Here is a 57,074-nt window from a genome sequence, read left to right as displayed (position 1 = left end):
CCAGCCGGTGTTGGTGTGGGTGGGGCGGTGCACATGCCCGAACTGGATCTCGGCGGCGGAGCGTTCGGCGTGCACGTCGATCGGGAAGGCGGCCTTGAGGACCTTCTCGGACTCCCGCCAGTCGATGTCCGTCACGATGTCGAGGCGACGGCTCGCGGCCGTCAGGCTGACCTCCTGCGTGACGCGGGACGAGCCGAAGGCCCGGACGACGCGCACCACGGCCCGCAGTGGCCCGCTCTCCACGAGCTCCACCGACTCGGCGGCCGTCAGGTCCGTGTGCCTGCGCCGGTAGTGCCGGTCGATGTCCCAGGCGTCCCAGGCGTTGGGATGGTCGGGGTGGAGTTGCAGCAGATTGCCGGGGCCGCAGAGCACCTCCCGGCCGCGCGCGAGATCCTGCACGGAGCTGAGCAGTCCGTCACGGTCGACCGTGACCCGCAGCCAGGCGTTCTCCAGCACGATCGTGTCGCCGAGCCGTTCCACCCCGACGGTATCGCCGGACCGGGCGGCCGCGACCTCCGCACTGCCCAGCCCCGGTACCGTCACGAGCCGGTCCCCGACCACTTCCGTGCGTCCGTACGGTGAGGCGTTCAGCACGGCGGGAGTGCCCGGCCCCAGTGCCCGTACCGCATCCGCCGTGATCTCCTCCAGCTCCTCCAGCACCCGCGCGTACGTGTCGCGTGCCTCCCGGTGCACCCAGGCGATCGACGAGCCCGGCAGGATGTCGTGGAACTGGTGCAGCAGCACCGTCTTCCACAGCCGGTCGAGGGCGTCGTACGGGTAGGCGTACGACGGATCGCGTACGGCGGCCGTCGCGCACCACAACTCGGCCTCGCGCAGGGCGTGTTCCGACCTGCGGTTGCCCTGCTTGGTCTTCGCCTGGGTGGTGTAGGTGGCCCGGTGCAGCTCCAGATACAGCTCGCCGGACCACACCGGCGCGTGAGTCCCGTACTCCTCCTCGGCGGCCGCGAAGAACGCCGACGGCTTCTCGATCTCGACGCGCGGCGAGCCCTCCAGGGACCGCAACCGCCGTGCCTTCTCCAGCATTTCGCGGGTCGGGCCGCCTCCGCCGTCGCCCCAGCCGAAGGGGACGAGCGAGCGGGTGGCGCGGCCCTTGTCGGCGAAGTTGCGTTCCGCGTGGGCGAGTTCGCGGGCGTGGAACTCAGAGTTGTACGTGTCCACGGGCGGGAAGTGGGTGAAGACGCGGGTGCCGTCGATGCCCTCCCACCAGAAGGTGTGGTGCGGCATCTTGTTGGACTGGTTCCAGCTCAGCTTCTGGGTGAGGAACCAGCGGACGCCCGCGAGCTTCGCCAGCTGCGGGAAGGCGGCCGTGTAGCCGAAGGAGTCCGGCAGCCAGATCTCCTCGGTCTCGACGCCCAGCTCCTCCTGGAAGAACCGCTTGCCGTGCACGATCTGCCGGGCCAGCGCCTCACCGCCCGGCATGTTGGCGTCCGACTCCACCCACATGGAGCCGACGGGAGCCCAGTTCCCCTCCGCCACCGCCTTCTTGATCCGCTCCCAGATGTGCGGCTGGTTCTCCTTGACCCAGGCGTACTGCTGGGCCTGCGAGCAGGCGAAGACCAGCTCCGGGTAGTCGTCGGCCAGCGCGGTGACGTTGGCGAAGGTGCGCGAGGCCTTGCGGACCGTCTCGCGCAGCGGCCACAGCCACGCCGAGTCGATGTGGGCGTGCCCGGCCGCAGAAATCCGGTGCGCACTCGCCGAGGCGGGCCGGGACAGGACGTCCGTCAGCTCGGCGCGCGCGGCGGCCGCCGTACCGGACACGTCGTGCAGGTCGAGGGCGTCCAGCATGTTCTCCAGCGCCCGCAGGATCTCGTGCCGCCGCGACCCGTCCGCGGGCAGCTCGTGCATCAGCTCCGACAGGACCTCGATGTCGAGCACGAGGGCCCAGACGTCCTCGTCGAGTACGGCGAGATCGGCAGCGGCGAATCGGTAGATGGGCCGATCGCCCGCGGTCAGCACGTCCCCGAGGGGCGTCGGCTCGAATCCGTGCAGGACGGCCGGGTTGGCCGCCGCCTCCAGCAGCAGATGCACGGCCTCGCCTCCCCGCGCGGGCGCCCCGACGGTCAGATGCCGGTTGCGGGGGTGGATGCCCTTGAGGGGGACGCCCGCCGCGTCGTACAGCAGCCCCTCCGCCTGGAATCCGGGTCCGTCACCCGTGAACCCGGGGTCGATCACCACCTCCACCCGGCGGCCCGCCCACTCCTCGGGCACCCGGCCCTCGATGCGGAACCAACTCGTCGACCAGGGCTTTCCCCAGACCGTGCCGGCCGTGAAGGGCTCGTACGCGGCCTGCAGCGCCTGGTCCACGGGCACTGGCTCGCCGGGCACATGCCACGCGGACAGCACCAGCGGCACTCGGTCGGCGTACTGCGCGGGGCGCAGGAACTGCCGCAGGGCGCGCTCCAGGCGCCCCTCCACCAGCGAACGGTCGTCGTGCACAGCGGCTCCTCGGCGCTCGGACGGCTCTGTCCCCAGTGTCACTTCCCCACGGAGTTACCGCGTACCCGTGGACACCCAGGAGTTGGTTGACGATTCGACATGACTGTCGCGTTCCCGACGCGGGCATGGATCCCCGTGAACGTGTTCGAGCAGGAGGGAACCGGCATCGGCGTGCAGGCGGGGGTCATGAAGAGGCAGGCACGGGGAGGTGGCCCCATGGCCATGGGGACCTCCTCCGCGAAGGCAGTGGAGGAAGCGGCCGACGAGGTGACGGACCAGCCGGAAGGCGCACAGCTCAGGCGCAGGCTGGGCAGAGCGGACCTGCGGGCGGTTCCCGAGGCCCGCAAGGCGCTGAGGGAGCTCTTACGGCACTGGGGGAGGCCGGGAAGGTCCGAGACAGCCGAGCTGCTGACCAGCGAGCTCGTCACCAACGCACTCATACACACCGACCACGACGCGGTTCTGACGGCCACCCTCTCACCCCGCGGACTCCGCGTGGAAGTGAGGGACTTCGTGGGACGCAGGCCCAGTCTGCGGGTACCGGACGCCGACGACGGTACGCACGGCAGAGGCCTTGTCCTCGTCCAGTCCCTCGCGGACGCCTGGGGCGTACGGACGCACGGCGTGGGCAAGGCGGTGTGGTTCGAACTGGACGGCGGCGCGGTGTAGGACACTGCGCCGCCGCGGTTTTCCAGGCTCGGTTCTCTTCAGGGACCTCCTTCGGGGTCCCTGAAGGGTCGCCCTGAAGGGTCGCTCCGATTGGTCGCTCTGGAGGTGTCAGCCGAACTGCTGCTCGAGGTCCTTGAGCTTGCGCTCCAGGGAGTCGAGTCGCGGCAGGGCCATCGTGTCGTCCTCGGCGGTGAGGTCGACGGTGATCGGATCAGTGCTCTTGCGGACGGGCGTAAGGGAGGGCCGTGAGCGTACGGGCAGCTGCTCCGGGGTCGATATGGCAGGCTCCGCGGGGGCCTGGGCCGGCGCCCGCTCCACCGTCGTCTCGAGCTCTCGTCCGGCACCCCGGCCGACCAGGCCACGGTGGCCGCGGCTGAGCGCCTTCAGGTGCGCGCGCTCGACCCGCTCCTGCTCCCGGCGGCGCAGTCGGGTCTGCTCCTTCTGGCGGCGGTCCTCGCGCACCTCGTCCACGGCCTCGTCGAGGGTGCGGACGTTCTCCAGAAGCATCAGTGACCAGGCGGCGTACGTCTCACGGGGTGCGCGCAGCCAGCGGACGATGCGGATCTGCGGCAGCGGACGCGGGACGAGGCCCTGCTCACGGAGCGCGGCACGGCGGGTCTGCTTCAGCGCGCGGTCGAACAGGACCGCGGCCGACAGCGACATGCCCGCGAAGAAGTGCGGGGCGCCCGCGTGATCGAGACCGCGGGGTGCGTGCACCCAGTTGAACCAGGCGGCGGCCGCGGCGAAGGCCCACACGAGTATGCGGGAGCCGAGCGCCGCGTCACCGTGGCTGGCCTCACGGACCGCGAGGACGGAGCAGAACATCGCCGCACCGTCCAGGCCGAACGGGACCAGGTACTGCCAGCCGTTGGAAAGGCCCAGGTTCTGCTCGCCGAAGCCGACCAGGCCGTGGAAGGACAGGGCGGCGGCGACGGCCGCACAGCAGAACAGCAGCACGTACGAGGCGGTGCCGTAGACGGCCTCCTTGCGCCTGCGGCGCTCCTCGCTGCGCTCCCACGAGTCGTCGCTGCCGCTCGCGTTCTCCCCTGATCGCTTGCCGCGCGCGAGCACCGCCACCGCTGCCAGCAGTCCCAGGAGCAAAACGGCGCCAGGAAGCAGCCAGTTCAGCGATATGTCGGTCAGTCTCATCTGGGGTCCCTTGCATTGGGATAGGGCGTAACGCCCGCCATAGTGGCCCAATCCCGTCAGCCCTCAGGGGCTTTCGGGGCAAGAGGCCGCCAAGGGAGTGCAAGGGGATGCGCAGGGCGGCATTCTGCTCGAACTGCCCTGCGAGGGACGGGAGTTGAGTACGAATAAGATTACCCGTACGAGTGGTTCCGTGGAAAGTTCCCGCGACAAGTGAGGAAGTTGTGAATCGCCTTGGCTCAACTGGCGGTGGTAGCCGTCAACTTGGTCACGCGGTCCGCGTCGCAGGTCCGCGGGCAGGTGGCGCAGGTGTCCTCGGGGCGCAGGGTGTAGAAGAGGCAGCAGCTCGCCCGGTCGCGGGTGGGCAGCGATTCCCCGTTCGGGCCCGTCAGCTCACGGAACGCGGCGGAACCGACGTACGGCCGGGTCGCCCCCGGCAGCAGCAGCTCCAGCTCGCGCATCGCGCGCCGCTCCTCGCCGAGCAGATGGGCGACGTACCAGAGGCCTTCGACGACCTCGTCGGTCGCCATGCCCCACAGGGCCCGGCCGCGCCGCCGCATGCGCGGGCCGAAACCGCCGAGGACCGGCTCCAGGTGCTCGGCCACGGCGGCCCGCACCTCGGCCCGCAGTGCCTCCTCGTCCGGTACGACCCGGGCGCCGGGCAGGCCGGCCGCCGGGTCGTCGGGCAGACAGGCGAAGGTGGTGACGCGGACGGCCATGCGGCCGAGGGTGCGCTCGTATGTGACGTGCTCCACAGGGAGGCGGGGCACGCGGCGCCGCAGGAACCAGGGAACGGTGATGAGGAGACAGGCGGGCCAGGCGTACCGGTGCAGTCCGAAGCTGGCCACGACGTCCGGCCGCGCCCGCTGTCCGTAGTCCCGGATCACCTGTGTTTCGTCCCACGCGAGAAACGCGTCGAGGTCGGCCCCGCCCTCCGCGAGCCCGTCGGCGGCGATCCAGCCGCCGTCCCGCGGGGTCGCTTCCCCGTGCCTCAACTCCGTGACGCTCAGCCCCGGGAAAACCTCGGTCAGCTGGGCGTACGCGTCCGCGACGGCCGAGAGGGCCGGGCGTACGCCGGTGTCGACCGAGGTGCCCAAGGGCGGGGCGGGAGCGGACATGCGGGGGCCACCGCCTCACGGTCGTTGACAGGTAAGCCTTACCTTACCCGAACCCTCGAATGTTTGAACTGGCACCATGTGCGCCTATGGTGCTTGACGGACGGGTCGCAACCGCCGCATTGACCCCCAAGTACCACCAAGCCAGGAGGAGGGCCCCGTGGAGCAGACCGGTCCGCGCAGCGCGCACGGCTCCGCCGGGGCGGGGGTCCCGGACATCCGCATGCGGTCCGTCCGCGTGCCGTCGCAGCCGCAGGCCGCGGATGTGGAGCGGACGCGCCGTGCCGACTCGGGAGATGCCCGCACGGGCACGGGTGCAGGGACCGCCGCCGGGCCCGCCGCCACTGGGCCCGTCGCTGGGGCCGGGGTCGGAGCCGAGCCCGGGGCTCGGGGCGAGCACACGCACAGCGAGACGCCCATCCCGCGTCCGCGCGTCGAGGTCGCACGTCCCGTCGTGCAGCGGGCCTCCGTGCGCGGCCAGATCCTGGACGCCCTGCGCACCGCGCTCGTCGCGGGCGAGCTCGCGCCCGGAGAGGTGTACTCGGCGCCCGTGCTCGGCGAGCGGTTCGGGGTGTCCGCGACACCCGTACGGGAGGCGATGCAGCAGCTCGCCCTCGAAGGCGCCGTCGAGGTCGTACCCAACCGGGGCTTCCGGGTCGTCGAGCGCGGCACCCGCGAGCTGGCCGAACTCGCCGAGATCCGGGCCCTGATCGAGGTCCCGGTGATGCTGCGCCTCGCGCGCACCGTGCCCGCCGCGTGCTGGGCGGAGCTGCGCCCGCTCGCCGAGGCCACGGCGCGTGCGGCGTCCTCGGGCTGCCGTGCGACCTACGCCGAGTCCGACCGCGCCTTCCACCGCGCGGTGCTCACCCTCGCCGGCAACGAACAGCTGGTACGGATCGCGGACGACCTGCACCGCCGCGCCCAGTGGCCCCTCGTCGGCGGTCCCGTCTCCCGGGGCCGTGCCGACCTCGTGGCCGACGCCGCCGAACACAGTGCCCTCCTGGACGCGTTGAGCGCGGGGGACCTGCAGGTCGTGCAGTCCCTGGTCCGGGAGCACTTCGCGGGCGCGTCCTGACACCACGGCACGTGGTTGGCCGTACGCGCCCGTCCGCCTGCCCCGTAGTCGCCGGTACGTACCCTTCCGCCCGCCCCTGTCGCGAAACCGTACGGTCCGTGCAACACGCCCCGCCGCCGGGAACCCCGCGCGCCCGGGCCTGCGTGCCCCCGCATACACGGCGCAAGCCGCACCGAACCGGGGGAGAGACCGATGCCTGACCCGTCCTGGATGGCCCAGCAGCAAGCCCAGCAGGCCGCGCAGCAGGCCCAGCAGATCCACCAGAACCACGTACGCATACATCGCGAGATGCACGACATGGCCCGCCACACCGGCGCACCCCACATCACGCACCGCCCCACGTCGTACGGCGGCGGCGGAGGAGGCGGAGGCGGCAGCCTGCGCGGCTTCCTGACCCTCGTCGTGATCGTGGCCGTCGTGGTCTACGTGGCCCGCGACCCCGAACTCCGCGCGGAGGTCATGACGTTCGCCCGCAACCTCTGGGCGCAAATCCAGAGCAGCTAGGGCCTGTCCGGCGGTACGGCCAGCCACAGACTCCGCGCGAAGTCATCGACCTCGTCGAGGTGAGCGGCCAGCCAGCCGGGGTCGTCGGCAACCGTGCGGAGCGAGAGGTCGACTCCGAACTGCTCCGAACGCCAGGCGAAGTTGAGCGACATCATGAGTGAGCCTTCGCGGGATCCCCAGTAGCGCAGGGACCGGAGGCCCTCTCCCAGTCTCTCCGTCGTGAACGTGTCCACCTCGACCGGACGCACCGGGCTCTCCTGATCGGCCTGGACAGCCTCGCGCAGGCTTGCTGTGCGGTCGCCTTCGCTGGGAACCGTGAGGGCGTAGAAGGCCAGCGGGATCCGGCGCGGGTCAGGTGCGTAGAGGAACACCTGGTGGGCGGGGACCCGGCCGGGGATGCCCTCGGCCAGCATGTCCAAGCGCTGTGCGAGAGCGCGGACCTCGCGCCGCTTCGGGCGCTTCTCGCGCAGCCGCCACAGCATGTCCGCGTTCGTCTGCGCCCACTTCTGGCGGTCGTCGACGCTGTCCCACACCAGCGGCATGAGCAGCCACTCCGCGGGGTCGGAGTCCGTCTCGAGGAAGATCACTCGTAGCTCCAGCGGAAGGTGGTCATCACGGCGTCGAAGAGTTCCACCAGGACGTCGGCGAACTCGCTGCGGGGGTCCCCGTCGGCGATGGTGCTGAAGCACACGGTCACCGACTGCGCGACCGGGCTTCCCGGGACCGGGAGTGCGTAGTCGATGCGGCGGGAGGCGTGCTCGACCTCGCGCTCCGCGTCGGCGGCGACGACCTTGTCCATGCGGACGCCGTCGGCGCCGTCGACGGTCACCGGCTCGCTGCCCGCGCCGTCCGCCAGGAGCTGGGCCACGACATCGTCGCCTGCGACGTTCACTCCGGGGCCGGAGAGGGCCTCCGAGACGACGATCGAGGCGGCGACCAGCGTGCCATGGATCCGCTCCACCGGGAGGTAGAGCGTCAGCCCGCCTGCCTTGCGCGCCTGCTGGACAGCCTTGTTGAGCCGCTTGATCAGCTCCAGACGCGCCTTGATGACGTCGTCCTTCGGGATCTCCTCCGACAGATGGTCCACAGAGCGGTCGACGATCCGCCGCACGGCGTCGTCCGTGCCGTTCCGCAGGGGGATCATGTCCCAGCCTGGCGGGGGGACGAGCCGGTATCCGACCAGCGCCCGGGATGTGGTGGGGTTCGGACCCGGAGCCGGAGCCGGAACCGTACGCACGTCGTCGGAAAGGTCAGACACTCCGGAGCCTTTCCACGATCGCGGAGCCGGCCACCAGCAGCGGGGTGACGAAGGCACCGAAGACAGCGGGCCAGAACCCCGTCACGACCGCAGGCAGGACGAGGAGGCAGGAGACGGCGAGGGCATGGGTGAGGCCTGCCGGGCGGCGGCTGTGCCATGGGTGGCGCGTGAAGATCCACAGCACGCCGGCAATGCCCGCGGACACCACCGCTCGCTCGGTCCAGACCCAGACCGGGACGAACGCCCGCGGAGTAACCATGGCCAGCAGGAAGTACGCGACGATGAACACCGCCGGAACGATGACGCACAGGCGTGCCGCTGCTACGACGCCACCGCCGAGGCGGGCCACCACCGCCGAGTCGGCCACTGATCGGTTGGGGGACATCAGTTCATGACTTCCGTTCGTCGGGCTCGTGCTGTCTGACCATTGCTCAGCTCACCAGTGCGTGTCGACGGGCGGCTTCCAGGTGTTCGCCTTCCAGTCGTTGTATGTCTCGCTGAACGGCTTGTCCGGGGTGCCGAACTTTTCGTGCGCGGCGGCGATGGCGTCGCTCTGGCCGAAGGTCTTGTCGATCAAATCGGCGCCGGTACCGATGTAGGCGCCCGCGAGGGAGAGGCCGTAGCCGGCGTTGGCGCCTATGCGCGAGGCCGATGAGACGGCGTCGGGGAAGGCGGCGCCGTTCTTGGCGATATTGGCGTACAGGCTCGCGGCCTCGTCGTCGCCGAGGTTGGCGGCCTTGGCAAGCTTGCTGAGCTGCGGATCCGTGGAGATACGGCCGGCGTCGTCGAGGATCTTCTTCCGGATGAAGGTGCGCAGCTCGCGCGAGAAGGCCCGGGTCGCGTCGTCCGACGTGGTGGCAATGGTCCGGCCGAGCTCGTCCATGACGCGGGAGTGGGCGCGGATGCCGTCCTTGAGTTTGCCGACCCGCGAGACGGCGGCCGCTGCCTTGGTAGCCGAGTTCGCTCCCTTGAGCAGGGAGACGCCGAGGCGCCCCATGCCCATGGTGAGCAGGCCGACGGAATCCATGGCGACATCCATCCAGCTGGCGTCGCCGGAGGCCACGAGCAGCAGTCTGGTGCCGACCACGATCAATCCGGCGATCAGCAGAAAGACGGCGATGTTGAGACCGGGGATGAACATGGCGATGACGCCTACGATCGTCGCGATCCAGCCCAGGACGTCGATGACGACCTTGATCCAGTCCGCGTTCTCGTGCACCCAGCCCTTGATGTCGTCCCACCAGCTGTCCTCGATGACATCGTCGAGTTGGTCGCGGATCTGCTTCGCGTGGTGGCGGGCGCGGCTGTCGCGGTCTTCCTTGATGCGGTCGAGCTGGTCGCGGAAGTCGCGCAGCGGATCGCCCTCGTCGCCGCTCTCGGACGGCTTGGGCTTGTCGCTGTCACCGGACTGCTTCTTGGCCCTTTCGGCGTCGACTTCTTCCTGCTTCTCCTTGGCCCTGCGCAGGACGCCGTCGGCCTGGGTCTGGAAGTCCTCCAGGTCGTTGGCCCAGTTGGTGAGGTGTCCGTGGACGCGCTCGTAGCGGCCCGCGACCTCGCGCAGGTGCTTTTCGAGCGTGCCGGACTCTTCCTTCAGCTTTCCGGCGTACTTTCCCTTGAGCTCGTTGTCGTCGCCGATCCCGCGCAGCATTCGGGCCTGTTCGCGGAGCGACGCCGCGACGCCCTTCATGTGCTTCACCTCGGCGCGGATCTCCTCAGGATCCCCGGGTACGGGGTCGGAGTCGGCGAGCGGATTCCAGTCCCTGGGCCTGGTCTTGGACGATGTGACCACTGTTTCTTACGTCTCCCCGTTGCTGTGGTCGCCGGCCCCGGGTGGCGTGCTTACGCCCGTCGTCCTGTCCAAGGCCTGGCCTGCGTACCGGACGGCGCACACCACCATGGGGTCTCGCCGTCGGATCGGCAAGAGTTTACTTCTTCTTGTCCTTCTTCCCGTCGCGCAGGCCCTTGGCCAAATCGGCGTCCAGGCCCTCGAATGAGTCAATGGTGGATTTGACCAGTTTCCCTACGGTGTCGATGCTCTCCAGCATCTTTGCCCGGTAGTCGTCCCAGTTGTCCACGAACTCGTCCATCGTGTCGGTGATTTCACCGCTGCCCCAATAGGGGTGCATGTCGTCATTGCGATTTTCGATGTTCTTGAACTCCTTCCGCAGGCTCTTGAGTCGGGACTCGGATTCCACGAGAAGGTCGACGTTGACCTTGAGGTCTGAATCGTTTGCCATGGCCTGTACGTCCCCCGTGATACGAACCGTTCGGGCTCATCGGTTGATGGACCGGATCCTGGACGGTGACGTCCTGGTTGTTGCCGAAGGCGCCGTTGCGCCAGTCGCCCTGCTTATTTCTTATCAAGCGAGTGCTGTGGCGTGCGAATGCCTGGTTTCCTTCGACGGGGATCCTGTCGACCTTCTCCGCCTTCCGATCCTTGTGTGTATCCGTCCCGAACCCTCAGGCAGTGGCCGCAGGCGGTGTCAGTTGGCGTTCCAGCCACGTGGGCACGCCCCCGAGCAACCGGAACAGCCGCCCCGCCTCGGCGCGCAGCCGCGACGCCTCGGGCTCGGCCTCCGCGTCGGCCAGCGACGCCAACGCCGGGGCCGTCCCCACCAGGAACCCCAACTCCTCCCGAATCCGCAGAGATTCGGCGAACCCGTGCCGAGCCTCCGCCACCTCCCCGTCCCGCAGGGCGAGTCCGGCAAGGTGCCGCCAGGTGAAGGACAGCAGCAACGGGTCGTCGTGGGCGACAGCCCCCGCGTGCGCCCGCCGGTACGCGGCCCGCGCGGCCTGCGGCGACCGCGCCACGTTCTCGGCGAGCAGCCCCCGCCGGTAGTCGAGGAGGGCCCGCCCGGGCGCCCCGGGAGTGATCAGCGCGGCGGCCCGGCCGAGCGCGGCCCGCGCCTCGTCCGCCCGGTCGCGTACGCCCAGCAGCGTGGCCGCGTACGCGAGTTGCCCGCGCTCGCAGGCCGCCGCGCCCCGCTCGTCGTCGCTCCGCGCCACCGCCTCGGCCGTGCGCAGCGCGTCCTCCGCGTCGGCCCAGCCCTGCTCGGTGTACAGACATCGCTCGACGAGCAGCGAGGCCCTTTGCAGCGCCGCCTCCGCCGTATGCGGCTGGAGCAGCGCGGCGGCGTCTGCCCAGCAGGCACGCGAGCGCAGCCGCCATACCGCGGTCTGGAGTGGATCGTCCCCTGCAGTCGTTCCGGAACCAGACATGGCGGTTTGCGCCACGTTGCCCTCCCCGAGCACACCATTGAGCTGTTGAGTGGTGGCATCTCAGCACGGATCACGGGGCCCGGCCAAGGGGCTGGGTGAAGGATTTCACAAAGTCTCGGGCATCGGCGGCACTTGGGGAGGTCGCGGCCGCCGGGCCCGCGACCTCAGCTCATGCGCAAGGCCAGGAAGAAATCGAGCTTGTCCTCCAGGCGTGACAGGTCCCGACTCGTCAACTGCTCGATTCGGCCCACCCGGTAGCGCAGTGTGTTGACGTGCAGGTGCAGCCGCGTCGCGCAGCGCGTCCACGAGCCGTCGCAGTCCAGGAACGCCTCAAGGGTGGGGATCAGCTCGGCGCGGTGGCGGCGGTCGTAGTCGCGCAGCGGGTCCAGCAGCCGGGCGGTGAAGGCGCGGCGTACGTCGTCCGGTACGAAGGGCAGCAGGAGCACGTGCGAGGCCAGTTCCTGGTGCCCGGCCGCGCACACCCGGCCGGGCCGGGCGGCCGCCACCCGCCGTGCGTGCCGTGCCTCCTCCAGCGCACCGCGCAGCCCCTCCGCCGAGTGCACGGCGGCGCTGACGCCGATCGTGACCCGCCCGTCGTCGTTCAGGCCGGCCGACAGCGGGTCCCGTACGGCCTCCAGGAGCGTGTCGGCGACGAGACCGGAATCGGAGCCGTCGTGCTCGGACGCCATCGCGGGAAGGGGGACGAGCGCGATCGCCTCGTCGCCCGTGTGGGCGACGGCGATGCGGTCGGAGTGCTCGGGACCTGTCGCCAACGGGTCGACGAGGATCTCCTCAAGGAGCGACTGGGCGACCGGACCGCCCTCGATCTCCCCGCCGTCCCACTCGACGCGTGCCACGACCACCTGCCAGTGCGGCGCGGCGCCGAGGCCCGGCAGCAGCACCGGTGCGGCGACCCGCAGCCGGGCCGCGATCTCGGCGGGCGCGGCGCCCGTCTGCACCAGCTCCAGGACCTCCTGAGCGAGCCGCCGCCGCACCGTGCGCGCCGCGTCGCGCCGGTCCCGCTCCACCGCGACCAACTGCGTGACGCCCTGGAGCAGATCGAGCCGCTCCTCCGGCCAGTCCGCGGCGTCGGCCTCGACGGCGAGCAGCCAGTCGGAGAGCACCGTCTCGCGCACGTCCCGCGAGGCGCCCGTGGAGCGCCCGGACGAGCGGATCGGGAAGAGCGAGTACGTCGTCGTGCCGACCGTCGCCCGGTGCGGCCCCCGGCGCCCGGTGCGCGCAGCCGCAAGATGCTCGGCGGCCAGCTTGGCGCACGCGTCCGCGGGCAGTGCGGCCCCCGCGGCCTTCGGGCCCGCGATGGGCCGTCCCGTCGGGGACAGGACCCAGGCGCGCAGGTCGAGATCGCTGCCGAGCAGGTCCAGGACCACGTCGGGCCCGCCGCCCGCCGGGCCCGAGGTCATCATCCGGCGGTGCCGCTCCACCACGGCGGCCAGGTCCCCGGCGCGCTCGCCCGAGACCTTCCGTACGACGTGTTCGGTGATCGTCGCGAACGCCACCGACTCGTGCACGGCGAACAGCGGCAGCCGGTGCCGGGCGCAGGCCAGGACCAGGTCGTCCGGGATGTCCCCGAGCTCCGCCTCACCGGCGGCGAGGGCCGCGACCCCGGCGGCCGTGAGGATGCGCACGAAGGGCTCGGAGTCGGCGGCGTCGTGCCGCCAGGCGAGGCCGGTGAGGACCAGCTCGTCGCCCGCGAGATAGCGGCTGGGGTCCTTGAGGTCCGTGGTCATCACACCGCGTACGGTGCGGTCGAGCTCGTCCTCGCCGCCGAGCAGCCGCAGCCCCAGCGCATCGGTGTCCAGCAGTGCGCGCAGCCGCATTTCGTCGCCGCCGTTCTTTGTCTCGAAATCTACGATGGATCTGGTGGTGAGGACGCCGCGAGGGGCTTCTCCGACCGCATGGGTCCGTGCCCTGGACGTGAAGAGCGTGCTCACTGTTTCCAGGGCAAAACAGAGAGATTTCTGATGACCTCCGTTCATATGAATCTACAAGATGGGCGTCCTGGTCAGCCAACTCCTTCATGGTTTCGGTGACTGACCCCGGCGCTGGACAGCGCTGTGTACTGAGCCCAATCCGCGTTAACGCCTCATGAACGAGCCGGGCCCGCCGCACACGAACTGGCTCGAGCGGACCAGCCACGATACGAAGAAGAGAGCCACTCATGGACTTCCTTCGCCCCGCCAGCTGGGAGGAGGCGCTCGCCGCCAAGGCCGAGCACCCCACCGCCGTGCCGATTGCGGGTGGCACCGATGTGATGGTCGAGATCAACTTCGACCACCGCCGGCCCGAGTACCTCCTGGACCTGAACCGCATCGGTGAGCTGAGCGAGTGGGAGGTGGGCGAGGAGAGCGTGCGCCTGGGCGCCTCCGTCCCCTACACCAAGATCATGGAGAACCTGCGCGGCGAGCTCCCCGGCCTGGCCCTGGCCTCCCACACCGTGGCCTCCCCGCAGATCCGCAACCGCGGGGGCGTCGGCGGCAACCTCGGCACCGCCTCCCCGGCCGGTGACGCCCACCCGGCCCTCCTCGCCGCGGGCGCCGAGGTCGAGGTCGCGTCCGTACGCGGATCCCGGCTGATCCCGATCGACGACTTCTACACCGGCGTCAAGCGCAACGCGCTCGCCGCCGACGAGCTGATCAGGGCCGTACACATCAGGAAGGCGGACGGCCCGCAGCAGTTCTCGAAGGTCGGCACCCGCAACGCGATGGTGATCGCGGTGTGCGCCTTCGGGCTGGCCCTGCACCCCGAGACCCGCACGGTCCGCACCGGCATCGGCTCGGCCGCGCCGACCCCGGTCCGCGCCAAGGCCGCCGAGGAGTTCCTGAACGCGGCGCTCGAAGAGGGCGGCTTCTGGGACAACGGAAGGATCATCACGCCCTCGGTCGCCAAGCAGTTCGCGGACCTGTGCTCCGCCGCCTGCAACCCGATCGACGACGTCCGGGGCACGGCGAGCTACCGCCGCCACGCGGTCGGCATCATGGCCCGCCGCACGCTGACCTGGACCTGGGAGACGTACCGCGGCACCGCCGCCCGCACGGAGGGAGTCGCGTGATGCGCGTCCATTTCACGGTCAACGGCCGTCCGCAGGAAGCCGACGACGTCTGGGAGGGCGAATCCCTTCTGTATGTGCTGAGGGAGCGCCTGGGCCTGCCCGGCTCCAAGAACGCCTGCGAGCAGGGCGAGTGCGGTTCCTGCACGGTCCGCCTCGACGGCGTGCCGGTGTGTGCGTGTCTGGTCGCGGCCGGACAGGTCGACGGCCGCGAGGTCGTCACGGTCGAGGGGCTCGCGGACTACGCCAGGCAGCGGTCCGAGGGCGGCTGCGCGTCGGGTGCGTGCGGTTCGGCGGGCGGTTCGGCGGGCGCGTCGGGCACCTCCGGGACGTCGCTCGACGAGGCCAGGGGCTGGGTCGCCCAGGGCCACGACTCGCAGGCCGGTGAGGGGGCTCAACTCTCCCCGATCCAGCAGGCGTTCATCGACGCGGGCGCCGTGCAGTGCGGCTTCTGCACCCCGGGTCTGCTGGTCGCGGCGGACGAGATGCTGGAGCGCACCCCGAACCCGACCGACGCGGACATCCGCGAGGCGCTCTCGGGCAACCTGTGCCGCTGCACCGGCTACGAGAAGATCATGGACGCGGTCCGCCTGGCGGCCGCCCGGCAGTCTGAGGCGGTCTGACGATGGGTACCACGGGTACGACGGGTACGACCGGTACGCCCACCAGCATCACGCAGGGCTCCAGGACCACCGGCGGCATCGGCGAGTCCACGCTCCGCCCGGACGGCATCCTCAAGGTCACCGGCGAGTTCGCGTACTCATCCGACATGTGGCACGAGGACATGCTTTGGGGCCAGATCCTGCGCTCCACGGTGGCCCACGCCGAGATCGTGTCGATCGACACCTCCGAGGCTCTCGCGCAGCCCGGCGTCTACGCCGTCATGACGTACGACGACTTGCCGACCGACGTGAAGAACTACGGCCTGGAGATCCAGGACACCCCGGTCCTCGCCCACGGCAAGGTCCGCCACCACGGCGAGCCGGTCGCGATCGTCGCCGCCGACCACCCGGAGACCGCGCGCCGCGCGGCCGCCAAGATCAAGGTGGAGTACCGCGAACTGCCGGTCATCACGGACGAGGCGTCCGCGACCGCGCCCGACGCGGTCCTCGTCCACGAGGGCCGCACCGACCACCACATCGGCCACGTCCCGCACCCGAACATCGTGCACCGCCAGCCGATCGTCCGCGGCGACGTCGAAGAGGCCGCCCAGAAGGCCGACTTCATCGTCAGGGGCGAGTACACCTTCGGCATGCAGGACCAGGCCTTCCTCGGCCCGGAGTCCGGCCTCGCCGTGCCCGCCGAGGACGGCGGCGTCGACCTCTACATCGCCACCCAGTGGCTGCACTCCGACCTGCGCCAGATCGCCCCGGTCCTCGGCCTGCCCGAGGACAAGGTGCGGATGACGCTCTCCGGTGTCGGCGGGGCGTTCGGCGGACGCGAGGACCTGTCGATGCAGATCCACGCCTGCCTGCTGGCGCTGCGCACCGGCAAGCCGGTCAAGATCGTCTACAACCGCTTCGAGTCCTTCTTCGGACACGTCCACCGCCACCCCGCGAGGCTCTCCTACGAGCACGGGGCGACCAAGGACGGCAAGCTCACCCACATGAAGGCCCGGATCGTCCTGGACGGCGGCGCCTACGCGTCGGCCTCCCCGGCGGTCGTCGGCAACGCGGCCTCCCTCGGCGCGGGCCCGTACGTCATCGACAACGTCGACATCGAGGCCATCGCCCTCTACACCAACAACCCGCCCTGCGGCGCCATGCGCGGCTTCGGCGCCGTCCAGGCGTGCTTCGCGTACGAGGCGCAGATGGACAAGCTCGCCGACGCGGTGGGCATGGACCGGGTCGAGTTCCGCCGGCTCAACGCCATGTCGCAGGGCTCGCTCCTGCCGACCGGGCAGGTCGTCGACTCGCCGGCCCCGGTGGCCGAACTCCTGCGCCGCGTCAAGGCGATGCCGATGCCGCCCGAGCAGCAGTGGCTAGCGGCCGGCGAGGAGGCCGACGTACGGCAGCTGCCGGGCGGCCTCTCCAACACCACCCACGGTGAAGGCGTCGTACGCGGTGTCGGCTACGCGGTCGGCATCAAGAACGTCGGCTTCTCCGAGGGATTCGACGACTACTCGACGGCCAAGGTCCGTATGGAGGTCGTCGGCGGCGAGCCGGTGGCCACCGTGCACACCGCGATGGCGGAGGTCGGCCAGGGCGGCGTCACCGTCCACGCGCAGATCGCCCGCACCGAGCTGGGCGTCACCCAGGTGACCATCCAGCCGGCCGACACGCAGGTGGGCAGCGCCGGTTCGACGTCCGCGTCGCGTCAGACGTACGTCACCGGAGGCGCAATCAGGAACTCCTGCGAGCTGGTGCGCGAGAAGGTCCTGGAGATCGGCCGCCGCAAGTTCGGTTCGTACCACCCGGCTTGGGCCACCGCCGAACTCCTGCTGGAGGGCGGCAAGGTCGTCACCGACGGCGGCGAGGTCCTCGCGGACCTGGTGGACGTCCTGGAGGACGGCTCCGTCGAGGTCGAGGCCGAGTGGCGGCACCGTCCGACGGAGGCCTTCGACCTGTGCACCGGCCAGGGCAACGGCCACGTCCAGTACTCCTTCGCCGCGCACCGCGCGGTCGTCGAGGTGGACACCGAGCTCGGGCTGGTCAAGGTCATCGAGCTGGCCTGCGCCCAGGACGTCGGCAAGGCGCTCAACCCGCTGTCCGTCGTCGGCCAGATCCAGGGCGGTACCACCCAGGGCCTGGGCGTGGCGGTCATGGAGGAGATCATCGTCGACCCCACGACGGCCAAGGTCAGGAACCCCTCCTTCACGGACTACCTGATCCCCACCATCCTCGACACGCCGACCATCCCGGTCGACGTGCTCGAACTCGCCGACGACCACGCGCCGTACGGGCTGCGCGGCGTCGGCGAGGCCCCGACCCTGTCGTCCACCCCGGCCGTCCTCGCGGCGATCCGGAACGCGACGGGTCTGGAGCTCAACCGGACGCCGGTACGCCCCGAGCACCTGACGGGAATCGAGTCCGCGTAAGACCCTCCGGGCGGCGCACGGAACGTCACACACTCCGCGCCGCCCGGAGTACTCCAGCACCGCACCGCTCGCGGTCGTTGCAGGAGACCCTTGAACTGCTCGCCGGACTGGTCCCGGCGAAGCGCGAGCAGCCCGGCGACGACATGACGACCGCCCTGATCGCGGCCCGCGACGAGGAGGGCTCGCGGCTCAGCGAGACCGAGCTGATCGACACGCTCCTCCTCGTCATCGGCGCGGGCCACGAGACGACCGTCAATCTGATCGGCAACGCGGTCCACGCCCTGCTCAGCCACCCCGACCAGCTCGCCCGTGTCCTCGGCGGCGAGATCCCCTGGAGCGACGTCATCGAGGAGACCCTGCGCTGGGCCCCCCTAGATCGCCGGCCTCCCGCTGCGGTACGCCGTCGAGGACATCAAGCTCGCCGACGGCACGCTGATCCCGCGCGGCGACGCGATCCTGGCGACGTACGCGGCGGTCGGACCCGACCCCGTGCGGCACGGCGAGACCGCGGGCCGCTTCGACATCACCCGCACCGACAAGGAGCACCTCGCCTTCGACCACGGCGTCCACTACTGCGTCGGCGCCCCACTGGCCCGCCTGGAGGCCTCCGTCGCACTCCCGGTGCTCTTCGAGCGCTTCCCCGGGCTGAGCCTCGACGAGTCGGAGGGGCCCGCGCCCGTTGCCGAGTCGTTCATCGGCCACGGCTTCCGGACGCTGCCCGTACGGCTGAAATGACGCCACTTCGGGGTCGGTACGCCGTACGAGGGAAGGCTGTAGCCCTCCCCAGGCCGCCGCCTCGATCGTCAGGCCAGCCGGATGGTGCCGTCGGCCACGGTCACCTCGGCCGCCGGCAGCGGCTTGGTCGCCGGGCCCTCCGCCACGCCGCCGTCCGTGATCTTGAACTTGCTCTTGTGGCAGGGGCACAGGATCTCGCCGTCCTGCACCTTGTTCACCGTGCAGCCCTGATGGGTGCAGATCGCGGAGAAGCCCTTGAAGTCGCCCGACGTCGGCTGGGTGACCACCACCTTCGCCTTCGCGTAGACCATGCCGCCGCCGACGGGGATGTCGGACGTCTTGCCCAGCACCGTGCCGCCCGTGCCGGCGGCCTTTGACGGAGCGCCACTCTGCGTGGGGGTCGCGGTGTTCTGAGAGGGTGCCTGTTCCTTGTCGTTGGTGCCGCACGCGGTGAGCGCGGCCGCGAGTCCCGCGGTCCCCACCCCCGCCACGACGGTACGGCGGTTCACATCTCCTGGAATGCCGGACGTCTCGGCCATGCGTCACTTCCTGTCGGATCGTCTCGGACCGGCTGGCGAAGATCGCCACCCGGAGCGTGAGATTACGCTTCCGCCCACCGCATGGATCAGAAGCGCCACTCGCTCAACATCCGTATGGCGGACGGGACTAACGAGACAGCCCAGAGCAGCGCACAGGCCTCTCGCGGAGCCAGGGGCCTGAGTCGTCTGTGGCGATCGCCGACTGCGGGGTCAGGGCGTGGTGTCGAGATCCACGTCGAGGTCCTCGGTCTCGGTCCAGAAGCTGTCGTCCGCGTCCTGGAGCCGGGAGGCGGCGTGCTTCATGTGACTGCGCGCCGCGGCGCGGGCCGCCTCGGGGTCGCCGGACTCGATGGCGGCCAGGATGGCGTGGTGCTCCAGCCGGACCGCTTCGATGAAGTCGCAGCGGCGCGCCTCGTTCGCACGGGTGACGCGGATCCCGCTGCGCGCCACCTCGCCGAGGTACCGCACCGTCGAGACCAGCACGGCGTTGCCCGTCGACTCGGCGATCGACCGGTGGAAGGCGAGATCCTCGTCCACGCCGTCGCCGCCGGACGCGACCGCCGCGTCGATCGCGTCCAGGGCCTGATGCATACGCGAGAGGGCGGCCGGCGTGGCGCGGATGGCCGCGAGGGAGGCCGCCTCGCCCTCCATGGCGGAGCGGACCTCCACGATCTGCAGCACCTTGGACTTGGTGTCGGCGGACTCGCCCTCGAGGTCGAGCGGTCGCGTGCGCCGCGGCAGGACGAACACACCGAGGCCCTGGCGTGGCTCGACCAGGCCCGCGGTACGGAGCCGCGAGACGGCCTCGCGGACGACCGTGCGGCTGACGCCGAGCTGCTTGACCAGCTCCACCTCGGTCGGCAGCTTGTCGCCCTCGGCCAGCCGCCCGGACTCGATCTCCGCCGCGAGTATCGCGGCGACCCGGTCCGTGAGCCGCACGGGACCGCTCACCTTGGAAAACATGGTCTTCAGTCTATCGGTCCGAGTTCGGGCGCCCCGTGGCGAGCGGTTCGGCGGCCGCGACCGCGTCGGCATGGTCGGCGAGGTAGTCCCGTACCACCGACTCGAAGCTCGGGTCGGGTTCGAGCCCGAGCGCCGCGGCGCGCGCGTTGTCGAAGGCGGCGGGCCAGGAGCCGACGATGGCCTCGACGCCGGGATCGGGCGTGATCGTCACCAGGTCGGCGACGGCGTCGCCGGCCACGCGCCGCAGTGTGTCCAGCATCTCGGCGACCGAGACCGTGAGCGCCGGAAGGTTGACCGGGATATTGCCGTCGAGCAGGCCCGGGCCGTCGCCGCGCTCGAGCTCCGCGACGCGGAGGATTCCCTCGACCGTGCGCCGCGGTGAGGCCAGGGCCACCCGCAGGGCGGGATCGACCGGGCAGACGGCCGGCAGGCCCGCGAGGGGCTCGCGGATGATGCCGGACAGGAAGCCGGACGCGGCCGCGTTCGGCTTGCCCGGTCGGACCGACACGGTCATCAGACGGGTGACACGTCCGTCGACGAAGCCGCGGCGGGTGTATTCGGCGACCAGCTGTTCGCAGACGAACTTCTGAATGCCGTAGCTCGACCGCGGCGTCGGCAGGGTCGCCTCGCTGACCACCGGCGGCAGCGGCAGCGCCGGGTCGCTGCCGTAGACCGCGACGCTGCTGGAGAACACCACGCGCGGCAGCGGACCGCCGGCGGCGGACTGGGCCCGGGCGGCTTCGAGCAGCGCTCGGGTCGTGTCCAGGTTGGCGCTCATGCCGAGGTCGAAGTCGGCCTCGCACTCGGCCGACACGGCGGAGGCGAGGTGGATCACCACGTCCACCGGCTCGGCGAACAGCTCGTCGAGGCGGTCGGTCAGATCGCCCTGCACGATGTCCACGAGCGGGTCGCCCGCCAGCTGCGACGAGGCGTCCACGAACCGGTCGGCGAGCACCAGCCGGTCGATCGGGGCACCACGGAACGTCCGCCGCTCCAGCAGCGCGCCCGCGACCTGCCGTCCCAGGAAGCCGAAGCCACCCGTGATGACAATCCTCATGTGTTGTCTCCTCGGTAGTCGTTCAGCCAGCCGAGACCTTCGCTCGTGCCGGTACGGGGGCGGTATTCGCAGCCGATCCACCCGTCGAAGCCCAACGCGTCGATCACGTCGAAAAGGTGACGGGCATTCAGCTCGCCCCGGTCGGGTTCGTGACGGTCGGGCACCCCCGCGATCTGCAGATGGCCGACCCGGCCCGTCGGTACGTCGCGGCGCAGGGTCGTCGTGAGGTCGCCCTCGACGATCTGGCAGTGGTAGAGGTCGAGTTGGACCTTGAGGTTCGGGGCACCGACTTCCTGCACCACCGAGTGGGCCTCGGCCTGCCGGGTCAGGAAGTAGCCCGGCATGTCGCGGCCGTTGATCGGCTCGATCAGGATGTCCACGTCCGCTGCGGCGGCTCGTTCCGCGGCCCAGGCGAGGTTGGCCAGGTAGGCCGCGCGGTGCCGGGCCGCGTCCGCGGGCGTGGCGGCGGGCTGCACCAGCCCGGCCATCATGTGCACCCGCGGACAGCCCAGCGCCGCGGCGTACTCCAGTGCCCGGTCGATCCCGGAGCGCGCCTCCTTCTCGCGTCCGGGCAGCGCGGCGATCCCGCGCTCACCGGAGTCCCAGGCTCCGGGAGGCGCGTTGAACAGCACCTGCCGCAGGCCGTGGTCGTCGAGCCGGCGGCGCAGCTCGGTGGCGTCGTACTCGTAGGGGAAGAGGTACTCGACGGCTTCGAAGCCGTCCGCCGAGGCCGCGGCGAAGCGGTCGAGGAAGGGGTGCTCCGTGTACATCATGGACAGGTTCGCTGCGAACCTCGGCATGGTGACTCCTGTAACTCCTGTGTGCGCAGCGGGACCGGATCGCGCGTCCGGTCCCGCTGCCGACGCCGGTCAGCGGTTGACGACGTCCTTCTTGGTGGTGAGCACCACGGCCGCACCGACGACGAGGCTGAACGCCAGGATGTACATCGGGACCGACGACGAGCCCGTGGCGTCCTTGACCGCGCCGATCATGTACGGGCTGACGAAGCCGGCGAGGTTGCCCACCGAGTTGATCACGGCAAGGCCGGCCGCGGCGGCGGCGCCGCCCAGGAACGCGGTGGGCAGCGACCAGAACAGCGGTGCGCAGGTCAGTACGCCGGCCGCGGCGAAGGACAGCGCGATCAGGGACAGCACGGTCGAGCCGGACCAGGAGGCTGCCAGCGTGAACCCGACGGCGCCCATGAGGCTCGGGATGACCAGGTGCCAGCGGCGTTCGCGGTGCTTGTCCGCCGAGCGGCCGAACAGGTTCATCGCGACGAGCGCGGTCAGGAAAGGCACGGCACTGAGGACACCGATCGCGAGGTTGCCCTCGATGCCGGTGGACTCGACGAAGGTGGGCATCCAGAACGTCAGGGCGTACTGGCCCATCACGAAGCAGAAGTAGACGAGGCACAGCAGCCACACCTTGGGCTCGCGGAAGGCGTCCCAGACCTTGCCGTGCACCGTCTGGTGCGCGGTGTCCTCGGCGAGCGCCCGCTCGACGACGGTCTTCTCCTCGTCGGAGAGCCACTTCGCGTCACGCACGCCGTTGTCCAGGTAGAACAGCGTCAGCACGCCGATGATGAGCGCGGGGATGGCCTCGAGCAGGAACATCCACTGCCAGCCGTGCCAGCCGCTCACCCCGTCGAACCGGTCCAAGATCCAGCCGGAGAGCGGGTTGCCGAAGATACCGGCCACGGGGATGGCCGACATGAACATCGCGATGACGCGGGCACGGCGGTGCGACGGGAACCAGTAGGTGCAGTACAGGATCACGCCGGGGTAGAACCCGGCCTCCGCGGCGCCGAGGAGGAACCTGAGCACGTAGAACGTCGCCTCGTTGTTGACGAACACGAACGCCGCCGACACCAGGCCCCAGCTGATCATGATCCGGGCGATCCAAGTGCGGGCGCCGACCCGCTGGAGTATCAGGTTCGAGGGGACCTCGAAGAGGAAGTACCCGATGAAGAACAGACCGGCACCGAGGCCGTACGCCGCCTCGCTGAACGCGAGGTCGTCGGACATCTGCAGCTTGGCGAAGCCGACGTTGACCCGGTCCAGGTAGGAGACGACATAACAGAGGATGAGGAAGGGGACGATACGCCGTACGACCTTGCGGAAGACGGCGTTCTCGCGGGCGAGGTCGGGGGCCTCGGCCGTCGCTGTCGACATTGACATGACGTTGACCTTCTTGCGGCTCAGGGGTTTCTCTGACAGAGCGGGGAGCTGATCACCAAGCGGCGCCGAACGTGGACCTCAGTTCGTCGAGAGCGGGGGCGGGGAGTGGCTCGGGCTGACGGTCGGTCAGGAGCCAGAGGCGTGCCGTCTCCTCGAGTTCTTCGAGGACGGCGAGGGCGCCGGCCGCGTCCGGGCCCCAGACCACAGGGCCCAGCCGGTCGAGCAGGACGGCCCTGATCGGCGTACCGCTCGCCGCCCGGTCGGCGATGCGGGCGGTCACCAGGTCGGCCACGCGCGGATCGCCGGGCCGGTGGTAGGGGATGAGCGGGACGTGGCCGACCTTCATCACGTAGTACGGCGTGATGGGCGGGAGTACGTCGTCCTGGCTCCACACGCTGGACAGGGTGAGCCCGACCAGGTGCGTGGAGTGGGTGTGGATGACGAAGCGGGCCGTGGGGTCGGCGGCGTAGATACGGCGGTGGAGTGTCAGGGTCTTGCTGGCACGGTCGCCCGCGATCTGCTCGCCCCCGGCGTCGACCAGCGCGAGACGGTCGGGTTCGAGGAAGCCCAGGGCGGCGTCGGTCGGCGTGATCAGGTGGCCGTCGCCGACCTTGGCGCTGATGTTGCCGGCGCTGGCGTGGACGTAACCGCGGGCGAACAGGCTCGTGCCCACCCGGACGATCTCGCGGCGTGCCTCGTCGACGGAGGTGCTGTCGAGGGGCCGGCTCACGAGGCATCCCCGTCCAGCAGGGCGAAGGAGGCGGAAAAGAAGTCGGGGCCACCGAAGTTGCCGGACTTGAGCGTGATGTGGAGCGTGTCCCCGTCGGGAAGGGTGGCCGCGCACCACGGCACACCGGGGTCGATCTGCGGTCCGATCCGCAGCCCGGTGATGCCGAGAGCCTGGACGACCGCCCCCGAGGTCTCGCCGCCCGCGACGACGAGCCGGCGGACACCGCGCTCCACGAGCCCCTGCGCGACGCGAGCGAGGGTCTGCTCCACGAGCTCACCGGCCTCGGCGGCGCCGAGTCGGCCCTGGACGGTCCGTACCGCGTCGGGCGTTTCGGTGGAGTAGACGAGGACCGGCCCGTCGGTCAGGTGCGCCTCGGCGAACGCCAACGCCTCGCCCGCCACGTCCTCACCGGCCGCGATACGCATCGGGTCCACGCTGAACCCGGGACGGCCGCTGCGCAGGAACTCCCGCACCTGGCCGTTCGTAGCGGCGGAAACCGATCCGGACACGATGGCCTGATGGCCGCCGGGCGGGGGCAGTTGAGCCGCGGCGGGGGACGGCTTGAACCCCCAGTTCGAGGGCAGGCCGATCGCCAGGCCCGAGCCCGCGGTCACCAACGGCAGCCCGCGGACCGCCTCGCCCAGGCGCACAAGGTCGTCGTTGGAGACGGCGTCGGCGATGGCCATCTCGACGCCTTCCGCGCGCAACTCGTCGATACGGGCCCGGATCGCGTCGGCGCCGCCCGCGACGACCGTGTGGTCGATGAGACCGACCGGTCGCGTGGTCTGCGCGCCGAGGACGGAGACCAGGTTGGAGTCGGTCATCGGCGTGAGCGGGTGGTGGCGCATGCTGCTCTCGCCGAGCAGCACGTCACCGACGAAGAGATGGCCCTTGAAGACCGTGCGTCCGTTGTCGGGGAACGCGGGCGTCGCGACGGTGAAGTCGGCGTCCAGCGCGTCCATCAGGGCCTCGGTGACCGGCCCGATGTTGCCGGCGGGCGTCGAGTCGAAGGTCGAGCAGTACTTGAAGTAGATCTGCTCGGCACCCACGGACCTCAGCCAGGCCAGTGCCCGCAGCGACGCCTCGACGGCGTCGGCGGCCGGGACGGTCCGCGACTTGAGCGCGATGACGACGGCGTCCGCGTCCACGGGCTGTCCGGCGCCCTCCGACGGTACGTCGATCAGCTGGACCACGCGCATGCCCGCGCGCACCAGGTTGTTGGCGAGGTCGGTGGCCCCGGTGAAGTCGTCGGCGATGCAACCGAGTCGGATTCCCATGTCAGCCCTCCACCGGCTCGGGCAGGTCGATCCCCGGAAAGATCTTGATGACCGCGCTGTCGTCCTCGGCACCCAGACCGGACGCCGACGCCTGCAGGAACATCTGGTGGGCGGTGGCGGCGAGGGGGAGCGGGAACTTCTGCGGCCGGGCGGAGTCGAGTACGAGGCCGAGGTCCTTGACGAAGATGTCGACCGCGGAAAGCGGCGTGTAGTCACCGGCGAGTACGTGCGCCATGCGGTTCTCGAACATCCACGAGTTGCCGGCGCTGTGCGTGATGACCTCGTAGAGCGCCTCGGCCGGAACGCCTGCCCTGATGCCCAGGGCCATCGCCTCGGCCGCCGCGGCGATGTGCACGCCCGCGAGCAGCTGGTTGACGATCTTGACCTTCGAGCCGAGCCCGGCGCTCTCGCCCAGGCGGTAGACCGTGCTGCTCATGGCGTCGAGCACCGGGTCGGCGAGCGCGTACGCCGCGGCGGAGCCCGACGTCATCATGGTCAGCTCGCCGGCCGCCGCACGCACGGCGCCGCCGGAGATGGGAGCGTCCAGGTAGAGCACACCCAACTCGGCCAGGCGGCCTTCGAGTTCGGCGGACCAACCGGGATCGACCGTGGAGCACATCACGAAGACGGCGCCCGGGCGGAGCCGGCCGGCGGCACCGCCGATGCCGAACAGCACCGACTCGACCTGTGCCGCGTTGACCACCACACCGACCAGGACGTCCACCGCGGCCGCCAGATCGCCGGGGGAGGCGAACGCCGTGCCACCGTCACGGGCGAAGTCCGCGGCCGCCTCTGCCCGCAGGTCGTGGACCCCGACGTCGTAGCCCGCCTCCCGCAGGCTGCGGGCCATGCCGAGGCCCATGGCTCCGAGCCCCACCACACCCACGCGCGGCAGGGCGGACCTGTCCTGGTCGTTCATGCGCAAACATCCTTGTCTCGCTGTGCCGTCCGGGGGCGCGAGCAGCTCGTGGTCGTGCCCCCGCCTGGCTGGCGGTCAGGTCATATGATGACCTGAGGATGTGCGTTGGCGCACTGTGATGTCTGTCACATCACGGCTGTTCGGGCGGGGAGGCCGGGTGAGGGCGCGGTCAGGAGGCGAGGGCGAAGCTTGCCGTGTAGTGGGGGTGGTAGAGGCCATGGGTGCTGAACTGCCAAGTGGGTGACTGGAGTTCGGGCCGGCCGAGCGGGGGTCGCAGGCTGGGCCGGCCGGAGGGGAAATGGAAGCCGAAGGCGGGGAAGGGCAGACGCATGCCCAGGCCGAGGGCTTTGGTATAGGCCTCTTTGAGCGTCCACAGGCGTACGGCCCAGGCGTTGCGACGGTGCGGCGGGAGATCGTGGAGGAAGGCGAGTTCGTCCGCGGTGCAGAACGCGTCCGGAAGTCCTGCTGCGACGAGGGGGCGGTCGGACCGCTCGACGTCCACTCCTACGGGACCGGCGGTGCTGAATCCGGCCAGCACGAGATCGTCAGTATGGCTGAGGCTGACCCGGAGCCAGGGGCTTGCCGGGAGGTGAGGGGCCCCGGCGGAGGTGCTGCTGAGACTGACGGCGTGGGGCGGCATGCCCAGCAGCGCGCCGGCGGTGTGTTTCACCAGGGCGCGGGAGGCCACGAACCGCCGCCGCGCGGAGGTGGCGGGCAGCCGCCGCCAGCGTGCGGTCTCGTGGCCCAGCAGGAGCGGCAGGCGGCGCTCGTCGTCGGCGACCGCCGACCACTCGTCGGTCCGTGAGTACACGAACACCGTGCGCAGGCGCGCGAAATCGTCTCGTACGAGCTGCCACGGATGCTCGGTTCCGAGGACGTGCCGGGGCAGGGGCAGGGGCGCGGTCGGCGGGGGAGGCGTCACACGTCGGGCAGCGACCACACGCCGGGGCGGATTTCCCAGGAGGCGTCGTCGCCCGGGAGGACGCCCTCGTGGATCCGGTCCGCCATGCGGGACGCGTAGCTGGCCCAGCGTTGGTCGCCGGTGCGGTGGGCGGTGTCCCGGCACGCGGTGAAGCCGTCGAGCGCCGCCTGGGCGTCGCCGTAGTGGAGCTCGACCAGTGCCTGGCCCCGCAGGGCGTCGCACAGACTGTGCGGGAAGGAGTCCGTGCGGGACAGCAGGATGGCTTTGGTGTACATCCGGCGCGCCGCCTCCAGATGGCCCCAGCTGTACTCCGTGTCGGCGAGGCCGATCAGGGCGCGTGCCTCGGAGTGGCGGTGGGACGCCTGGCGCGCCCGGCGGTGCGCCAGCCCGAAGCGGGCGGCGGCGACGTCGAGTTGGTGGCGCTGCCAGGCGAGGCTGCCCTGGGCGCACAGCGCGACGGCTTCGGCGCGTGGGTCTGCGGCCCGGCGGGCGGCGTCCAGCGCCAGTTCGCCGACGGCGGCCCAGGGTTCCCAGGCGGCACCGGTCTCGTAGTAGCCGACGAGGCTTTCGGCCAGCGAGCCCACCTGATCCCAGAGCCCGGCGGCGTGGGCGGCGTGGAAGACGTCGAGCAGACTCGCGTGTTCCTCGTAGAACCAGCGCAGGGCGGTGGCGGGGGAGCCCGTGGGTTCCCCCGCCACCGGCTCGCGGAGTTCCGGCGGGTTGGGGTCGGCCTGCGGGCGGCGCCCCGGTGTGAGCTGCCTTTCCGCTTCCTGGGCCCGGTGGAGGTAGGCGGTGCTCAGGCGGGCGACGGCGCTGCGGGCTTCCCGCGAGTCGTCGCCGGAATGATCGGCTACGTCGGAGCCGTGGGAGCCGCCGGAGTCATCGCGGGCCAGCAGTTCGGCGGCCAGCGGGTGCGTCAGCCGGTCCAGGCGGAACCGGGCCGGCCTGCCGGGCACAGGGACGGGGGTCAGCAGACGTACCTGGGAGAGGGTTTCGATGATGTCCGCTCCCTGCTGAGCCGGGACATCGAGCAGCGCGGCGGCGGACCAGGGCGCGAAGTCGACAGCCGGGGTCAGGGACATCAGGCGAAAAGCCTGTCGCTCCGCCGGTCGGAGGTCCTGATAGACCGTCAAAAGCCGTGAGCGTACGTCGTGTTCGCCGACTGCGAGGGTGTCGAGGCGGGTCCGGGGATCCTCCAGCCGGGTGGCGAGCATACGGGCAGGCCAGGAAGGGTGCGCGTCCAGCCAGGCCGCCGCGCCGCGCAGGGCCAGCGGAAGGTGCTCGCACAGCCGGGCGATGTCGGCGCCGGCCTGCGGATCCTCCTCGACGGGAGCGCCGGCGGCGTGGGCGAGCAGCACGGCGGAGTCCTCGGGGGCGAGTGGGCCGAGGGCCGTGTACCGGACGGCGTCCAGTGAGAGGGCGGTCCTCCGGCTGGTGACGACCAGGGTGCTGTCGGTCGCCATCAGGGGCTGTATCTGCGCCTCGCTGTGCACGTCGTCCAGAACCAGCAGGGTCCGGCGTCCCTTGAGCAGGTTGGTGAGGATCACCGTCACGTCGTCGAGGTCGTTCGCGGAACGCTGCGAGAAGCGCGTCGCCTCGGCCGGGCAGACCCTGCGCAGGACGCGGAGCAGGGTGTCGCGCGGAGACAGGGGACTGTGGTCGTCGCCGCGCAGGGTGATCAGTACGCGGCCGTCGGGGAACAGATCACCCGTGCGGTGGGCGAGTTCGGTGGCGAAGGCGGTCTTGCCCACTCCGGGCGCGCCGGTGATCGCGAGCACGCCTCCCTCGCAGGAGCGGCGGATGCGGCTCAGCAGCATCTCGGCTTCGCCCAGTTGCTCGCGGCGCAGGCTCGGGCCGGGGAGGGGACGCGGCAGGTGCACCACCGGGGCTTGTTCCGTGCGCGACGGCCAGGACCCCGGCGCGGGGGCTGCGCGGGAGGCGGTCACCGGCCGGGCGGACAGGCACTGTTCGAAGTGCCTGACATCGGTGGAGTCGAGCATGCGCAGATGCAGTTCGCGCAGTCCGGGCCCGGGGTCGACGCCCAGTTCGTCGGCCAGGCGGTGGCGGATCCGGTCGTAGAGGTTGAGTGCCTCGGAGGTCTGATGGGACTGGTAGAGGGCCACCATCAGGTGGGCGTGCAGGGACTCGCGCAGGGGATGCGCCCGGGTGAGCTCGGTCAGTTCGGGGATCACCTGCCGGTAGCGGCCGGTCCAGAGGTCGGCGGAGATCCGCTGCTCCAGGGTGTCCAGCCGTAACAGGTCGAGTCGGTCGGCCGCGGTCCGCAGGCGTGTGCCCTGGGGTACGTCGGCGAGTGCGGGGCCGTTCCACAGGGCCAGGGCCTGGCGCAGATGGCGAGCGGCCCGCTCGTAGTCCTGTGACGCGTACGCCTGGTCGCCGGCCGTGCGCTGTTCGTGGAAGCGGTCCAGGTCGAGATCGCCGGGCGCGGTCGCCAGCAGATATCCGGAAGTCCGGGTCAGCAGGACGGAGGGGCCGCCGTCGGAGAGCGTCTTGCGCAGCTGTGAGACGTAGACCTGCAGGGTGCTGCGCGCCGTACGGGGCTGGTTGGTGCCCCAGAGCTCCTCGATGAGGGCGTCGGTGGGCACCACGCGGCCGGAGTCGACGAGCAGGGATCCGAGCAGGGCGCGGTGCTTGGCCGGGGACGGGGTGCTGGGATGGGCTGCCAGGGGACCCAGGATGTGAAAGCGCATCGGCCTCAGCAGTCCAGCACAAGGGTGGTGCCTATCGTGCCTGTCGGGGTGGGGCCGCTGAGCAGGGTGATCTCGAAGTCGACCGCAGGGCGCCCCAGGCTGTCGCGGAAGACCGGGCCCGGCACCGTACGGCAGCTCAGTGGTGCTCCGCGGCCGATGCCCGGCGGGAACTGTCCGCTCCACCGGACGGTGAGGCAGTAGGCGGGGGTGAATCCGCGTAACTCGCAGGCGGCCAGCACGGCGGCCTGCCGGGTGGCCTCCACCAGCAGCATGGGACAGGCGCGTTCGTTCAGGGCCGGGTCGAAGACCGGGTTGTCCGGGTCGGGAAGGAAGTCGGCGGTCAGCTGGGAGTCCGGCCCGAACCGCGGGTCGGACAAGACGACATTGCTCTGGTCGAAGCGGCCCACCTGCGCGGGACGGGGCCGGAGTCCGGTACGCACCGGTGGCCGCGGCCTGTCGTGTACGGCGGCGGGGGCCCCGCCGTCCGGCTGTCCCGGGAGTTCCACGGAGAGGGTGCCGGTCGCGTACCGGACGCCCTGCATGAAGACGGTGGCGTCGCAGTCCAGGCCGGTGACGCCGGCCTGGGAGACGGTGCGGCGCAGGCGCAGGTCTGTGGTGGCATGGCCCGACTGCCCGACGCGTCGCGAGGCCACGGTGGTGTCGAGGTTCACCGTGGCGCGGGCGACCTTCAGCGGGCGGCGGGCGGGGACCCTCAGATAGCGCGTGGCGGCCAGCCGGGCGACGCTGTGCATCGCCTCGGTGACGTAATGGAGGTCGTGAGTCCAGCGCCCGCCGTCCTCGAAGGGAAGCTCGGCCCTGGGCAGTTCGTCGGACAGGGTGAACCGGCAGTCTCCCGGCACCACCGTGCCCAGGAGGAACTCCTCCGGGGTCGCGGGGCGGTGCGTGACGTGCCTCGTGCTGACGGTCGGGACTGCGGGTCCGGGGTGCGGACGGGCAAGAGGGGTGACGGTCACCGTGCTGTCCTCTCGTGCCGGAAGGGGCGAGGGTCTGGCGAGGCGTGCGCAGCCTCGAGCGTACAAACCACACATGCGGTTTTCTAGCCACTCCGGCCGAAACAGTGTGAACGTTCGATTACAGAAGCGGGTCGTCCGGGTACTCCGGGTCGTCTGCGTCACCGTGGCCGCTCGAACTCCCCTGGCAGCCTGGGCACTTGGGGGCTAAGGCCGCTGGGAGCTTAGGCCCTCCCGCGGCTCAGCCCCGCCTGGAACTCAGATCCCCTTGGACCCGCCCGGGTCGAGTTCGGCCAGGTGCTTCTCCGGTACCAGGCCGGGCAGGGTGGTCCGCCAGTACTCGGTGAGCGTGTGGCGCAGTTCCGAGCGGTCGGACAGTACGTGGGCGACGAGCTGGATGCCGGTGAAGGAGCCGACCAGCACCTCGGCGAGGACATCGATGTCGAGCCCGGGCCTGAGGTTCCCGAGGTCGCGGGCTTCGCTCAACAGCTCGCGCACGCTGGCGATCCAGGTCCGGTAGGGCCCGGGGTCGGGTTCGGCGAAGGAGCCGTGCTCTATGGCCAGCCGGATCGCCCCGCGGGTCACGGGATCCTCCTGCAGCCGCCGCCCCAGCCGGTGGCTCATGTCGATGAGCGCCTGCACGGCTTCGGTCGGAGCGGGCGCGGGGCCGTCGCCGGCGGCGCCGGGGCTCGGTCTCCCGATGATGGTGGCCTGGAACTGCTCCTCCACCACGGCTTTCGCCAGGGCTTCCTTGCTGGGGAAGTGGAAGTAGAGAGCGCCTTTGGTCATCTCCGCGGACTTGAGGATCTCCGCCATGGCGGCGCTGGAGTACCCCCGTTCGGCGAAGACCGACGCTGCCGCCTCCAGGATTTTGCGCCTGGTTCGCTGGGCTCGTTCCTGCCTGGTCATTTCTATGGTGCCCCTTGGTGCCCTTCGGTGGATCCTGGTGAAACCAAAACCGCTTGGTTGGTTTCCTTCAGCTTAAGTTCCCCTGCCCTTCGCTCGCCAGGGTGTGGCGGGCGGGAAGTGCGATCGGGAATCGGAGGGAAGTCCTCCGGATCGGTGCCCATCTGCGCCCGCTCGTCGACGCCTATCGATATCCGTCGATGCCCGTCGATGCACGGTGACGTCCGTCGATGCGCGTCGATGCCTGTCGATGTCTGTCGGGGTCCATCGAAGCGATCCCGGATAGGGCGAAAGATGTTGCGGCATCGATGACGCGTGATGCATGATGAGTCATCGATGGCGCATCATTGATGATGAGTCATCAATGAGCCGTCGTCGATAAATCAAGGCGCTCACACGGGCCTTACGCAGACATCACGCACACATCACGCAGACATCAACAAAACGCTCACCAGACGGAACGCCCCGGTCATCGCCCTCGTCGGCAAGCCCGGACCCAGGTGGCATCCGGGTCCCGATACCAGGAGCAAACAATCATGAAGAAACTGATCCAACTGTCCATCGAGCGGCCCAAGGCCGTCGTCGCAAGCTGGCTGTTGCTGATCGCCCTGGCGATTCCCTTCACGCTCCAGCTCGAAGGAGCCCTCAAGGCGGGTGGTTTCTCCGATCCCCGCGGCGCTTCCGTACACGCCCAGCAGACTCTGGAGCGCGCCTTCAAGGAAGCGCCGAACTCGCTGCTCGTGGTCCTGCACGACAAGTCGGGAAACGTGGCCGACGAGGTCGGCAAGGCCCGCGACGCGGCGCAGCGCTCCGGGGTGTCCGAGATCGCGGACGTCAGCACCCACCCCGAGTGGATGTCCAAGGACGGCCGGACCACGTTCCTCCAGGTCGGCTTCACCAGTGACAACACCACGGTGCAGAACCTCGTGCCGGACGTGCAGGAGGATGTCGCCGGCAAGGTCGGCAAGAACGTGGAAGTCGACGTCACGGGCGCCCCGGCGCTGGACTACGCCCTGAACATGCACTCCAAGGAAGACGTCACCCGGGCCGAGATGATCGCCTTCCCGGTGCTCTTCGTCGTACTGCTCCTGGTCTTCCGGTCGGTGGCCGCGATGGCGGTCCCGCTGGTGCTGGCCGGTGTCACCCTCGCCATCACCCAGGCCATCGGCTACGGGCTGACGCAGGTGACCGACGTCAACAGCCTCTTCACCAACATCGTGTCCATGGTCGGCCTGGCCGTCGCCGTCGACTACTCGCTCTTCATCATCAAGCGGTTCCGTGAGGAGCTCGCCGACGGACGGGAGGTGGCGCAGGCTCTGGACCGCACGATGCGCACCGTCGGCCACTCGGTCCTCTTCAGCGGCCTGGCGGTCGTCGTCGCGCTGTCGGCGCTCTTCATCCCCCGCGCCATGTCCTTCACCAGCATCGCTCTCGGCGGTGTGACCGTCTCGGTGGTCGCCGTCGCGATGGCCACGACGCTGCTGCCGGCCGTACTGAAGCTGCTCGGACACCGCATCAACTGGGGCACCCTGCGCCGCCGCAAGGGCGCGGCCGCCACTGCCACCGCTCGGCCCGAGCGGACCGGCCGCTTCACCGGCCGCCCCGGCCTCGTACTCGCCGGTCTCGCCGTCGCCTTCGCCGCGCTGGCCGCCCCGGCCGCACAGCTCACCCTGCGCGTCCCGGTCGCCAGCGCCGACATCCTGCCGGCCGACGACAATGCCCGTCAGGGCCTCGAGCGCATCAAGGAGGACATCGGGATCCGGGAGATGTTCCCGGTTCAGGTCGTCCTGACCGCGAAGGTCGACGACTCCGCGGCGCTGGTCAAGAGCGCCACCACGATGGCCGATTACGCGAAGACCGAGTCCGGCGTCGAAGGGGTCCAGGGAATCAGCACGGTGGGTCTGCCCGCCGGCACGCTGCCCGCCGCGCTGGCCGACAGCAGCACGCTGGACGCCAAGACGCAGGCAGCCGTGCAGCAGTTGTGGGCCCGTACCGGTGACACCCTGGTCACCCGGGTCCTGGTGATCCCCAGCGCGGACCCGGACAGCTCGGCCGCCCACCACCTGGTGGACGAGCTGCGCTCGCAGCTGGACAAGCAGAGCGATTCCAAGGTCACCGCGCAGCTCGCCGGCGCGACGGCCACCGGGTCCGACTTCGACTCCCTCGTCCTTCGTTCGGTGGCGCTGGTCGTCGGATCGGTCGCCCTGCTCAGCTTCCTGATCCTGGCCTTCGCCTTCCGCTCCGCGCTGCTGCCGCTGCTGGCCCTGGTGTTCAACGCCGCGGTGGTGGCCGCCAGCCTGGGCTTCCTGGCCCTGCTGAGCGGCAACAAGGACCACTCCATCAACAGCGTCACCCCGCTCATGCTGTTCGCCGTGATGTTCGGCCTGAGCATGGACTACATGGTGATCATGATCGCCCGGATGCGGGAGATGTACCTCGGCGGCGTCTCGCACCGTGAGTCCGTCCTGGGCGGTCTGGCCCGCACGGCCGGACAGGTGAACGGTGCCGCCGCCATCATGGTCGCCGTCTTCGCCTCCTTCACCAGCGCCCAGATCAGCATCGTGCGGGAACTGGGCATCAGTCTGGCCGTCGCGGTCATCCTCGACGCGGTGGTGGTCCGACGCCTGGTCATGCCCGCGGCACTGCTGCTGATCGGCGACCGGATCTGGGGCCGCAGCCGCCGTACCGGAGAGGTCGCCCCGGCGGCGTCGGCCGTCGAGTCCGAGTCCGAGGTCGAGCCGGTCTCCGCCGCCGGCACCAAGTCCGCGGACCCCGCGCTGCGGTGAGCTGACCCCGGCTCAGGATCGATCCCCGGATCCGCCGCAGCACCCCCCTGGTCCGTCGCCCGCCCCACTCCCCTGGGGGCGGGCGACGGATCGGCCATCTGCACGGCTTGTCAGCTCCGCATCGCTCCGTACCGCCGGTTCGCCGGATCGCTCTGTACCGCCAGTTCACCGCAGCGCTCTGTACCGCCAGTTCACCGCGGCGCTCCGTACCGCCGGATCACCAGAACGCCCCGTACCGCCAGTTCACCGGAAAGAGAGTTCACCGCCATGACCATGGCCCTTCAGCAGCCCCTCGCCGGCCCGGTCGGCTCGCGATTCCCCTCTCCCGAGATGGCCCTCATACTTCGGCGCAGCGCGCTCCTGATCGCCGAGCGCGGCTGGTGCCAGCGGGTGCAGTTCGTCGGCTCCGCGAGCTGCCCGCAGGCCGCGTCCCTGTCCGGGGCCCTGGTCTGGGCGGCCACGGGGCACGCCGACACCTGCGATGTCCGCGCCGAACAGGCGCTGGCGCTGATGCGCTTCTGGCTGGACCCGCACGGCAGTGCGCCGTTCGACAACTGGGAGCTCCTGGCCGCCTGGAACGACGCCCCCTCCCGCCGCAGGGCCGAGGTGGTCGCCGTACTCGTGGAGGCAGGGCACCGCCCGGCCCGGATCCCGGCCGCCTGCTCGCTGCCGGGCCGGTGTGGTGAAAGCCACTGAAGATTACTGACGTTCAGTCAATTGGCTGAATACGCACGTCACTTGGGTGCGTGTACGGGGCCGGGAATCCTTGGTCACGGCCTGCGTGCGGGGCCCTCCGGGGAAGCCTTGAAAACCGCATGGTAGGTATCCTACGCTTCCCCAATCGAACGCCAAATGGCTCGAACTGGGGAGCAAGGTCAACGTGTTAAGCGTTCCGTCCGCAGACATTCCCGCCATCGCGAACTCCCGCCTCAGCACCCGTGACGATCTGTACGAGCGGACCGTCCCGCGCGCCTACGTTCACCGGGCAGGCATCTCGGAGGTGCTGCTCACCGGAGTCCTCGCCTCCGAGGGCGATCACTTCTCGCTGGCCGCTCAATGGCCGCGCAACCACAGCTTCTACCGCTCGTCCCGCGGCCGGCAGGACCCGCTGCTGCTGGCGGAGACCATCCGTCAGGCGGGCCTGTTCGTCGGCCACCTCGGATACCAAGTGCCGCTGGGGCACGCCTTCTTGATGAAGACCATGTCGTACGACGTGGATCCCGCGGGGCTGTTGCTCGGCCACAAGCCCAGCGACCTCCTCATCCATATCCACTGCTTCGACACCCGAATACGGGGAAGCAGCCTGACCGCCCTGGGTTTCGAGGCCCGAATCGAACGCGACGGCGTCACCATCGGCTCCGGCAGCGGCGCCTACCGCTGCATCTCGCCGGCCGCCTACGCGAAACTGCGCAACGTCGCCTGGGCCCTGCCCGCGCCCCCCGACATTCCGAACGACGCCCACCAGATGTTCGAGCCGGTGGCTCCAGAGCTGGTCGGCCGTTCCTCGCCCGGCGACGTGGTCATCGCGACCGCCGGACCGGACCATCTGTGGAAGCTGCAGATCGATCACCGGCACCCCGCACTGTTCGACCACCCCGTCGACCATGTGCCCGGCATGGTCGTCCTGGAGGCGGCCCGGCAGGCGCTGCTGCACATGACGAGCCCCGACGCCCTCGTCCCCGTGGCCATGAGGTCCGGCTTCAGCAACTACCTGGAGCTGGACGGCCCCACCTTCGTCAAGGCCGTGCCCGGACCGCCCGACCCCGCCGGACGCCTCTCGGTGCGGTTCCTGATCGAGCAGTACGGCGTTGTCCAGGCCGAGATCGACTTCCTCGCCGAAACGGCTGAGGGATGAGGCCGCTGCGCGGGGTGCCCGCCGTGGGGGACCGCCTTCTGGTGACCGGAGGAAGCGGCTTCATCGGCAGCCATGTCGTCCGTGCCCTGCTGAGCCCGACCTCGTCAACTCACCCCGCTCCGGCTGAAGTCCGGCTGCTGGCCCACCGGCGTGCCGTACGGCTGCCGGAGACCGGGCGGGGTGTGGTGCGCGAGGTTCCGTCCGGACTGGACGACCATGTCGCGCTGCGGGAGCTGTGCGACGGGGTGGACACGGTCGTCCACCTCGCCAACCGGGTCGAGGGCACGCTGGAGGAGTGCGCCTCCGTCAACGTCGACGGCACCAGGGCCCTGCTGCGTGCGGCGGCCGCGGCCGGGGTCCGCAGGGTGCTGTATCTGAGTACCACCGCCGTCTACGAGGACGGTTGCCATCGGGGTGTGCCCGAGGACGGCCCGCCGCGGCGGCCGGTGTCCGCCGCCAGCCTCACGCGCCTGCGGGCCGAGGAGATGGTGCTGGAAGCGGGCGGCATGGTGGTGCGCCCGCACCTCGTCTACGGCGCGGGCGACCGCTGGGTGGTTCCGATGGTGGCGCGACTGCTCCCGGAGCTGCCGGGCTGGATCGATGCGGGGGACAGCCGCATGACGCTGATCGCCGTCGACGACCTGGCCCGCGCCCTCGCCGCCCTAGCGCTGGCTCCCTGGGAACATGACACCCCCGCGGTGCTGCACGCCGGGCACCCCGAACCGGTCACGTCCCGGGAACTGTTCACCGCCGTCGCCGACGCGCTGGAGCTGCCGCTTCCCTCGCGGGACATCTCCCTGGCCCGCGCCCGGCTGCTGCTCGGCGCCGAGCAGGATGCCCGGCGGGCCCGGCTGTTGTCCCTGGTCGCGACGGATCACTGGTACGACTGCTCCCGCATCTGGCCCATCACCGGCAGTGCCGCGGGAGCCGGCTTCGCGCAGGGCTTCGCGCGCCACGCGTCCTGGTACCGGCAGCATCACCGCGCCTCGGCGGCCGGGGTTTCGTAGGCGACGGGCTCGGCTCACCGCGCGGGACAACCCAAGGGAACCCGCAGGGAAAACGAAAACGTCGAGGGTGGCAGGACCGCGGACCGTCAACAGTCCGCGGTCCTGCCACTTTCGCGTTCCGGTGGCGCCTGCCACCTTCGCGAACCGGTCCGGCGCGGGAGACCCCGCCGGTAGGGACGATGGGCGCGCCCATCGTCCCTACCGTTTCTGTGGACTGAGCAGGAGCGAGTCCGCTCAGCCGCACGCCCCGAACGGTCTTGGGCGCACTGGTCCTCGGCGTACCCAACCCCGGGGCAGCGACGCGGATCCTGTCCGTGGTCCGATCCCGGGAGGCCGGTTTCCTGACGACCTGGCCAGATGGGTACGGCCAGGCGACGGGGAGGCCCCGAACCATCACTCCGGTGGAGCGGGGGCCCCGCACGCTGGCGCCGTACCCGGCGTCCCAGATCGCACGATCACCGTTGCCCGAACGGTCCAGGACGCCGCAAGCCCGGAAGCCGACCATCACACGATCGAGTTAAACCGCCCTCGTGCACGCTCCCCGGCGAACAGCCGACACCCCGTCCGCATGTGTGTCCGTACCGTTCGGCGCCTCGACGTCTGTGCGGGGCGCCTGAGCCGGCAGCGGGCCGTCAGCCCTGTCGCGGGAAGCGCTGCGCCATCGCGGTGGCGCTCGGAGTGCCCGTGATGATCTTGCGCAGGGACTCGATCATGACGCGCTTCTCCTGCTCGCTCAGCCGGTCGCCGACGATGGCGTCCACGGAGGCGTCGATCTTCCGCAGCTCCGGAAGCAGCTCCTCGCCCTGCGGGGACAGCTGCAGATAGATCACGCGACGGTCGATCTGGCCCGGCTCGCGGTACACGAGGCCGCGCTTGACGAGAGCGTCGACGATCCGGCTCGGGCTGTGGTTCTCGCAGACGATGAGGCGTCCCACCTCGGCGAGGGTGAGCGGAGCGCGCTGGGAGAGCACCAGGAGGATCTCGGCCTGCGCGGGTGTCAGGTTGAGCGGCCGCAACTCGGCGGCCATCTGGCGGGCGCCCTCGCGCTGGGCGGCCAGCAGGAGATACCGCAGCTCCGTGCTGGAGTGGTCGCGCGGTGGCGGTGGGGCGACCTCTATCGGCGGCGATTCGCTGACTGACTGCGCGTTCTGCATGGGGACCTCGCTGAATGAGTCCGGGGCACGGCTGATGACGGTTATGGTCCATCACTTTTGTCGATGACGCAACATCCATGTCGCGTCATTCAATGACGCGGCATGGGTAAATGAGCCAACCGGAACGCTTTCAACTACTTCTTCGATGACACCTCATTGGTGTTGCGACATCGATGCTGCATCATGCATGATGAATCATCGGTTGCGGGTCATCGATGTTGCGACATCGGATCATCGGTGGTGCGACATCGGATTGGCCTCACTTCCGCGCCAGTGCACTTCACGCCAAGCGAAGGAAATGAAATGACCGCGCAGATCCTCGAAGCGACCCTTGACTCCACGGCCGGCACCATCCTGCTCGACGAGGCGGCGGAGGCCGTCGCTGCCATCGCCCGCGGCGAGCTGATCGTGGTCGTCGACGACGAAGACAGGGAGAACGAGGGGGACCTGATCGTCGCGGCCGAATACGCGGACGCGGCGGCCATCAACTACATGATCACCCACGGCCGCGGCCTCGTGTGCGTCTCGGTCACCGAGGAGCGGGCCCGCGAGCTCCAGCTCCCGCCCATGGTCGCTCGCAACGAGGACCCCAACGGCACCGCGTTCACCGTCAGCGTCGACGGTTCTCCCGAGCACGGTGTCACCACGGGCATCTCGGCACCGGACCGCGCCAAGACCATCGAGCTCATGCTCAAGGGGACCAGCGAGGACCTGTGCCGCCCCGGTCACATCTTCCCGCTGGTCGCCAAGCCGGGCGGCGTCCTGGAGCGTCCCGGCCACACCGAGGCCGCCGTGGACCTCGCCCGCTTCGCCGGCCTCGCGCCCTCCGGTGTGATCGTGGAGATCATCCTTGAGGACGGCACGATGGCGCGGCTGCCGCAGCTGGTGGAGTTCGCCCGCCGCGAGGGCCTGGTCCTCACCAGCATCGAGAAGCTGCGGGAGTACGCCGCGGCCCAGACCGCGCAGGCGAAGTGAGCCGGATACCCCGGCTGATGGCCGGTGCATCGACTGCCGTCACCCGCCCGGCAGTCGTGCACCGGTACCTCGCCGGCGTCGAGGGCGTCCGGCATGTACCGGCCAGTGGGCCGTTCGTCCTGGTGCCCAACCACAACAGCTTCGCCGACCACCTGGTGCTCGACGCACTGCTGACCGTGTTCCGCGACGCCCCGACGTTCTACCTGACCAAGGCGGAGAGCTTCACCCACCCGCTGCGGAGCAGGTGGACGGAGGGCATGGGCGGCATTCCGGTCGACCGGGACCGGCCCGGCCGTGAGCTGCTGGCCTCCGTCGACCGGGTCTTCGGCTCGGGCAGTGCCCTCGTCGTCTATCCCGAGGGCACGCGCGGGCCGGGATGGCCGTTGCTTCCCTTCAAGGACGGCGCCTTCCGGTTCGCCGACCGGGGCGGTGTCCCGGTCATCCCGGTGGGCATGTGGGGCAACCAGGACATCCTGCCGAAGGGGGCCGTCGTACCGCGCAGGGCCAAGGCGCGGGTCGTGTTCGGACCCCCGCTGGCCGTCGACCCGGCGCTGCCCCGGCCCCGCCGGATCGCCGCCATCGCCGAAGCCGCCCGGGAAGCGGTCGTCCGCCTGACCGAAGCCGCCCGCAATCCCACTCCCGACCGAGACCGAGAAGCGGCTCAGCAACTGGCCGAACGGGCGGAAGCCGCCTTGGAGACCATGCTCAGCCGCGCCGACCAACTGCCCGCCGCGCACCGCAAGAAGCAGGCCCGGATCCTGCTGGGCCTGGCCCGGCGCGCCGATCCGGACAACCTGGACGCCCTGGTCACCCGCGCCCGGCTCGCCGGCCTGCGGGCCATGGACGCCCCGGCACCGCTGCGCCCGGCTCTGCTCAGGAGCGTACGGCGTCCCGCGGAGCAGGCCCTGACCATCGACCCCGACCATGTCATGGCCCGCTACGTACTGGGCCGCTGGCATCTGATGACGCCCCGCCCGCTGGGCGGCCGTACCGAGGAAGGAGTCGTCCACCTCCGGGAAGCGGCTCGCCTGGGCGCGGCCGACACCCGGTTCCCGATGGCCTACGCCGAGGCCCTGATGGCCGGCGGCCGCGACGACGAGGCCGCTCACGTCCTGCGTGGAGTCCTGGACTCCCCGGCGCCCGACCTGCGCACCGCGGACCGCAGACGCCGTGCGGCCGCCCACTACTCCGCCCTGGCCGTCGCCGACGGCCCGACCTCACCCGTGAGGGGGTGATCAGCACCATGAGCGATGCACCGACACTGTGGTGCGGCAGCACGTTGGTCGTCTTCGACGGACCGCGGCGTCTGATCTGGCGGCCGGTCTCGGCCGGCCGCTGGTCCCTCGCCGACCTGTGGCCGACCGCCCGTCAGGCGCGCCAGGTCACCGACCACATCGAAGACGGCGGCGCGGTCCTGGTTCTTGTTGACGAGGAACAGATCGACGTCCCGATGTACGCCGAGGAAGTGGCCCAGGTTCCCGAGTCCCTGGCGGCCAGGATCACCGTGGACGGCGACCTCGCCGACCTCCGGATTCCGGCCCTGGACTGGCTTCCGGAGCCGCTGCGCGAGCGCGGGAGAACGTTCCTGCGCGACACGGACTGCCACATCGACCGGCAGCCCGACCTGCTCCTGCCGCACCTGCTCGTCGAGGAGCCGGGCCAGACGCCCTGCAACCTGCGTTTCGCCCGGATCCGCCACCCCCGTCCCTTGAACAACGACCGGCTCAGGTCCGCTGCCGACCATCTCTTCGCCCCGGCAGAGGCAACCCTGGCCATGATGGAGGCCGCGTCATGACGGTCCAGACCACCGCCGCCGGAGGCTCGCATGGAGCACGCGAGCCCCTGGCGGGGCGGGTCGTGATCCTGACCGGCGCGGGCCGCGGACTCGGTCTGGAGACCGCCTCCACCCTGCTCGCCGAGGGCGCACGCGTCATCGCCAACCACCGCTCGCCCTCGGCGGGCCTGGAGGCGCTCGCCGACAAACACCCCGACCGGCTGGACCTGGTCCCCGGCGACATCGCCGCCGAGGACACCGCCGTGGAACTGATCTCCAGGGCCCGGCGGCTGGGACGGCTGGACGTCCTGATCCACAACGCGGGCATCGCCCGGGACCAGCTCCTGGTCCGCACCCCGGTCGAGGACTGGGACGCGGTGCACGGAGTCAACCTCCGGGGCGCGTTCCTCACCACCAAGCACGCGCTGAAGACGATGATGCGCGCCCGCTACGGCCGGATCATCTACGTCTCCTCGGTGACCGCGCTGACCGGCAACGCGGGCCAGGCGAGCTACACCTCGTCCAAGGCCGGCCTGCACGGACTGGCTCTCACCGTCGCCCAGGAATACGCCTCCTACAACATCCGCACCGCGGTCGTGGCCCCCGGCATCCTCGACACCGGTCTGGGCGCCGCCGTCGCCCCCGCCCAGCAGCGGCGCATGGTCGACCGCGCCCTGCTGGGCCTCGGCAGGGCAGAGGAGACCGCCGCCACCATCGCCTTCCTGTCCGGACCGGGGGCGGACTACATCAACGCCACGGTCATCCGCACCGACGGAGGAATGAGGTACTGATGAACACGCGCAGCTCACACATCCTGATCCCGGCCCCGCCCGACGTGGTCCGGCAGATCCTGCTCGAACCCACCGAACTGGCCGACTGGAACTCGGCGTTCCTCACCATCCAGGGGCCGAAGCACGCGATCGTCGGAGAGCGCTACCCGATCGTGGTCCGCGGCGGACTGCGGGGCCACTGGGCGTACCGGCAGATCACCGACGAACTGATCGAGGGCCGCTGGGACGTTCCCGGCCTCACCGAGGAGAACTCCTGGCAGCTGCGGCCGCACGGCTCGGGCACCCATGTGACGCACGCGCTCCAGCAGCGCGGCGCCCTGGCCTCCGTACTCCGCTCCGCCACCGTCAACGTCGCCGAACTGCGGCTGGAGCGGCTGTACAAGCGGGCCGAGGCACGCGTCCTGGCCGGGACCTCCTGACATGGAGCCCCCCGACGCGCGGCCGCGGCCCCAGCCGCTCCTGGTCCCGTCCTCCGACCTGGTCGTCCGGCCGGAGGACGTGGCCGCCGCCCCGCCGTTTCCCGACGGCTGGTCGCAGCCCGCGCCGATCCATCTGGCGCAGTTCCCGGACGACCCGTCGGAACCACACATACTGCGCGGCCTCGACTGAGCGATCCCGAGGACCCGTGTCCCGGTGGCCGCGCACCGACCGCGGTGGGCCCGTCCGTGTACCTCCCCCGTCCGCGCACGGGCCCACCGCGCCTTCCCCGACCGAACAGGAGAGATCGCTGTGTCCTCCACCCCCGTTCTGCGCACGCCGCCCGGCTCCTCACACGCCCGCATCCTGGGAGTGGGCGGATACCGGCCCTCCAGGATCGTCCGCAACGAGGACATCGCCCCCCGCATCGACTCCAGCGACCAGTGGATCCGCGACCGCTCCGGCATCGCCGAACGCCGCTGGGCCGACCCGCACGAGACCGTGGCCCACATGGGCGCGGCCGCGGCCGAGAAGGCCCTGGCACAGGCCGGTGTGACGGCGCGGCAGATCGGCTGTGTCGTGGTGGCCACCTCCACCCACTTCCAGCAACTGCCCGCGGTGGCCACCGACATAGCCCACCGGGTGGGCGCCACGAACGCCGCGGCCTTCGACCTGTCCGCCGCCTGCGCCGGCTTCGCCCACGGACTGGCGCTGGCCGGTGACATGGTGCGCGGCGGCAGCGCCGAATACGTCGTACTCGTAGGCTCGGAACGCATGTCGGACCTGATCGACCACGACGACCGCGCCACCTCCTTCCTCTTCGCCGACGGCGCCGGAGCCGTCGTCGTCGGCCCCTCCCGGGTCCCCGGCCTCGGCCCGGTGGCATGGGGCGCGGACGGCGCGCAGAGCGACGCCATCACACAGACCGCCTCCTGGCAGGACCTGCGCACCGACCGCTCCCTGCGGTTCCCGGCGCTGACCATGCAGGGCCAGACCGTGTTCCGGTGGGCGGTCTACGAGATGGCCAAGGCGGCGCGGCAGGCGCTGGACACGGCGGGCATCGACGCCGCCGACCTGGCCGCCTTCCTGCCCCACCAGGCCAATCTCCGCATCATCGAGGCGCTGGCCAAGGCCCTGCGGCTGCCCGACGATGTGGCGGTGGCGCGTGACGTCCAGTACGCGGCCAACACCTCCGCCGCCTCCATCCCGCTGGCCATGGAGCGGATGCTCGCCTCGGGCGAGGCGCACCGCGACGGCCTGGCGCTGACCATCGGGTTCGGCGCGGGTCTGTCGTACGCGGCACAGGTCGTCGTACTGCCCTGACCTCACCCCCAAGTACCGCTCAGGCTGAAGGAGTTCCGCCATGGACGTCACCCCGCAGGCGATCATCGTGGCCGGTCTCGCCGAGATCGTGAGCGAGATCGCCGGCGCCCCCACGGCGGACGTCCGGCCCGACACGTCGTTCGCCGACGACCTGGGGGTCGACTCACTCACGCTGATCGAGCTGGTCGTCGCCGCCGAGGAACGCTTCGCCGTCACGATCCCCGACGGCCGGGTCGGAGACCTGAGGACCGTCGGCGACGTCGTGGACCACATCCTCGGCGCCGCCTGAACGGGCCCCGGCGGACCCGCGCACCGAGCGCCCCCGGCAGACCCGCGCACCGAACCGGGCCGAGAGCCCCGTGCACCGAACCGGCCCCGAGAGTCCCGCGCGCACTGAACGAGCCCCGAGAGCCCCGCAGACAGGAGGAAACGATGAGAACCGCACCCCGCACCGTCGTCGTCACAGGGCTCGGGATGACGACACCGCTCGGCGGCGATGTCCCCGGCACCTGGGAGGGGTTGCTCGCGGGGCGTTCCGGAGCACGGACGCTGACCGAGACCTGGGCCGAGGAGTCGGCGGTGCGCTTCGCGTGCCGGGCGGCGGCCGAACCCGGGCCGCAGGTCGGTACGGCGCTGGCCCGCAGGACCGACCGATCCACGCAGTTCGCCCTGGTGGCGGCCCGCGAGGCCTGGCAGGACGCCGGGGCCCCGAGGACCGATCCCGACCGCCTCGGCGTGGTGCTCGCCTCCGGACTGGGAGGCGTCACCTCGCTCCTGGACTCCTACGACACCCTCCGTGAGCGTGGCCCGCGCCGGGTCTCCCCGCACACCGTGCCCATGTTCATGCCCAACGGCCCGGCCGCTCAGGTCGGCCTGGAGTTCGGCGCGCGGGCCGGCGTGCACGCGACCGCGTCGGCGTGTGCCTCCGGCGCGGAGGCGATCGGGCACGCGATACGGCTGATCCGCTCCGGCGCCGCCGACGTCGTCATTGCCGGGGGCGCCGAAGCCCCGATCCACCCGCTGCCCATGGCCGCCTTCGCCAACATGATGGCCCTGTCCAAGCGCAATGACGCCCCGGAGCGCGCCTCCCGCCCCTACGACAAGGGCCGTGACGGCTTCGTCATGGGCGAGGGCGCCGGGGTCCTGGTCCTGGAGTCCGCCGAACACGCCGCGGCCCGGGGCGCCCGGGTCCTGTGCCAGGCCGCCGGAGTCGGGCTGTCCTCCGACGCCCACCACATCGCCCAGCCCGAACCCGGCGGGCGGGACGTGGCCAGGGCCATCGCCGCGGCCCTTGCCGAGGCCGGCGCCCGCCCCGAGGACGTGGTCCACGTCAACGCCCACGCCACCTCGACGCCCATGGGCGATCTGGCCGAACTCGCCGCGCTGCGCACGGTGTTGGGCAGCGCCGCCGACCAGGTCGCGATCTCCGCCACCAAGTCGATGACCGGGCACCTGCTCGGAGCTACGGGCGCGGTCGAGTCGGCGATCGCCGTCCTCGCCCTCGGCCACCGGCTCGCGCCGCCCACCATCAACCTGGAGGATCCCGACGAGCGGGCCGACCTGGACATCGTGCGGGACAAGCCCAGAGAACTCACCGCCGGACCCGCGGTGGTCCTCAACAACTCCTTCGGCTTTGGCGGCCACAACGTCGCCCTCGCCTTCCGCGCCGGCTGACCGCAGGACCTTCCGCGCCGACTGACCGGGGGAGTGGTCGTGACGGCGCGGAAGGTCAGGCGGCGTCCGCCCCGACGGGGACCTTCTCGAGTGCCAGTCCGCCCTTGAGCCACTTGCTGGACTCGACGGCGGCACACAGGGCACGCTCCCCTTCGCGCATCAGGGGCATCAGCCGGTCCAGCTGGAGCAGCGGCAGGGCGTTGCCGTTGTTGCCGGTGGTGGCCACGCAGCTCACCTCATGGGCCGGCACGTCCAGCCGTTCGACGATGTGCCGGGTCATGCGGCCGGAGAGCTGAGGGGGCAGCAGATGGTGCAGTTCCCCCAGGCTCCAGCCGACCGACTCGGCCAGTTCGCGCACGATCTCCTCCGCCAGCTGGGGAACGTACTCCTCGATGGCCTTGTAGTCCTCGCCGGCGGGGGGCCGTCCGTCGTCCCGGTCGGCGGCGCCGAACCACTCGATGACCTGCCCCGGAGGGCGCCCGAGGCCGACGAAGCGCTGGAGCACCCGTCGGACAGCGACGGCATGTCCGCGCGGACGGCGCGACAGCACGGCGGCTGCCGCCCCGTCGCCGAAGAGCATGTAGTTCACCAGCTGGTTCGGGGGCAGCCGCTGGAAGTCCTGCTGGAGCGCGAAGTGCTTGTTGCAGATGTCGCCGCCGATGACCAGGCCGGTGAGGTCGTCGTCGGCGTCCGCGTCCCGCAGCAGACGGCAGCCCGTGTCGAGCGCCTGGATGGCCCCGGCACAGCCGGACTGCAGCTGATAGGTGGGAACTTGGTCGATGCCGAGCCGGTCGGCGACCAGGTTGACCGTGGCGGGCATCAGATGGTCGGGCGTGGCCGTGCCGAGCACGATGAAGCCGATCTCGCCCGGGTCGACCCCGGCGTCCGCCAGCGCGGCGTCGGCGGCCTCTTCGCACAGATCGGTGAGGGTGAGGGAGGAGTCCCCGGTGGCCAGGTCGGTGGCGAAGTGACGTGCCTGGTTGCCGGTGAAGTCCTCGATCCAGCGGGCGCTGGCTCCGAGCAGCCGGGCCAGCGACTCGTTGTCCACCGGGTCGCCGGGGAGCGCCGCGCCGGTCCCGGCGATGTGGGGGACGCTGGTACGCGGCCCGTTCACGACGCCTGCCGGTGGGACATGGCCCACTCCGCGCGCGCCTGCCGGGCCACCGGGTCGCCGGTCGAACCGGAGCGCAGGACGCGGGCGTCGTCCGCGTCGATGTCCGCGCCGGCCCCGCGCACCGCACGGGCGGCCTTGAGGCGTACCAGCATGGGCAGGTAGAGGGCCGCCACCAGCCGGCGGGGATAGACCAGGCGCGCCTTGCCCTGCTCGATGGCGCGTACGGCGGCCACCGCGAGCTTGTCCGTGTTGCCGATCGGCAGGTTCCGCAGGATGTGACGGGCACCGGGCGAGTGGGCGGCCTCCGAGAGGAACTGCGTGTCGACCGGGCCGGGCAGCAGCTCCATGACCCCGATCCGGGTCCCCATCAGTTCGAGCCGCAGGGTCTCGGTCATCGCGGCCAGGGCCGACTTGGAGGAGGCGTAGTAGCCGAGGCCCGGCCAGGTGCGCAGCTGCATCAGCGACGAGACGTTGATGACCAGTCCGGTGCCACGGGCCCGCATCTGCGGCACGATGGCCCGCACCAGTGCCAGCGGGCTCCAGAAGTTGGTCTCGTACACCTCCCTGGCCTCGTCGCGGTCGCCGACGTTCCACTGGAAGCCGAAGCACCCGACCCCGGCGTTGTTGATCAGGATGTCCACGCCCCCGAGGTGCTCCAGTGCGCGGTCCGCCAGTACCTCGGCGTTGCCGGGCACCGACAGGTCGGTGACGAGGACGACCGGGGCGGGCCCGCCCGCCGCGGTGATCTCCTTGGCCAGGCTGTGCAGGGAGCTTTCGGTACGGGCGGCCACGGCCAGCCGGGCGCCCTTGGCACCCAGGGCGAGCGCCAGCGCGCGTCCGATGCCGCTGGAGGCGCCGGTGATGAGGACACGCTGGCCGGCGATGCTGCGTTGCATGGGGGTTGCCTTCCTTCGACGGTTCGACGGTTCGACGGTTCGACGGGGCGTCCGGGACATCCGGGATGTCCGGACGTCCGGGACGGGGAGTTACGGGGCAACGGACGTACGGGAGTTACGGGGAACTCAGGCGAGGCGGGAGCGTGTAGTAGATCCGGCGCCAGAGCCAGTGCTTGAGCCATTTCTGGGAGTTCACCAGCCGGTACACCCGTTGCCGGGCCTGCACGGCCGGGGCACTGGAGAGGCCGAACGCCCGCTCCTGGGCGGACTGGGTCCGGCGGGTGCGTTCCACCGCGGGTTCCCGCAGCTTCTGAAAGCGCGTCAGGGCGGTCGCCAGTCGCTGGCGCCGGTCGGGCGCCGTCAGGGCGTCCGAGACGAGGGGGGCCAGCGCCAGGGCGTCCATGATGGCGTGGTTGACCCCCTGCCCCAGGATCGGCGACAGGGTGTGCGCCGCGTCCCCGATGAGCACCAGGCCGTCGCGCGACCAGCGCGGCACCGATGTCGTGAAGATGTCCAGCAGGGACAGGTCACTCCAGCGGGTGATGTGGGTACGGACCGCGGGACCCAGCTCGGGGGCGAACGCGGTGATCTGGCCGTGCAGCGCCGGGAGCCCCTGCGCGCGGACCTGCTTCAGTCCGCCCTTGGGGATGTTGAGACCGACGCGCAGGGACCGGGGGTGCGTCGGCAGCATCAGGGCGTGCCGGTCCCGGTCGATACGGACCCGCACGGTGTCGTCGTCCCAGGTGTCGGGCAGCGGCACCTTGAACCAGAGCACGTCGCGGCCGAGCGGCTTCCTGGTGAACGGCAGACCGCTCAGCTCCAGTACGCTGCTGAACCTTCCGTCGGCTCCGACGGTGAGGTCGGCGTGGATGTCCAGCGGACCGTCGGGGCCGGTGCAGCGGGCCCCGGTGATCCGGCCGTCGGCCGAGCGCAGCAGGCCGGTGACGCTGTGGCGGCGCAGCAGGGTGAAACCCGGGTGGCGGGCCGCCTCCTCGGCCAGCACCTCCAGGAGGACCTGCTGGGGGATCTCGGTCGGCAGGCTGCCGTCCGGGCTGATGTCCCGGAAGTCCACCCGCAGCGCGGCGGCGCCACCGTCGCTGATCTCGAAGCGGTTGGTGCGGGCGAACTCCCCCCGGGCGGCGATGGCGTTCATCAGTCCGAGCCGGTCCAGGAGCCGCACCGAGTCGGGGGAGATGGACTCGCCGCGGAAGTGCCGTTTGTAGCGCGCGCTCTGCTCCACCACGACCACCCGGTTCCCGCGACGGGCGAGCTGGAGCGCCAGCATCAGTCCGCCGGGGCCGCCGCCGATCACGCAGACCTCGCTGTCGAGCTCGGTGTTCCGCTCACTCATGCCGGACTCCTTTCGAGTGCGCCCCGTACCAGGGACACCAGGTCGCTCACGCGGTAGGAGGAGGCGGGCCGTTCGGGAAGCTCCGCCAGGTCCAGGCCGGGGAAGCGCCTGCCGAGGTCCCGGGCGATGAGCAGCAGGGTCATCGAGTCGTATCCGAGGTCGTCGTAGAGCAGGGTCTCGGCCCCGATGTCCGCGCTGGCGTAACCACCCGCGGCGGCCACGGCGGCCAGCACCGCCGCCTCGACCGAGGCGGGGGCGGCCGGTGCGATGGGGCCGACCGGGGCGACGGGCCCGGCCGGCGTGAGGGTGGCGACCGGGGCGACGGCGCCGATGGGCGCGAGGGTGGCGACCGGCGCGACGGCCGTCCGCGGCACCGGAGCGTGGTCGTACCCCGAGGCCGGGTGGTCGGGGCGGGCCGGCCCGGTTGGTGTGACGGAGTGGGCCGGCCCGGTCGGGGTGACGGAGTGGGCCGGCCCGGTCGGGGTGACGGAGTGGGCCGGTCCCGTCAGGGTCCCGGAGTGGGCCGGCCCGGTCGGTGTGACGGAGGTGGTGAAGCGGTGCTCCGTGGAGAACCGATACGGCGCCGGGCGGTGCCGCGGCCCCTCGGCGGGCGGATGCAGCGACTCCCAGTCGACGTCGAGGCCGCCCCGGTACAGGGCCGCGACCACCTCCGCGAACGCGCGGGCATCGGACTTCTCGCCGGAGCAGACCGCCAGCCGCCGCGGATTGCCCGGCAGGTCGAGCGAGCCCAGCAGCGCGGTCAGCACCGCGCGCGGACCGACCTCCACCACATGGGTGGGCTCCGGCGCCAGGGCGGCGCGGGCCGCGTCGGCGAACAGCACCGGCTGAGTGATCTGCCGGACCCAGTAGTCGGCATCCACCGCGGTGTCGGCCAGTCCGCCGCCAAGGACGGAGGAGAACACGGGGACCGTCGGCCGATCGTGCCGTACCGCCCGGGCGGCCTCCTCGAACTCGGCCGTCATGGGCTCCATGAGGGAGCTGTGGAAGGCGTGCGACACCTCCAGGGCCCTGCTCCGCACGCCGTTCGCCAGCAGCGCGGACCGCAGTCGGCCCAGGGCCGCCAGGTCCCCGGAGACGACGGTGTTGCGCGGCCCGTTCACCGCGGCCACCTGCAGCGAGGGCTCCGAGGCGAGCGCGAGCACGGTTTCGGGCAGCCCCGCCAGGACCGCCAGCATGCCGCCACCGGGCGGCAGTTGCTCCATCAGCGCCCCGCGCAGGCAGACCAGCCGGGCGGCGTCCGCCAGCGACAGCACACCGGCGAGGCAGACCGCCGCGAACTCCCCGACGCTGTGGCCCAGGACGAACGCCGGCTCGACGCCCAGCTCCAACAGGGTGCGGCCGAGCGCGTACTCCACCGCGAACAGGGCCGGTTGGGCGGCGCCGGTGCGGTGGATACGCGGGTCGTCCCCGAGGATAAGACCCGTCACCGAGTAACCGAGAGGACCGCCGCACGCCTCGTCGGCCTCGGCGAGGAACCTCCGGTACAGCGGCAGCCGGCGGTGGAGCGCGGCGGTCATCCCCGGGTACTGGGCCCCCTGCCCGGTGAACAGCAGCCCCACGCGGATGCCGCCCGCCGGGCGCCCGCTCAGCCGGTCCAGCACGGTGTCGTCCTGGGCCGCCTCCTCCAGTGCGCGGGTCAGCTCCGACCGCCCCTCGGCGACGACGGCGAAGCGGTACGGCAACCCCGTCTTGACCCGGTTGGCGGACCGGCACACCTCGGCGAGCGCACCGCCCCGCTGCCCGGACACGTGCTCGGCCTGGGCGGCGGCGTTGCGCCGAAGTGCCGCCCGGTCGGGCGCCGACAGCGTGAACACGTGGGGCGTGTCGGCGGCCGGCCGTCCGGCGCGGGGCGCCATGGGGGTCCCCCCGCGCGAGCGAAGCCGAGCGTGGGGGAGGCTCCGGGCGGCCGCCGGGGCACTGGAGAGCACCAGGTGGGCGTTGGTGCCGCCGAGACCGAAGCTGCTCACCGAGCCCACCGCGGTCGCCGGAAGCCGCAGCGGGGCCGCCGCCAGGCGCAGCCCGCGTTCGGCGAGCCGCAGGCGGGGGTTCTCCGGGTGGCTGTGCAGGGTCGTCGGCAGCAGCCGGTGGTGCAGCGCGAGGGCGGCCTTGACGAGTCCGGCGGCACCGGCGGCCCCCTCGGTGTGCCCGACGTTGCCCTTGACCGAGCCGATGGTGCAGGGCCGCTCGCGCGGAACGCCGTGCACATCGCCCAGCGCGGAGGCCTCGATCAGGTCGCCCAGCACGGTGCCGGTGCCGTGCACCTCGACGAAGTCCACGTCCTGCGGCCGGACTTCGGCCCGCCGGTACGCCTCGGTCATCACATCGCGCTGGCTGAAGCGGCTCGGCGCGGTGAACCCGTTGCTGCGCCCGCCGTGGTTGACCGCCGAGCCGCGCACCACCGCGTACACCGGGTCGTGGTCGTCGAGGGCGTCCTGGAGCCGGCGCAGTACGAGGACGGCGGCGCCCTCGCCCCGCCCGATGCCGTCGGCGTCGCGGTGGAACGGCTTGCACTGGCCGTCCGGTGCGGACAGCCCGGCCTGGGTGTAGAAGATGCCCAGCGCGGGGGTCAGGATGACGTTGACCCCCGCGACCAGGGCGGTGTCGCACTCGCCGCGGGCCAGGGACTCGCAGGCCAGGTGCACCGCGACCAGTGAGGACGAACAGGCGGTGTCCACGGCGAGGCTGGGGCCGCGCAGATTGAGCTGGTACGAGAGCCGGTTGGCGACCATGGCGTGGCCGGTGCCGGGACCCGTGTGCGCGCCGACTCCGCCGAAGTCGCCCATCCGCAGGGCCCATTCGTCGCCCATGACGCCGACGAACACTCCGGTGCGGCTCCCGTCGAGTTCACCGGGGCGCAGCCCGGCGTCCTCCACGGCCCGCCAGGCGCACTGCAGCAGGACCCGTTGCTGGGGGTCCATGGCGGCGGCCTCGCGGGGCGGGATGCCGAAGAACGCGTTGTCGAACGCGCCGATGTCGTTCAGGTAGCCGCCCCGGGCCGTGTTCATCGTGCCTTCCGGGGCGCCCGGGGCGTCCGAAAGGTACCGGGAGGCCTCCCAGCGGTCGGCCGGCACGTCACGGGTGGCACTCGCGCCGCGGGTGAGCAGCTCCCACAGACCGTCCTTGCCGTGCGCGCCGGGGAAGACGCAGTCGATCCCGATGATGGCGACGGGGGGCGCGCTCATCGAGTCGAGATGATTCCGTGGAGGTGGTCCGTGATCGCGTCGATGCTGGGATGGTCCCAGGCCAGCGTCGGCTCCACGGCCACGTCGAGGGTCTCCTCTATCTCGCCGCAGATACTGAGGGCGTAGACCGAGTCGAGACCGGCCTCCGCGAGCGGCTTGGCGGGATCGAGGGCGTCCGGCGGGTTGCCGAGGTAGTCGGCGACGACCTGGGTGAGCCAGACATGCAGCTCTTGCTTGGTCGGCAGCATGGGCAGATCCGATATCTCGCTCATGGCGGTCTCCTTGAAGGTGGTTTTTCGGGCTTGGCATTGGCCGGGTGAGGGTCAGGCGAGGGGCAGGCAGTCGAGGTCGAACCCGGCACGTCGGTCATGGCGCTCGAACAGTTCCCGCAGCAGTTCGTCCTCGACGGTGATGGGCAGGTGCCCCGGGGCGGCCCCGAGGCGCGCGGCCTGTCGGTGCAGCGCGGCGGTGAGCCACGCGGTGCCGCCCAGGAAGGCGTCGGAGCGCCGGCGGGCGTGCAGCCATGTCCCCGCGCAGGCGGCGGCGGCGAGCAGCACCGCGTACCGCTCGGCGGCGCCGAACCCCTGCGGACCGGCCGTGACGGTGCGCTCCTTGCGCGGCAACTCGGCACACCGCCGGGTCAGTTCCGTGAACCGATCGGTCAACAGGCCGACCAGCGCGCCCAGATGACCGTCGCCCTCGCCGCTCTCACGGACCACGGCCCGGCCGAGGGCGGGCCAGGCGGCTCCCAGCGGGTCCTGCCCGCGGGCGCTCAGCGCCAGCCGGTCGTACCGCAGAGGTGGCAGCGGATCCCCGGCGGCGAACAGGGAGTCGGGCGGCGGGGAGCCCTCCGTGGTCCACGACTGGCGGGCCAGGCCGGGCAGTTGGGGGACCACCGACGCCAGGCAGGCCAGCGGTCCGGCGTGCCCGAGGCTGAGCACCGGCAGGTCACGCAGATGCTTCTGGAAGATCGCGTACTGACCCTCGCGCAGATAGTGCCGGGCTCCCAGCACCACCGACAGCGCGTCCGCCGCGTCCAGCAGGATCCGGGGCCCGAGATACTTGGCCGCCGCCGCGTACAGTCCCGCCGCACCCGGCAGCAGGTGCAGCGCCCGGCAGGCGGCCGTGGTCAGGCAGTCGGTGGTCAGCAGGTCGGCGAAGGCGTGCGCCAGGATGGACCGCGCGTGCGGCAGGCCGGCGACCGACCCTCCGTACAGTCGGCGCTCCTGGGCGAAGCGCACGGTGACCCGCAGCTGGGTGTCCAGGGTGCCGAGCGCCATGCTCGGGAGGGCAGCGCGGGTGATCTGGAACGCCCGCAGCGCGGTCTCCATCCCGCTGCCGGCCGGGCCGATCACGCTGGTGCCCGGGACCCGGCAGCCGGTGAACTCCACGCCGCCCAGCTCGCATCCCCGCACCCCGACCGTGGCGAACCGCGGCATCGGGCGCATCGAGGCGGGCCGCAGGGCGGACGGGTCGACCAGGAGCAGCGAGTGACTGCGGCTGCCCGCGCCGGGACTCGTACGGGCGAACAGCACCAAGGCCTGGGCCCGGCCGATGTTGTTGATCACTTCCTTGCGCCCGTCGAGCACCAGTGATCCGGTGTCGGGGCGGGCGGTGAACTCCTGCTGCCCGAAGTCGTTGCCGTGCGCGAGTTCGTGGAAGCAGACGGCGGCCTTGCCGCCCTTCAGCAGCGTGTCGGCCAGCCACCGTTGCTGCTGGGGGTCGCCTGAGGTCCAGACGTTGACGGCGGCCATGAAGGAGGTGACGCCGTAGCCCAGTCCCAGCGCGCCGTCGCGCCGGAAGAGCGGACGCAGCCCCCGGGCCATGGTGTCGATGTCCCTGAGCCGTCCGCCCAGGGAGGCCGGGACGAACTCCGCGCCGAGCCCGTACGAGTCCAGCAGCCGTTCGCCCCCGGACGGGAGCCGGGCCGCTTCGTCGGCCGCGACCACCGCCTCGTATCCCAGCGGGTTGCCGGTGTCCCACGGATCGCCGAGCAGCGTTTCCAGCGCTGTGGTCATGCCAACTCACCTCGTACGGGGTGTCCGTGGGACGCGTCGCCGTGGGGCAGCAGGGAGAGCACCGGGCCGCCGGACGCGGGGTCGCGGTGGGCCAGGGCCAGGTCCGCGAGGCGGGCGTGGGCCTGCTGGGTGTCGTCGGAGCCGGCCCGGGTGTCGTCGGAGCCGGACGGGTGGCCGGTGATCCGGGGCAGCAGCCGCCGGAGGACCGCCTCGATCCAGAGGCCGTCGTCCCACAGGGCGAGGGTGGGACCGGACGCGATGGCGGCGATCCAGCGGTGGTTGCGCGTCCACAGGTGCAGGGCCGCGGCGGCGGCGTACAGGGCGCAGTAGCGTTCGGCGAGGGCGAAGGCGGCGCTGGGCACCCGGACGGCGGACGGCCGGTGGGCGGCCAGTTCTTCGTGCAGGTCCGACGAGGCGGCCCGCACCCGGTCGGCCGCCCGGGCGACGCGCGGCGGGAGTCCGGCGAGCGTGTCGGGCAGGGACTGGACCAGGCTGGAGCCGCCGCGGGCCGTCAACGACAGCTGGGCGGTGTCCAGTTCGGGCAGCGTGGCGGTGAGGGTCGCCGCCGTGGCGACGCCCGCGCGGTCGGCGGTGCCGCGACGGTGGCCGCGGGCGAGTGCGGGGAACTGGTTGATGAGGGCGTGCAGGTTGACCACGGTGCTGCCGTCGAACAGGCCGACGATGCGATGGTCGCGGGACACCTTCTGGAACATGCCGTGGGCGTACACCCCGGACAGGAAGGCCCGCGCGCCGAGGATCCGTCCCAGCTGGTCGACGGCGCCGCCCGCGAGGGTGGGCGTCAGATACTTGGTGGCCGCGGAGGCGACCGCCAGTTCTCCGGTGAGGGTGTGGATGGAGCGGCTGGTCACCACGCTCACCGCCTCGGCGCACAGCAGGTCGGCGACGGCCTCGCCGAGGCTGTGCCGGGCCTGCGGCAGCTCCGGCAACAGGCGCCCGTAGAGCCGTCGGTCCGCCATGAAGCCGACGGCGAGCGCCAGCGCGTGGTCGCCGGCCCCCAGGGACAGCGACGAGCACATCGTCCGGGTCAGCTGAAGGCTCTTCAGAACGATCTCCAGACCGGCGCCCTCCCCTCCGATCACAGCGTCGGCGGGGACCGTGGCGCCGTCGAAGGCGATACCGCTGATGTCCGCCCCGCGGATGCCGTGGGTGCGGACCTTGGGCAGCGTGCGGTATCCGCCGGGCCCGTACGGCAGTTGCCGCTTGTCGGCGAGCAGCAGGCTGAAGCCGCGCGGCCCGCCGGCCGGGTCGGTGCGGGCCAGTACGCAGACCGTCCGTGCCCGGGTGGCGTTGTTGATCAGCCACTTCTCGCCGTGCAGCCGATAGCCGTCGGGACCCGGCAGCGCGGTGACCTCACCGGCCAGCAGATCGCTGCCGTGGTCCGCTTCGGTCAGGCCCCAGGCCACGACACCTCCGGCCAGCACGTCGGCGGCGAGCGCGCGGGCCTGGCCGGAGCCGGCGCCCACCCACGCGGACACCGCGCCCAGATAGGTCTTCGCGTGGGCCACGGCGACGGTCAGATCCCGCCGGGCGACCGTACGCATCACCGCCAGCACCTCGTCGTAGGCGCCCAGCGCGCCACCCAGCCGCGTCGGCACATAGGCGGCGGGCAGCCCGGCTTCGTCCAGCGCGGCACAGGCCTCGACGGGGAACGCGTCGTCCTCGTCGAGCCGGGCGAGACGGGCGTACGAGAACGCTCCGTCCGCTTCGTCCGGGTCACCCAGGACCCGCTCCCAGCGCCGGGCCACCAGGGCAGGCCGGTAGGGCGCGGGGCCGACGGCGTGGGTGACGGTCTGGTTCGGCGCGGGGGCGGCCGTCCGCTCCGGTGCCGGCGTGGCCCCGGGGTCGGCCGTCCGGTCCGGGGCGGTCACGGCCGCTCCCCGTCGGCGAGGGCGTGCTCCAGCGTCCGCAGTTCCCCTGACGCGTAGAGCTCTTTCATCGCCGAGCGCCGGATCTTGCCGCTGGTGGTGCGCAGTACGGTGCCGGGCCGGGCCAGCAGGACCCGGGCGCCTCCGATGCCGAACTCGCGGGCCAGGCACAGCGTCGCGCGCTCGCGGATGCCGGCCAGTTCGCCGGGGCCCAGGCCGTGCGGGCGGATCTCCTGGACGACCACGACCCGTTCGTCCTCGTCGCAGAACGCGGCTGCGGCACCGCGCGTCAGAGCGGGATGGACCGCCCCGGTCTCGTCCTCGATCTCCTGCGGGCTCAGATTGCGGCCCTGCACGATGAGGACGTCCTTGAGCCGCCCGATGACGAACAGCTCGCCGTCCTGGACGACCCCGACGTCGCCGGTGCGCAGGTAGCCGGTGCGGCCGTCGGCCGTGGTGGCGTGGAAGGTGCGGGCGGTGGCCTCGGGCCGTTCCCAGTAGCCGCCGGCGACACTGCGGGCGCGCACCCAGATCTCGCCCGTACGCCCCTCCGGCAGCACGGTGCCGTCGGCGGGGTCCACCACCGCCACGTCACGCCCGGCCACCGGGCCGCTGCTGACCAGTTCACGCACGCCCCGCCGCGCGCCGTCCGGCCGGTCGTCCCGGGGCGCCGGTACGAACTCGCTGTGCGGCGCCGGTACGAACTCGCCCTGCTGCAGCGCGTCCGTGAGCACGGGGACGGTCACGGGCGCCCGGTCGGGCCGGTCGCCGGTGACGATCAGGGTGGCCTCGGCCATGCCATAGCAGGGCAGCATGACCTGCGGCCGCAGTCCGGCCGGGGCGAGGCGCCGGGTGAACTCGGCGATGGTCCGCGAGCGCACGGGCTCGGCGCCGTTGACCGCCACCCGCCAGCGGGACAGATCGAGTCCGGCGACCTGCCCGTCGGTCAGCCGGTTCAGGCACAGCGCGTAGCCGAAGTCGGGGGAGCCGGACAGGTGGATGTCGTGCCGGTCGATCATCTGCAGCCAGGACAGGGGCCGCTTGACGAAGCTCACCGGGGCCATGAAGACACTGCTGCCGCCGTGGAAGAGCGGCTGGAGCAGCATGCCCATCAGACCGAGGTCGTGGTAGTGCGGCAGCCAGCCGCCGAAGCGGGTCCCGGCGTCGCTGCCCAGGGTCGCCGCGATGTCCCGGGCGTTGTGGATCAGGTTGCCGTGCGAGACCATCACCCCCTTGGGGTCACTGGTCGATCCCGAGGTGTACTGCAGCAGCGCCAGGTCGTCGGCCCCCACCCGGAGCGGCGACCAGTCCGGATCACCGGCCGGCGCGGCGTCGGCGACCTCGCACGGAATCGTCAACTCCGCCTCCGCGAGCCACTGCCGTACCTCGGCCTCCCCGG

Annotated in this window: 50 protein-coding genes and 1 pseudogene (2 of these 51 cut by a window edge); 20 read left to right on the top strand and 31 right to left on the bottom strand. The window is 71.4% G+C overall.

From position 1 onward, the window contains the following. Positions 1–2,457 carry the 5' portion of an alpha-mannosidase gene (locus C4B68_RS08695; protein ID WP_099498809.1) on the bottom strand. Its footprint begins 555 nt before the window's first position, so only the first 2,457 of its 3,012 coding nucleotides appear in the window; its start codon is at positions 2,455–2,457; its stop codon lies beyond the left edge, outside the window. Positions 2,458–2,673: 216 nt separating this feature from the next. Between C4B68_RS08695 and C4B68_RS08690 the strand changes: the two genes are divergently transcribed. Next, on the top strand, positions 2,674–3,126 hold the full coding sequence (locus C4B68_RS08690) for an ATP-binding protein (protein ID WP_257217180.1): 453 nt from the start codon (positions 2,674–2,676) through the stop codon (positions 3,124–3,126). Positions 3,127–3,234: 108 nt separating this feature from the next. On the opposite strand, the gene C4B68_RS08685 is transcribed toward C4B68_RS08690, so the two are convergent. Next, complete coding sequence (locus C4B68_RS08685) at positions 3,235–4,275, bottom strand: DUF2637 domain-containing protein (RefSeq protein ID WP_099498808.1); 1,041 nt, start codon at positions 4,273–4,275, stop codon at positions 3,235–3,237. Positions 4,276–4,511: 236 nt separating this feature from the next. After that, positions 4,512–5,390 carry a (2Fe-2S)-binding protein gene (locus C4B68_RS08680; protein ID WP_099498807.1) on the bottom strand — a complete coding sequence of 293 codons (879 nt, stop codon included), beginning with the start codon at positions 5,388–5,390 and terminating at the stop codon, positions 4,512–4,514. A gap of 157 nt (positions 5,391–5,547) precedes the next feature. On the opposite strand from C4B68_RS08680, the gene C4B68_RS08675 reads away from it, so the two are divergent. Both C4B68_RS08675 and C4B68_RS08670 read left to right on the top strand, forming a co-directional pair. Next, positions 5,548–6,462, top strand: a complete 915-nt coding sequence (locus C4B68_RS08675) for a GntR family transcriptional regulator (protein WP_240634260.1) — start codon at positions 5,548–5,550, stop codon at positions 6,460–6,462. Positions 6,463–6,654: 192 nt separating this feature from the next. Then, a complete protein-coding gene (locus C4B68_RS08670) occupies positions 6,655–6,966 on the top strand; it encodes a hypothetical protein (protein ID WP_099498806.1) in 312 nt (103 codons plus the stop codon). Here the strand turns inward: C4B68_RS08670 and C4B68_RS08665 are convergent. The 7 genes from C4B68_RS08665 to C4B68_RS08635 all read right to left on the bottom strand — a co-directional run bounded on the left by C4B68_RS08665 (position 6,963) and on the right by C4B68_RS08635 (position 13,281). Next, a complete protein-coding gene (locus tag C4B68_RS08665; RefSeq protein ID WP_099498805.1) occupies positions 6,963–7,553 on the bottom strand; it encodes a hypothetical protein in 591 nt (196 codons plus the stop codon). The two genes, C4B68_RS08670 and C4B68_RS08665, sit on opposite strands and share 4 nt — an antisense overlap. Next, positions 7,550–8,224: a hypothetical protein gene (locus tag C4B68_RS08660; RefSeq protein ID WP_099498804.1), complete on the bottom strand. Its 675-nt coding sequence runs from the start codon at positions 8,222–8,224 to the stop codon at positions 7,550–7,552. Before C4B68_RS08660 ends, C4B68_RS08665 begins: the two co-directional genes overlap by 4 nt. Next, positions 8,217–8,609 carry a hypothetical protein gene (locus tag C4B68_RS08655; RefSeq protein WP_143674224.1) on the bottom strand — a complete coding sequence of 131 codons (393 nt, stop codon included), beginning with the start codon at positions 8,607–8,609 and terminating at the stop codon, positions 8,217–8,219. The genes C4B68_RS08660 and C4B68_RS08655 overlap by 8 nt, the downstream gene beginning before the upstream one ends. Before the next feature lie 51 nt (positions 8,610–8,660). Next, complete coding sequence (locus C4B68_RS08650) at positions 8,661–10,013, bottom strand: DUF308 domain-containing protein (RefSeq protein ID WP_099498802.1); 1,353 nt, start codon at positions 10,011–10,013, stop codon at positions 8,661–8,663. Positions 10,014–10,149: 136 nt separating this feature from the next. After that, positions 10,150–10,461, bottom strand: coding sequence for a hypothetical protein (locus C4B68_RS08645; protein ID WP_099498801.1), 312 nt, complete (start codon positions 10,459–10,461; stop codon positions 10,150–10,152). 223 nt (positions 10,462–10,684) lie between these two features. Beyond that, on the bottom strand, positions 10,685–11,458 hold the full coding sequence (locus C4B68_RS08640; protein WP_099499033.1) for a hypothetical protein: 774 nt from the start codon (positions 11,456–11,458) through the stop codon (positions 10,685–10,687). A 149-nt stretch (positions 11,459–11,607) separates the two neighbouring features. Beyond that, positions 11,608–13,281, bottom strand: a complete 1,674-nt coding sequence (locus C4B68_RS08635; RefSeq protein WP_099498800.1) for a PucR family transcriptional regulator — start codon at positions 13,279–13,281, stop codon at positions 11,608–11,610. A gap of 341 nt (positions 13,282–13,622) precedes the next feature. On the opposite strand from C4B68_RS08635, the gene C4B68_RS08630 reads away from it, so the two are divergent. The 4 genes and pseudogenes from C4B68_RS08630 to C4B68_RS08615 form a co-directional block, all read left to right on the top strand. After that, positions 13,623–14,513, top strand: a complete 891-nt coding sequence (locus C4B68_RS08630; protein ID WP_099498799.1) for an FAD binding domain-containing protein — start codon at positions 13,623–13,625, stop codon at positions 14,511–14,513. Next, on the top strand, positions 14,513–15,133 hold the full coding sequence (locus C4B68_RS08625) for a (2Fe-2S)-binding protein (protein WP_099498798.1): 621 nt from the start codon (positions 14,513–14,515) through the stop codon (positions 15,131–15,133). The genes C4B68_RS08630 and C4B68_RS08625 overlap by 1 nt, the downstream gene beginning before the upstream one ends. Before the next feature lie 2 nt (positions 15,134–15,135). Next, on the top strand, positions 15,136–17,547 hold the full coding sequence (pucD, locus tag C4B68_RS08620) for a xanthine dehydrogenase subunit D (RefSeq protein WP_099498797.1): 2,412 nt from the start codon (positions 15,136–15,138) through the stop codon (positions 17,545–17,547). A 95-nt stretch (positions 17,548–17,642) separates the two neighbouring features. After that, positions 17,643–18,282: pseudogene (locus tag C4B68_RS08615) on the top strand (cytochrome P450); the annotation flags it as partial. Between the two features lie 68 nt (positions 18,283–18,350). Here the strand turns inward: C4B68_RS08615 and C4B68_RS08610 are convergent. From C4B68_RS08610 to C4B68_RS08555, 12 genes are all read right to left on the bottom strand, one after another. Beyond that, the gene (locus C4B68_RS08610) at positions 18,351–18,821 is read right to left on the bottom strand and encodes a Rieske (2Fe-2S) protein (RefSeq protein ID WP_099498796.1); all 471 of its coding nucleotides are present in this window, start codon (positions 18,819–18,821) and stop codon (positions 18,351–18,353) included. A gap of 210 nt (positions 18,822–19,031) precedes the next feature. Further along, entirely contained in the window at positions 19,032–19,784 is a 753-nt protein-coding gene (locus tag C4B68_RS08605; protein WP_099498795.1) for a FadR/GntR family transcriptional regulator, read from the bottom strand. Between the two features lie 10 nt (positions 19,785–19,794). Continuing rightward, entirely contained in the window at positions 19,795–20,841 is a 1,047-nt protein-coding gene (denD, locus tag C4B68_RS08600; protein WP_099498794.1) for a D-erythronate dehydrogenase, read from the bottom strand. Further along, positions 20,838–21,641: a 2-oxo-tetronate isomerase gene (gene otnI, locus C4B68_RS08595; protein WP_099498793.1), complete on the bottom strand. Its 804-nt coding sequence runs from the start codon at positions 21,639–21,641 to the stop codon at positions 20,838–20,840. Before otnI ends, denD begins: the two co-directional genes overlap by 4 nt. A gap of 69 nt (positions 21,642–21,710) precedes the next feature. Further along, positions 21,711–23,012 carry an MFS transporter gene (locus tag C4B68_RS08590; protein ID WP_240634259.1) on the bottom strand — a complete coding sequence of 434 codons (1,302 nt, stop codon included), beginning with the start codon at positions 23,010–23,012 and terminating at the stop codon, positions 21,711–21,713. A 58-nt stretch (positions 23,013–23,070) separates the two neighbouring features. After that, positions 23,071–23,748, bottom strand: a complete 678-nt coding sequence (locus C4B68_RS08585; RefSeq protein ID WP_099498791.1) for a class II aldolase/adducin family protein — start codon at positions 23,746–23,748, stop codon at positions 23,071–23,073. Beyond that, entirely contained in the window at positions 23,745–25,025 is a 1,281-nt protein-coding gene (gene otnK / locus C4B68_RS08580) for a 3-oxo-tetronate kinase (RefSeq protein WP_099498790.1), read from the bottom strand. The genes C4B68_RS08585 and otnK overlap by 4 nt, the downstream gene beginning before the upstream one ends. Before the next feature lies 1 nt (position 25,026). After that, positions 25,027–25,944, bottom strand: coding sequence for an L-threonate dehydrogenase (gene ltnD / locus C4B68_RS08575; RefSeq protein WP_099498789.1), 918 nt, complete (start codon positions 25,942–25,944; stop codon positions 25,027–25,029). Positions 25,945–26,113: 169 nt separating this feature from the next. Further along, entirely contained in the window at positions 26,114–26,866 is a 753-nt protein-coding gene (locus C4B68_RS08570) for a 4'-phosphopantetheinyl transferase family protein (RefSeq protein WP_099498788.1), read from the bottom strand. Then, on the bottom strand, positions 26,863–29,574 hold the full coding sequence (locus tag C4B68_RS08565) for an AfsR/SARP family transcriptional regulator (protein WP_099498787.1): 2,712 nt from the start codon (positions 29,572–29,574) through the stop codon (positions 26,863–26,865). Before C4B68_RS08565 ends, C4B68_RS08570 begins: the two co-directional genes overlap by 4 nt. A 5-nt stretch (positions 29,575–29,579) precedes the next feature. Further along, positions 29,580–30,548 (bottom strand): AfsA-related hotdog domain-containing protein, encoded by a 969-nt coding sequence (locus tag C4B68_RS08560; RefSeq protein WP_167459051.1) that lies wholly within the window; start codon positions 30,546–30,548, stop codon positions 29,580–29,582. A gap of 255 nt (positions 30,549–30,803) precedes the next feature. After that, positions 30,804–31,454, bottom strand: a complete 651-nt coding sequence (locus tag C4B68_RS08555; RefSeq protein WP_099498785.1) for a ScbR family autoregulator-binding transcription factor — start codon at positions 31,452–31,454, stop codon at positions 30,804–30,806. A gap of 533 nt (positions 31,455–31,987) precedes the next feature. Between C4B68_RS08555 and C4B68_RS08550 the strand changes: the two genes are divergently transcribed. The 4 genes from C4B68_RS08550 (at position 31,988) to C4B68_RS08535 (ending at position 37,099) form a co-directional block, all read left to right on the top strand. Further along, the gene (locus C4B68_RS08550; protein ID WP_099498784.1) at positions 31,988–34,237 is read left to right on the top strand and encodes an MMPL family transporter; all 2,250 of its coding nucleotides are present in this window, start codon (positions 31,988–31,990) and stop codon (positions 34,235–34,237) included. Positions 34,238–34,504: 267 nt separating this feature from the next. Continuing rightward, positions 34,505–34,933, top strand: a complete 429-nt coding sequence (locus tag C4B68_RS08545; RefSeq protein ID WP_099498783.1) for a DUF6197 family protein — start codon at positions 34,505–34,507, stop codon at positions 34,931–34,933. 184 nt (positions 34,934–35,117) lie between these two features. Next, positions 35,118–36,092, top strand: coding sequence for a ScbA/BarX family gamma-butyrolactone biosynthesis protein (locus tag C4B68_RS08540; protein WP_099498782.1), 975 nt, complete (start codon positions 35,118–35,120; stop codon positions 36,090–36,092). A gap of 23 nt (positions 36,093–36,115) precedes the next feature. Continuing rightward, positions 36,116–37,099, top strand: a complete 984-nt coding sequence (locus C4B68_RS08535) for an NAD-dependent epimerase/dehydratase family protein (RefSeq protein WP_167459050.1) — start codon at positions 36,116–36,118, stop codon at positions 37,097–37,099. A 632-nt stretch (positions 37,100–37,731) separates the two neighbouring features. Here C4B68_RS08535 and C4B68_RS08525 read toward each other — a convergent pair. Beyond that, on the bottom strand, positions 37,732–38,253 hold the full coding sequence (locus C4B68_RS08525; protein ID WP_099498780.1) for a MarR family winged helix-turn-helix transcriptional regulator: 522 nt from the start codon (positions 38,251–38,253) through the stop codon (positions 37,732–37,734). 303 nt (positions 38,254–38,556) lie between these two features. On the opposite strand from C4B68_RS08525, the gene ribB reads away from it, so the two are divergent. The 9 genes from ribB (at position 38,557) to fabF (ending at position 45,207) form a co-directional block, all read left to right on the top strand. Further along, complete coding sequence (gene ribB, locus C4B68_RS08520) at positions 38,557–39,228, top strand: 3,4-dihydroxy-2-butanone-4-phosphate synthase (protein ID WP_099498779.1); 672 nt, start codon at positions 38,557–38,559, stop codon at positions 39,226–39,228. Further along, complete coding sequence (locus C4B68_RS08515) at positions 39,225–40,463, top strand: lysophospholipid acyltransferase family protein (protein WP_143674223.1); 1,239 nt, start codon at positions 39,225–39,227, stop codon at positions 40,461–40,463. The genes ribB and C4B68_RS08515 overlap by 4 nt, the downstream gene beginning before the upstream one ends. 8 nt (positions 40,464–40,471) lie before the next feature. Next, the gene (locus C4B68_RS08510; RefSeq protein WP_143674221.1) at positions 40,472–41,023 is read left to right on the top strand and encodes an aldehyde dehydrogenase family protein; all 552 of its coding nucleotides are present in this window, start codon (positions 40,472–40,474) and stop codon (positions 41,021–41,023) included. Continuing rightward, positions 41,020–41,793, top strand: a complete 774-nt coding sequence (locus tag C4B68_RS08505; protein ID WP_099498776.1) for an SDR family NAD(P)-dependent oxidoreductase — start codon at positions 41,020–41,022, stop codon at positions 41,791–41,793. The genes C4B68_RS08510 and C4B68_RS08505 overlap by 4 nt, the downstream gene beginning before the upstream one ends. Beyond that, a complete protein-coding gene (locus C4B68_RS08500) occupies positions 41,793–42,212 on the top strand; it encodes an SRPBCC family protein (protein WP_099498775.1) in 420 nt (139 codons plus the stop codon). Before C4B68_RS08505 ends, C4B68_RS08500 begins: the two co-directional genes overlap by 1 nt. 1 nt (position 42,213) lies before the next feature. Next, the gene (locus tag C4B68_RS08495; RefSeq protein ID WP_099498774.1) at positions 42,214–42,402 is read left to right on the top strand and encodes a hypothetical protein; all 189 of its coding nucleotides are present in this window, start codon (positions 42,214–42,216) and stop codon (positions 42,400–42,402) included. A gap of 120 nt (positions 42,403–42,522) precedes the next feature. Then, positions 42,523–43,533 carry a beta-ketoacyl-ACP synthase III gene (locus C4B68_RS08490; RefSeq protein ID WP_240634258.1) on the top strand — a complete coding sequence of 337 codons (1,011 nt, stop codon included), beginning with the start codon at positions 42,523–42,525 and terminating at the stop codon, positions 43,531–43,533. Between the two features lie 40 nt (positions 43,534–43,573). Next, complete coding sequence (locus C4B68_RS08485; protein ID WP_099498773.1) at positions 43,574–43,822, top strand: acyl carrier protein; 249 nt, start codon at positions 43,574–43,576, stop codon at positions 43,820–43,822. Between the two features lie 143 nt (positions 43,823–43,965). Continuing rightward, a complete protein-coding gene (gene fabF, locus C4B68_RS08480; RefSeq protein WP_099498772.1) occupies positions 43,966–45,207 on the top strand; it encodes a beta-ketoacyl-ACP synthase II in 1,242 nt (413 codons plus the stop codon). Between the two features lie 55 nt (positions 45,208–45,262). On the opposite strand, the gene C4B68_RS08475 is transcribed toward fabF, so the two are convergent. The 8 genes from C4B68_RS08475 to C4B68_RS08440 all read right to left on the bottom strand — a co-directional run. After that, positions 45,263–46,321, bottom strand: coding sequence for a 3-oxoacyl-ACP synthase III family protein (locus C4B68_RS08475; RefSeq protein WP_099498771.1), 1,059 nt, complete (start codon positions 46,319–46,321; stop codon positions 45,263–45,265). Then, the gene (locus C4B68_RS08470) at positions 46,318–47,217 is read right to left on the bottom strand and encodes an SDR family NAD(P)-dependent oxidoreductase (protein WP_167459049.1); all 900 of its coding nucleotides are present in this window, start codon (positions 47,215–47,217) and stop codon (positions 46,318–46,320) included. Before C4B68_RS08470 ends, C4B68_RS08475 begins: the two co-directional genes overlap by 4 nt. 115 nt (positions 47,218–47,332) lie before the next feature. After that, a complete protein-coding gene (locus C4B68_RS08465; RefSeq protein ID WP_099498769.1) occupies positions 47,333–48,568 on the bottom strand; it encodes an FAD-dependent monooxygenase in 1,236 nt (411 codons plus the stop codon). Further along, the gene (locus C4B68_RS08460) at positions 48,565–51,771 is read right to left on the bottom strand and encodes a type I polyketide synthase (protein WP_099498768.1); all 3,207 of its coding nucleotides are present in this window, start codon (positions 51,769–51,771) and stop codon (positions 48,565–48,567) included. The genes C4B68_RS08465 and C4B68_RS08460 overlap by 4 nt, the downstream gene beginning before the upstream one ends. Then, positions 51,768–52,043 carry an acyl carrier protein gene (locus C4B68_RS08455; RefSeq protein ID WP_099498767.1) on the bottom strand — a complete coding sequence of 92 codons (276 nt, stop codon included), beginning with the start codon at positions 52,041–52,043 and terminating at the stop codon, positions 51,768–51,770. Before C4B68_RS08455 ends, C4B68_RS08460 begins: the two co-directional genes overlap by 4 nt. Before the next feature lie 51 nt (positions 52,044–52,094). After that, the gene (locus C4B68_RS08450) at positions 52,095–53,789 is read right to left on the bottom strand and encodes an acyl-CoA dehydrogenase family protein (RefSeq protein WP_099498766.1); all 1,695 of its coding nucleotides are present in this window, start codon (positions 53,787–53,789) and stop codon (positions 52,095–52,097) included. Beyond that, positions 53,786–55,678 carry an acyl-CoA dehydrogenase family protein gene (locus tag C4B68_RS08445; RefSeq protein WP_099498765.1) on the bottom strand — a complete coding sequence of 631 codons (1,893 nt, stop codon included), beginning with the start codon at positions 55,676–55,678 and terminating at the stop codon, positions 53,786–53,788. Before C4B68_RS08445 ends, C4B68_RS08450 begins: the two co-directional genes overlap by 4 nt. Beyond that, positions 55,675–57,074 carry the 3' portion of a fatty acyl-AMP ligase gene (locus C4B68_RS08440; RefSeq protein ID WP_099498764.1) on the bottom strand. 385 nt of this gene lie beyond the right edge of the window, so the window shows 1,400 of its 1,785 coding nt (coding positions 386–1,785); its start codon lies off the right edge, out of view; its stop codon occupies positions 55,675–55,677. The genes C4B68_RS08445 and C4B68_RS08440 overlap by 4 nt, the downstream gene beginning before the upstream one ends.

The organism is Streptomyces dengpaensis, assembly GCF_002946835.1.
Lineage (GTDB): Bacteria > Actinomycetota > Actinomycetes > Streptomycetales > Streptomycetaceae > Streptomyces > Streptomyces dengpaensis.
This window is presented reverse-complemented; position numbering and strand designations above follow the sequence as displayed.

Coding starts and splice junctions, on each gene's coding strand:
- C4B68_RS08690 (WP_257217180.1), top strand. CDS start 2,674: ATGGCCATGGGGACCTCCTCCGCGAAGGCAGTGGAGGAAGCGGCCGAC.
- C4B68_RS08685 (WP_099498808.1), bottom strand. CDS start 4,275: ATGAGACTGACCGACATATCGCTGAACTGGCTGCTTCCTGGCGCCGTT.
- C4B68_RS08680 (WP_099498807.1), bottom strand. CDS start 5,390: ATGTCCGCTCCCGCCCCGCCCTTGGGCACCTCGGTCGACACCGGCGTA.
- C4B68_RS08670 (WP_099498806.1), top strand. CDS start 6,655: ATGCCTGACCCGTCCTGGATGGCCCAGCAGCAAGCCCAGCAGGCCGCG.
- C4B68_RS08655 (WP_143674224.1), bottom strand. CDS start 8,609: ATGTCCCCCAACCGATCAGTGGCCGACTCGGCGGTGGTGGCCCGCCTC.
- C4B68_RS08645 (WP_099498801.1), bottom strand. CDS start 10,461: ATGGCAAACGATTCAGACCTCAAGGTCAACGTCGACCTTCTCGTGGAA.
- C4B68_RS08635 (WP_099498800.1), bottom strand. CDS start 13,281: ATGCGGCTGCGCGCACTGCTGGACACCGATGCGCTGGGGCTGCGGCTG.
- C4B68_RS08630 (WP_099498799.1), top strand. CDS start 13,623: ATGGACTTCCTTCGCCCCGCCAGCTGGGAGGAGGCGCTCGCCGCCAAG.
- C4B68_RS08625 (WP_099498798.1), top strand. CDS start 14,513: ATGCGCGTCCATTTCACGGTCAACGGCCGTCCGCAGGAAGCCGACGAC.
- pucD (WP_099498797.1), top strand. CDS start 15,136: ATGGGTACCACGGGTACGACGGGTACGACCGGTACGCCCACCAGCATC.
- C4B68_RS08610 (WP_099498796.1), bottom strand. CDS start 18,821: ATGGCCGAGACGTCCGGCATTCCAGGAGATGTGAACCGCCGTACCGTC.
- C4B68_RS08605 (WP_099498795.1), bottom strand. CDS start 19,784: ATGTTTTCCAAGGTGAGCGGTCCCGTGCGGCTCACGGACCGGGTCGCC.
- denD (WP_099498794.1), bottom strand. CDS start 20,841: ATGAGGATTGTCATCACGGGTGGCTTCGGCTTCCTGGGACGGCAGGTC.
- otnI (WP_099498793.1), bottom strand. CDS start 21,641: ATGCCGAGGTTCGCAGCGAACCTGTCCATGATGTACACGGAGCACCCC.
- C4B68_RS08590 (WP_240634259.1), bottom strand. CDS start 23,012: ATGTCGACAGCGACGGCCGAGGCCCCCGACCTCGCCCGCGAGAACGCC.
- otnK (WP_099498790.1), bottom strand. CDS start 25,025: ATGGGAATCCGACTCGGTTGCATCGCCGACGACTTCACCGGGGCCACC.
- ltnD (WP_099498789.1), bottom strand. CDS start 25,944: ATGAACGACCAGGACAGGTCCGCCCTGCCGCGCGTGGGTGTGGTGGGG.
- C4B68_RS08565 (WP_099498787.1), bottom strand. CDS start 29,574: ATGCGCTTTCACATCCTGGGTCCCCTGGCAGCCCATCCCAGCACCCCG.
- C4B68_RS08555 (WP_099498785.1), bottom strand. CDS start 31,454: ATGACCAGGCAGGAACGAGCCCAGCGAACCAGGCGCAAAATCCTGGAG.
- C4B68_RS08550 (WP_099498784.1), top strand. CDS start 31,988: ATGAAGAAACTGATCCAACTGTCCATCGAGCGGCCCAAGGCCGTCGTC.
- C4B68_RS08545 (WP_099498783.1), top strand. CDS start 34,505: ATGACCATGGCCCTTCAGCAGCCCCTCGCCGGCCCGGTCGGCTCGCGA.
- C4B68_RS08525 (WP_099498780.1), bottom strand. CDS start 38,253: ATGCAGAACGCGCAGTCAGTCAGCGAATCGCCGCCGATAGAGGTCGCC.
- ribB (WP_099498779.1), top strand. CDS start 38,557: ATGACCGCGCAGATCCTCGAAGCGACCCTTGACTCCACGGCCGGCACC.
- C4B68_RS08510 (WP_143674221.1), top strand. CDS start 40,472: ATGAGCGATGCACCGACACTGTGGTGCGGCAGCACGTTGGTCGTCTTC.
- C4B68_RS08505 (WP_099498776.1), top strand. CDS start 41,020: ATGACGGTCCAGACCACCGCCGCCGGAGGCTCGCATGGAGCACGCGAG.
- C4B68_RS08500 (WP_099498775.1), top strand. CDS start 41,793: ATGAACACGCGCAGCTCACACATCCTGATCCCGGCCCCGCCCGACGTG.
- C4B68_RS08495 (WP_099498774.1), top strand. CDS start 42,214: ATGGAGCCCCCCGACGCGCGGCCGCGGCCCCAGCCGCTCCTGGTCCCG.
- C4B68_RS08485 (WP_099498773.1), top strand. CDS start 43,574: ATGGACGTCACCCCGCAGGCGATCATCGTGGCCGGTCTCGCCGAGATC.
- fabF (WP_099498772.1), top strand. CDS start 43,966: ATGAGAACCGCACCCCGCACCGTCGTCGTCACAGGGCTCGGGATGACG.
- C4B68_RS08470 (WP_167459049.1), bottom strand. CDS start 47,217: ATGCAACGCAGCATCGCCGGCCAGCGTGTCCTCATCACCGGCGCCTCC.
- C4B68_RS08465 (WP_099498769.1), bottom strand. CDS start 48,568: ATGAGTGAGCGGAACACCGAGCTCGACAGCGAGGTCTGCGTGATCGGC.
- C4B68_RS08460 (WP_099498768.1), bottom strand. CDS start 51,771: ATGAGCGCGCCCCCCGTCGCCATCATCGGGATCGACTGCGTCTTCCCC.
- C4B68_RS08455 (WP_099498767.1), bottom strand. CDS start 52,043: ATGAGCGAGATATCGGATCTGCCCATGCTGCCGACCAAGCAAGAGCTG.
- C4B68_RS08450 (WP_099498766.1), bottom strand. CDS start 53,789: ATGACCACAGCGCTGGAAACGCTGCTCGGCGATCCGTGGGACACCGGC.